We start from the raw sequence: 57671 nt of genomic DNA on the forward strand, positions 1-57671 counted from the left end.
CTGAAGGTTTCATGTTTCCTAAATTTGCGCCAAAGAATTAATTAGCAAAAAGTACATATCATAAATTTAGGAGGTGAAATAATGAGGAACTCAAAATTATTTTATATAGCTTTGTTCATCATCCCTTGGCTCACAGTACCATTATTAGGGAAAAATTCATTTAAAAGATTTCTTCCTGCAGCCATTTTTATATGTACATTCACAAAAGCAATCGATTTGTTCGGTGAAAAGAAAAAATGGTGGCGATTTTATAAAGGAATCCCACCTATTGATAGTATGACCTTTTTTAATTTTGGTCCTTACTTTGTTACAAGTCTTTGGATATTGAAACTAACGTTTGGTAAATTTCCACTTTATCTTCTCTCGAATTTCATTCTTCACATTTTTTTTATCTATTTGGGAGGACTCAAATTGGTTAGCTGGTTTAAAATATTTACGTTGGATAAATTGTCCAAATCCCAGTACTTAGCCATAGACTTTTTAAGAGCATTACTTCTTTATGGTTTTCAATACATAAACGAAAGCCGGAGGGACGGTTCTTTGAGGGGGCAATCGGAAGTTTTGCGCGCAAAAAGGCACAACTAGTGGAGGAATGCTCGTTGTGAAGCTCAACCCAGTTTCGAACCTTGTGACAGCCGATAGAGAGCTTGCAAATTCTGGGGACTATTGGGAAGGATCTCGCCATCTTCCTCTTTAGGGCAGCTGTCATTGTAGCAGTCTTTGCACTAATCACAGTACGTGCCTATATGCCGAGCATAGACATGGGCGATTGTATTTTAGATTACGGGGTTACCCCTTCGACTTTGGCCAGAGGGGTAACCAAACAAAACAGGCGCAGAAAAAGCAATTGAATCCCAAAAAGCGGCGGAGGGTCCATTCAAAAGAATCAATTAGTGAATCAGATAGTTACTTCCCCACCCTATCGACGTTAAGTGGGATTGAAAAATATAATGTGGATTTGATTCAGAACAGTGAGAGGAACTTACAGTGAAGTCTAAACTAATGAATATAGGTATTATCCTGCTTTCTCTGACAATGGTATTTGCCCTATTTTTATATTATAGCCATTCAATAGAGAAGGATGATATTTTAAAAAGTAATAATATGAAGCAAGAAGTCAGAGAAAACACAGTAGAAAAGGAAGATCAGGTAAAAAGAGATTCCGAGGCGCGGGTGGATGTAAAAGAGGAGAAGAGTGCCTCAGAAGAAAATCATGAGAAGGCAGCAACAAAAGGAGTTCAGGGGAATGTGGTCCCTAAGAGTTCGCTTGCCTCTGAAGTATCCCATAATCATGAGAAAAAAGTTGAAATCCAAAAGGAATTTCTAGTGGTGATTGATCCGGGCCATCAGGATCGAGCTAATACTGCTCCGGAATCAGTCAGCCCTGGTGCTAAAGAGACGAAGATGAAGGTTACTGGCGGAACTTCAGGGGTTTCCACTGGGAAACCAGAGTATAAGTTAACCTTGGAAGCATCCCTCATTTTAGGTCAATTACTTGAAAGTAGAGGGGTAAAGGTTATCTTCACTAGAACGACGAACAATGTCAATATCAGTAACAAAGAAAGAGCGGAGATCGCAAACCAAAATAACGCTGATTTATTTATACGTATTCACGCGGATGGAGCAACCAATAGAAATGTCCATGGTCTATCCGTTCTCACTCCGGCGGAGAACAGCCCGTACACGAAGGAGATTTTCGATGATAGTTTAAAAGCTTCCGAATTTATCATTGATGAAACGAAGAATAATGCATCCGTTAAAGTCAACGGGATTTCTTACAGAGGCGATATGTCTGGTTTCAACTGGTCCAAAGTCCCTTGCACATTGGTGGAACTTGGATTTATGACCAACCCAACGGAAGATAAGAATCTTTCTAATCCAGCATATCTAAAGAACTTGCTTACCAATATAGTAGATGGTGTTATGCAATATGCTAGTTACCAAGAGAAGGAGGAATAGTAGGAGTTTTTAACAATACAAATTCTCTGTTCCTATCGCTGGTTATTTTTCTAACGATGAAGAAGTCATACAAAAATCGGTAACACAAAACTTCGTCTAAGAATAGTTTGTAAAGGTAGTAAATTAGAGGAGGTTATTTTTTTGCAGCCATATATGTATCAAAATCCCATGAATGCTGAAAGAGATCCGATGGATTTCCATAAAAAGTGTAAGCAACATTTATATCAATTTGTTCAAGTAGAATTAAATGATGGCTCGGTTTACCAAGGCATACTTCATAGCTATGACAGGGATAAAATGTTTATTCTTATGCCAAAGACGGAGCATTCTCAACTGCCAACGCACACAATGGATGCAGGCAGCGAAAGCAGCGAAAGTCGACAGTTTTTCCCTTTCTTTGGACCATTTGGGTTATTTGGGTTCCCTTTCTTTGGGATAAGAAGATTCGGGCCGTTTTTCCCATTCTTTTTTTAAAAAAATTGATACAAAAAAGGCTTGTAGTGGATATGTACCTACAGGCCTTTTCTATGTGCGGACAGCAAACATCCAGTCTGGTGGACACGAACTTCATACAAGATTAGGTATCATTGGATAAGTAAGTTCTTAAACTCGTTATGAACCCATAAGTAATTAGCCTTACTTTATATAATATTTTCATTCGTTGATTCTTACATAATCAATTAAGCCGGTTCCTGTGTGAACGCCCAAAATTAAAGTCATCCATAGGGGATAGGATAAAAACTATATATATTTAACTCCATGATTGTCCATTTCTTATGATGCTGGTTTAACATATTTTATATTAAATTCAAAACCTACGTTGAATGGGAGGATCTTATGTCTAACCAAATTAATATTTTCAACCTGCACGTCAACGGGATGGCACAAAATGCAAGCGTTAATATAGGAAGAACCTTACACAATAGCCATACGGCAAACTTAAAATTATTTGGTGCTAATTTTTCAATGGGAGAATTTTCACCTGCAAATTCCCACCTTATTCAGGTTGTTCAAGATTCCGATACAAGTGATCAAGGTCAAAGTGAAAATCCATCTTCATCAGACAAAAGTCAATGACGGTTCATTTTACAGCCGGTGATCAATAGTATATTCAACTCCGCCAATTTTAGCTCTGTTGCTTATCTCCATCCTTTTTCTAAAGGGGTGGTTTTTGTCATTTATATGGTATGGTCCTCCGAAAACAAAGATCAGGCCATTTACTAAGAAAAGCTACAAGAATATAGAACTCAAATATTGGAATATTATAATTCTATAATACTCTTTCGGAATGGACTGTCATTTCTTATAATGAGGTAGAGGGAATGAATGCGTTGACAAGGATATGAATAAAAGCGTTTGAGTACTTAAGTAAAGGGGGGAGAAGATGTTCAATTTAGCTCCATTGATGCTTGAGAAGGTTGGAATTATCGTCATTGTTGCTTTTTTGCTTTCGCAGATGCGATCTTTTCGCCAAGTTATTCAAAACAAGCACAGTCCAAATGAGAAAGTTTTGCTGATTTTACTTTTTGGTACCTTTGGCATTATTAGTAATTATACGGGAATTGAAGTCTATCATCATACAATTGGAAGGCCTGAGTGGCTTTCTGAAATAAACCAGGAGAGTGCACTAGCAAATACAAGAGTCATGGGGATTGTGATTGGAGGTTTATTGGGGGGACCAGCTGTTGGGATTGGTGCCGGGCTCATTGCAGGAATCCATCGTTATACCCTTGGAGGCTTCACTGCCCTTTCATGTGCCCTTTCTACCATTCTAGCTGGGATCGTGGCTGGATACTTTGGGAAAAAACGAAAACAAAAGGGGAAACAAATTTCGCCCAGCTTTGCGGTCAGCATTGGAATGGCTTTAGAAACGGTTCAGATGTTAATCATTCTTGTTGCTGCAAAACCATTTAACGATGCTTGGGAACTCGTTCAACTCATTAGCTTGCCGATGATTTTCGGAAATGGTTTAGGAACCTTGCTGTTCATGCTCATTATTCAGATCATTAAGCGTGACGAAGAACGTACCCGTGCGAATCAAACCAATCAAGCCTTTCTTATTGCGGATCAAACCTTACCTTTCTTTCGTCAAGGCCTAAACATCCATTCATGCAAGGAAATTTCCGAAATTATGTTAAAACTGACGGATGCAGATGCAGTTTCCATCACAAGTGACCAACAAGTTTTAGCCCATGTCGGTGTGGCTTCTGATCATCACATTCCCATGTCAAAACCTGAGACCGGGTTGACGAGAAAAGTGCTTTTAGACGGAAAGATTGCGATGGCAAAATCGAAGGAGGAAATCTCCTGTATTCATAGTCAATGTCCATTAGAAGCAGCGATTGTTCTGCCATTAAAGGTAAAAAATAAAATTTTTGGTACCCTAAAAATGTACTATACGGAGCCAGATAAACTGGATAAGGTACAGCAGGAATTAGCGGAAGGGCTGGCCAATCTATTTTCAACACAGTTGGAGCTTGCTGAGGCAGAAAGACAGACGAAGCTATTAAAGGATGCTGAAATTAAAGCCTTACAAGCGCAGATTCATCCGCACTTTTTATTTAATAGTATGAATACCATTTCAGCCCTTTGCCGGACAGATGCAGATAAAGCCCGTAAATTATTATTGGAGCTTAGCTCATTTTTTCGTGGTAACCTTCAAGGAGCCAGGCAGATGCTCATCCCTCTGGAAAAGGAATTAGCAAATGTTAGGGCCTATTTATCATTAGAACAGACACGTTTTCCTAACAAATACCATATAGATTTTCAAATAGAGCCAGAGCTCGAAAAGGTACTGATTCCTCCGTTTATCATGCAGCCTTTAGTTGAAAATGCTATTCACTATGGTTTTCCTCGCAGTAAATCTCAAGGGCGAATTACGATATCCATTTTTTCAAAAAATAATTATTTGCAAATTATTGTAGCTGATAATGGAAAAGGAATATCCGATGACCAGCTTGAATTGCTCGGTAAGCAGGTGGTCCATTCAAAAAAAGGAAATGGTACAGCGATATTTAATATAAGTGAACGTCTAAAAGGAATTTACAATGGTCAAGCCAGCTTAACTTTAAAAAGTAAAGTGGATCATGGTGCGATCATTACCATTACCATTCCGCTGGATAGTAAAGGAGTGTTTGATCAAGATGTTGAAGGCCTATATATTGGATGATGAACCATTAGCGAGAGATGAATTAAAATACCTGCTTATTCGCAGTGAGCAAGTGGAAATCCTAGGGGAAGGTGATTGTATCGAGGATGCCGTCGCTGATATTACAGAGCTAAAACCAGATCTTGTTTTCTTGGATATTGAATTAGCTGAAGATAATGGCTTGAACTTAGCAAGGCAATTAGCAACCCTAGGGGAGACGCCTGCTATTGTCTTCGCTACCGCCTATGATGAGTATGCTTTAGAGGCATTTGAATTAGATGCCGTCGATTATATTTTAAAACCCTTTGATGAAGAACGTATTCAAAAAACCTTGGAAAAAATCAAGAAAATGAAAAATATTGGAAATAAAAATATCCTGACGGAATCCTCTATAAAGCACAACCGTAATGGGAAAATAGCAGTTCTTGCGGATGAACGGATTATTTTACTAACGGTGGCAGACATCCTTTATTTAGAGGCTAGTGAAGGTAAGTGCAACATCATAACAAACAATCAAGCATACAAAGTGGCTGATGCCCTCGTTGTTTTAGAGAAAAAGTTAAATAAGGCAAAATTTATACGTGTTCATCGAAGTTTTATCGTCAACTTAGATCATATTGTTGAAATAGAACCATGGTTTAATTCTACCTATAATTTACAAATGATGGATGGCTCCAAAGTTCCGGTTAGCCGCACCTATGTAAAGGAATTAAAACAGTTGCTAGGTTTTTGAATATTTTGCATTTCATTTATTCATTTTTGCATTTCACCCTTCGATTTGTGCATTCTATCCTGAAAATGAAGTAAATACGCTTTCATTTTGTAAAATAGATGACGTAGAACAAAAGTGGAGGGGGAATAGATAATAATGAATGCGATTACAATTGTTATTGCTTCAATATGTATTCTTTTAATAGTTTATCGATTATATGGTACTTTCATGGCAGCAAAGGTTTTAAAGCTTAATGATTCAAAACCAACTCCTGCTCAGAAATTTGAGGATGGACGAGACTATGTCCCAACGAATAAGTGGGTCGTATTTGGTCACCATTTTGCAGCGATTGCAGCAGCAGGTCCATTAGTGGGCCCGATTCTTGCCGCACAATTTGGTTATTTACCAGGATTAATTTGGCTTTTGATAGGTGCCGTTATTGGTGGGGCCGTTCACGATACGGTCGTTCTGTTTGCATCGATGCGTAGAGATGGAAAATCTTTATCAGAAGTAGCGAAGGAAGAACTTGGACCTGTGGCAGGATTTTGTACAGGCTTAGCGATGTTATTCATTATCACGATTACGATGGCAGGCTTGTCCATGGTTGTTCTTGGCGCACTTGAAAGAAACCCATGGGGAACATTTGCGGTTGGAATCACGATTCCGATTGCTATGGGTGTTGGATTATATCATAAAAAGACTGGAAACTTAAAACTTGCAACAACCGTTGGCTTCCTATTAATTATGGCGGCCATCATCTTAGGACCAAGTATTCAAGGGACATGGTTTGGCGATATGTTAACCCTTGAAAAAAGCACATTAGCACTTATTCTTCCAATCTATGCTTTTTTTGCAGCGGCATTACCTGTTTGGTTATTGCTGGCACCACGCGATTATTTAAGTACGTTTATGAAAATTGGTGTATTTGCTGCGTTAATTATCGGGGTATTCATTGTAAATCCAGAAGTTCAATTCCCGGCATTTACCGAATTCCTTAATGGCGGGGGTCCTGTTGTAGCGGGTCCAGTTTGGCCATTTATTTCGATTACCATTGCTTGTGGAGCCATTTCCGGTTTTCACGCCTTCGTAGGCTCTGGTACAACACCGAAGATGATTAATCGTTGGAGCGATGTGAAAGGTGTTGCCTTTGGCGCAATGCTTGTTGAATGTTTAGTAGCCATTATGGCATTAATTGCCGCTGTATCATTACAACCCGGCGATTATTTCGCGATCAATTCAACACCAGAGAAATTTGCCGCGCTCGGAATGGAAACGGTACATCTAGATGAACTTAGTAAAGAAGTTGGAATGGACCTTGAAGGAAGAACCGGTGGAGCTGTTACACTTGCAGTTGGGATGACATACATTTTCGCTGCTGTTCCGTTTTTTGCAAAATTAGCTTCCTATTTCTATCAATTTGTTATTCTATTTGAGGCAGTATTTATTTTAACGGCGATTGACTCAGGAACGAGGGTTGCTCGTTACCTTATTCAAGATTTCTTAGGTGACTTCATTAAACCGTTAAAACGGACAGATTCACTTGGAGCCAATATTTTTGCTAGTGCGTTAGCCTGCTTTATTTGGGGATATCTGCTATTCTCGGGTGATATTAGCTCCGTTTGGGCGCTATTCGGTGTATCCAACCAATTGATGGCGTCGATCGGTCTCATCATTGGTGCGACAGTCGTGCTCAAGATCGCAGAAAAACGTTGGTATATGCTGACCTGCCTCGTCCCGCTTGCCTACTTGTTTGTAACGGTCATGGTAGCAGGATATTGGATGGTGAAAAACGTTTACTTCAATGCAGCTAACCCTGGTTATAACGTCTTAAATGGTATTCTTTCCATTGTCATGCTGATCCTTGGTATTGTCATCATGGTTACTTCCATTGCTAAATGGATTAAGCTATGGAAAATTCCACAAAATGTCTTGGTGGAACAATCTGAAAAAGAAGTTGCTTAAAAAGGAAGCACCCATTCACTTGAATGGGTGCTGTTTTTTTTAAAAGAATCCTTATTGAAGCTTTGCAGAAATAGATTTTAATAGACTAAAACCAGATAATTTGAGCGTGAGTTTTTCCTTGCCTCTAATACTCTTTTGTACATAAATGGAGACATCATCAATAATAAATTCATGAAAGCTCGTTATTTTTTTCGGCTTCCCAGGAACGGCTACCAGATCCTGGACTCCAGGAGCACAGCAAGCTCTTACTTCCATTGTTTTTACGGTTAGCTCATTACCTTTCAATGCAATCCATTCTTTAGCTCCTGAATCGATTTCAATCTTCACCGTTCGTCCACCCCTTCTATTCATCCTATTATCTCAAAAAATACCAGCGCCTGTCGATCACGGTGCCTGTCACGCTCTGAACTTTGTCGAAGATTGATAGGCTTTTAGATAGATATAAAATGGTAGAATGAAATTACAGCTGAATATTGTTGGGGGTGGTTGGTTGTTACACTCTTTTGACTTAATGTTTCATATTAACAATTTAGGGGCTTTAAAAAATTTCCGTTTCAGTGTTGTAAACGAGTGGATTTTCGGACAGCCATCAAGGTTAAACACCCGATTTGAAAAATAGACGGAAAAATTCCGCTTAATTTGTAATTATCATTAAAAAAAGCTTAAATAGACGGAGAATTTCCGCCTATTAACTCGAAAAACATGAAAATCATAGATTTTGTTTTGCATTAGCGGAAAATCTCCGCTTATTCACCTCGAAACAAGCTCCATTTTGCATTTAGCCGGAAAATCTCCGCTTATTTTACTTTCGCTGGTTTCCCAAATTTCCATACACTGTCACGCGACAAGAAGAAATATGATATTGAAAACAGATCATTGGCCGGCAAACTACTTTGTGATATTTTTTAAAGCATAGGAAGCAAGCTGGACTCGATTTTCTAGATTCAGTTTTTCCAAAAGGTTTTTCATATGGTTCTTTACGGTATTCTCAGAAATAAACAATTGTTCGGCCATTTGTTTGTTTGTTAACCCTTTTGAAACTAAGAGAAGTATTTCTTTTTCACGAGGTGTTAAAGAACTGATGGATGGAGCGTTTTGTAAATCTCGTTCCCTAAATTGATAGAGAAGTTTTCCTGCCAGATCTTTGGCAGCTGTATTAGACCCCTCAACAATCGAGCGTAAGTATTGCAGCCAATCATCTGGATCCATATTTTTCAGTAAATACCCTTGTGCTCCATACTGAATAGCCGTAAATAAATCCTCGATATGATCGGAGACGCTTAAAATGATCACCTTTATATAGGGGAATTTCCCCTTGATTATTTTCGTTGCCTCCAATCCGTTCAAAAGGGGCATATTAATATCTATTAATAATATATCTGGCAGCAGTTTCTCACAGAACTCAATCGCTTCCTTTCCATTCGTTGCCTGCCCCACAATAGAAAATAGAGAATCGCCCTCCAACATTTCGATGATGGCAAGGCGTGCATGAGGATGATCATCTGCAATTAATATCCGGTAATTTTCCATTATTGTTTCCTGACTCCTTTGATGCTTATTTTGCTGCCAAGATTCTTTTCAGAGGAAATATCGATGGCAGCCCCTAATTTGGATACGGTCTCTTTCATCATAAGAAGTCCGTATTTGTTTGCCGAAATTTCATTTTCCGAAAATCCTTTTCCATTGTCCTCGATGATTAGCTTCCATTCATTTGGACGGGTTTCGAATAGAAGGGATGCTTTTTTTGCATCGGAATGCTTTCTTATATTTGTGAATGCTTCCTGAATCAAACTAAACAGCTGAACTTCTTCCGCGGGAGTAAAATAGTTTTCATTTATAGTAATTGAAAGTATTAAATCTATGCCAGAAACCGTATTCCAATCATCCAGCCAATTCTCTATTCTTTTTGATAAAGTAACATGTTCGGTTGGGCTGGTCCGTAAATTGTAAATGGCTTGTCTTAGGTTCGAATCAATGGAATTGACTAAACCCTGTGCATCATCAAGCTTTCCTTTTTTTAAGTTAACTTTTAATAAAAATAAGGTTTGGGCAATGTTGTCGTGTAATTCCTTTGCCAGCCTTTCCCGTTCTTCGTATATGACACGTATTTCTCGTTCTGAAGAGATACGATGGTTTTGTTCTTTAATCGTCTTAAACATCCAGTTGGAAAAAGCGAAGGAAACGATAAAGGTTAAAATGATAATAAAATAATTTCCTGTTTCCATGGACATGCCTCGAAGGAAAGGGCCGCTGTGCCGCAAAAACTCAAATCCACCAATCAGAATGGTGGGTATTAAAATCGTAATCCATTTAAGATCTCTGTAAGACATTGATGATTCACCTAAAATCCCTGAGTTTTTATATTCTAATAGTACCATGAAGGCAATATTTTAAAATATGATTTTCTGTCAAAAATCTGTCACATTTTTCAAAGGAACTAGCCCTTATGGGTCATAGGTAGTTTACCCCGTCTAAGGTAAATTGATATTATCAAGTTTAATATAGGGGGAACGACAACATGAAGGTTTTAAAACTGTTCATACCAAGCTTTTTAGGATTATTTTTATTTGCAAGTGTAGCAAGTGCCCACGTTTCGGTAGTGCCTAAACAATCTACAACAGGTGCGTGGGAGACGTATACAGTTAAGGTTCCAGTTGAAAAGGATGTGCCGACAACAAAGGTTACGATTAAAGCGCCGGCAGGATTGGAAATCAAATCCTATCAGCCCGTTCCAGGATGGAAATATTCTGATGAAAAAGATGCGAAGGGTCTTGTCAAATCATTTACCTTTGAAGCGACAGGGGAAGGAATTTTGTCAGGTCAGTTCCAACAGTTTACTTTTGTAGGAAAGAATCCGGACAATGCAACAAAAGCAGCCTGGGATGCATTTCAATATTACAAAGATGGTAGTATTGTAGAGTGGACAGGTGATGAAGGTTCCGAATCTCCACATTCCATCACGGATATTATAGCAGGCTCAACAGAAGACCATCATGATGCGAAGAATACGAACCAAGAAACTCAAAAGACCGATAAAGTAGAAACAAAGACGGAAAAGACAGGAGACTCTCTTCCCTTAATCTTATCAGGGCTTGCAGTTTTGTTTTCCTTAGTAGCGATTGTCCGTACTTTTCGTAAAAAGTAAAAAATAGACACAAAGTGCAGTAGGCCTAATAGTTTGTATGTATTAGGCTTGCTACTCTTTCGTTTTATAGCGAAGAAAGTTGACCCTCCTATTGGATTTGTGGGTCTCTTCATCTTTTTGCCCCGGCGGGATATTGCCGTTTTTGCTGCTATCCTCCAGCAGCATCTACAAGAAGCGATTAACATAAAATCAGAATATGATTTGACGGTCTGTGGTGGAGGGTATGGCAATTTTAAGTCTTCTTAACGGAAATAGAAATGATAAGAATAGGTTAAGCATCCGATCTTATTAATAGTCGGAAAAATTCCGCCTATTTAGTAATTATCATTAAAAATAGCTTAAATAGACGGATAAATTCCGCCTATTAACTCGAAAAATATGAAAATGATAGATTTTGCTTTGCATAAGCGGAAAATTTCCGCTTATTCACCCCCGAAACGAGCTCCATTCTGCATTTAACCGGAAAAATTCCGCTTATTGACTTTCGCTCTGGTTCCCCAATGCTTATTTAAATGGAAGTGAGACGGGTTTTTTAGATCAGAACCATGAAGGTCCAAGGTCAAATTTGCCTAGGTCAGGTCTGTTAGGGTTAGAAATGCTCAAGATCCTAATCCAGATGACATTATCCCTAAAGAAACCAATGATTTCATTTCGGATTTCTATCGGGAATGAAACTGCCATTATAGGGAATAAGCAAAACCCAGAATCATTAGCTAATGTTAAAAAAAAAAGCCTTTCCTCCGTGTGAATTGATATTTGTTCAATTAATTAACCTGCCTGTTACTCCTAAAACATAACTTTTAATAACACGGAAGATTGAAATGTGTGTAGGTCTACCTCTAGTCTCCGCTTTGCTCTCATAAGGTTGGAGAGGCCAGGGCCTAATGAGTCTTCTTAATGTCCATAGAAATTGACAAATTATAGAATTCTATTAAACTAAAGATAGTTTCATCCTCTAATTCTTCTCTATTTGCTACTTCGTAAGTCTTTATTTGACTATAACTTTCTTCAATTGCTACCACATTTTTTTACTCACTTCGTAATTTTAAAAATCCGTCCGAAGTTCAAATGAATAAATAATGGAGATGATTCATTCATTGCATCGAGTATGTATGCTATAAAAAGGGTGTTGTAAAAGACATGACCATTGGATAGGAGGAGGAATTCTATGGGATATGAAGAAGAATATCAGGCCTTTATGAATGCTCACCTGCAGGCTAGAACTGGTGAACGGCTGCGGCGCTTACAAGAAGGTCACGACCAGGCTGAAAGGTTATTTTTGAAGCAAGTGTGGTGGCCCTCATTCAATCATTTCCGGTATCTTCATCCGGAATATGAAGTCAATGATTTTAGGGATGGCAAAAGGTATTTGGATTTTGCTTATATTCGTCCCGCCATCCGGATTTGCTTTGAGGTTGATGGGTATGGCCCACACCTAAATAACATAAGCAGATGGCAATTTTCTGACAACCTGGAACGTCAAAACCAGTTAGTGATTGATGGATGGACCGTGATCCGCTTTTCTTATGACCAAGTTAAAGAGAAGCCTCGTCGATGTCAACAGATTGTTCAGCAAGTAATTGGCCGATGGCTGGGTGATGAACTGGACCAGACCTCTTTGTCCTTTGGCGAAAAGGAAGTGCTGCGGCAAGCGATTCAAAAAGGAGAAGCCATATCCCCTAACGAAATCGAGAGGAATTTAAAGCTAAGTGACAAGACGGTAAAAAAGGTACTTTCTCAACTAGTCGAAAAAAAAATGCTGATTCCCGCATCTGGGACCAAAAGGATCCGCGCTTATCGGTTGGGTGATCAGGTCAAGCACCCGATTTGAAAAATAGACGGAAAAATTCCGCTTAATTTGTAATTATCATAAAAAATAGCCTAAATAGACGGAAAAGTTCCGCCTATTAACTCGAAAAATATGAAAATGATAGATTTTGCTTTGAATAAGCGGAAAATTTCCGCTTATTCACCCCGAAATGAGCTCCATTTTGCATTTAGCCGGAAAAATTCCGCTTATTTTACTTTCGCTGGGTTCTTGAATTTCGGTGCAGGTCACACCCTGATATTTGTCGAAGATTGATAGGATATAAGGTGGATTTTAAGTGGTAGAATGGAGTTGCAGCTTAATATTGTTGGGGTGGCTGGTTATTACGCTTCTTTCCGTTTCGGAAAGGAGGTGATGTTCATGGAAACATTTCTTGAAATTCTTCGAGAAGTTCTGAAGGGAGTTATGCGTGAATGGAGCGCTTATGTCTTTCGGGAAAACGTTCTAGAAAACAAGAAAACCACCCCGTGCCGTTGGAGGGAGGGCACTAAAAAAGTCCCTTTAAACAGAAATGCAGAATCTCTCACATTTAGTGAGGGCTTGTGCATTTTTTCATTGATTAGGAAATTATAAAATTACTTGTGGTGGATAACTTGAAATAGTTTTCTGAATCCAGCTCCAGCACCCAACTGCTAGTGGGCTTCGCTCTCCGCCCTACGATAAGTCAAGCACGAATGCGCTAACGCTCTCCGTGTTTCCTTTATCTCAGTTGGAGCGCTCCAGCCCATACGCAGCTAAACGGGCGCTTGCGCCTTTTGTTCTTTATAATTAAGTTATTAATATACGCGGGTGGTTTACATAGGATTGATTCCTATTTATCAAGGCTTGCAGCGATTCTAATCAAACGTTTGATTGAAAGGGAAATAGGAAGAAAATAAAATGGTCGAGGTTTGTCATTTCATCAAAGATCAATTGGTCATGCTGGAGATAATATGGAGTTCCGGTACTAGGTAGAGTAAATAGATTTAAATGATTTTCCATGGTTAATTTAATTTTGAACATTTTTTGAAAACGCTTGAAAGATATCTTCATACGAGCTATTATAAAAACAAGCAAAATGTTCACGTTAACATTATCAAAGAAACAAAATGAACAGCTAGTTTATAAGGCGATATTTAGTAGTAAAATTTTTTTCGAAATTTATGTTAACGTTAACAAAACAATTTGCCTTTAAAATATTAGGAAGATGGTGAACGGATGCGAGACTTCATGGATGAGAATTTTCTTTTAAAAAATGAAACTGCAGTTCAGTTGTATCATGATTATGCAAAGCAAATGCCGATTATTGACTACCATTGCCATTTAAGTCCAAAGGAAATTTATGAAAATAAAACCTTCAAAAATATTACGGAAATATGGCTGTATGGTGATCATTACAAATGGCGTTTAATGAGAAGCAATGGGATTGAGGAAAAGTTTATTTCTGGCAGTGCAAGTGATTATGAAAAATTCATGGCTTGGGCAAAAACAGTTCCGATGACAATGGGTAATCCGTTATATAATTGGACTCACCTGGAATTACAAAGGTTCTTTGGGATTTTTGATTTACTCGATGAAGAAAGCGCTCCCCAAATTTGGGAGAAGGTGAATGCTTTATTAAACAGCGAGGGCTTTGGAGCAAGAGATTTTATTACAAAATCGAATGTAAAAGTAGTGTGCACAACAGATGATCCGACGGATAGCCTTGAATATCACCTTAAATTGAAAGAAGAAAATGACTTTGATGTGAAGGTTTTACCAAGTTTTAGACCTGATAAAGGTTTAGAAATTAATCGGGACACTTTCGGGGAATGGGTCGAAACGCTCCAAACCGTCTCAAGTATTTCAATTGAATCGTATGATGATTTTTTGAAGGCGCTTGAATCAAGAGTTAGATTCTTTGATTCAGTGGGCTGCCGAGTTTCCGACCATGCGATTGATCAAATGATGTACGCGGATACAACAAAAGAAGAAGCTGCTGACATTTTCAATCAAGCCTTAAAGGGCAATAAAGTCTCGATCGAAGATGAAAAGAAATATAAAACATTCACTCTTGCGTTTTTAGGCCAACTTTATCAAGAGTTAGGCTGGGCGATGCAAATGCACATTAATGCGTTGCGAAATAACAATAGCAGAATGTTTGAAGCCATGGGTCCGGATACTGGCTGGGATTCGATCAATGATGAAGGAATTGCCAAGCCATTATCTAAATTACTAAACTTGATTGAACAGGAAAGTGGACTTCCTAAGACCATTATCTATTCATTAAATCCTAACGATAATCATACGATTGCCTCTATGATTGGTAATTTCCAAGGCGGCGGAATCCCTGGGAAAATTCAATTCGGAACAGCTTGGTGGTTTAATGATAATAAGGATGGAATGCTGGAACAAATGAAATCACTATCCAATATGGGACTTTTCAGCCGTTTCATTGGGATGCTGACGGATTCAAGAAGTTTCCTTTCTTACACAAGACATGAATATTTTAGAAGAGTAGCCATTTCCCTGATTGCTGAATGGGTTGAAAATGGGGAAGTTCCCAATAACATTGAGTTTTTAGGCAAGATGGTTCAAGGCATTTGTTATGAAAATGCAAAGGAATACTTTGGTTTTGACTTATAAAAAAAAGAACCACCTATTTTGCTAGGATTATTGGCGAATAATGCTAGCAAGGTGGAACTCTAAAAAAACTTATCAAAAAAATTATATCAAACATTAACTGATTATTTCAAGTATCCTAATAGACACCTAACATAATAGAATAAAAATACACCATTGCTTAGGGTGTTTTGTAAGCGACTTCATGTTTCCTTTTAGTGAAATTTAATGATTCAAGTGCAGGTCCTTATTATAAAAAGGTGGTGTATTTATGCCAAATAATGTAGCAAAAAAATTAGATGTAGATACGATTGATTCCGATTCAGGTTCTAATAAAATTACCACAAAAGAGAAAGTCAGTTATGGGTTTGGTGATTTTGGAAATGGCTTCATGTTTGACTTGGGCCAGTCTTATTTAATGCATTTTTATACTGACGTTGCTGGGATTAGTGCCGCAGCGGCAGCGGGAGTTTTCTCGATTACGAAGATTTTTGATGCCTTTATGGATCCGTTGGCAGGATCATTTATTGACGCAAGGACACCCGGTAAGCGCGGTAAATTCCGCCCAGTCATGATGCTGGCCTCTATTTTGCTAGCCGTTATGACGGTCGTTACCTTTACCATGCCTGACCTGTCAATGGGCGGGAAAATTGCATGGGCGTATGGTACCTATATGGCATGGGGTTTAATCTATTCGTTTACTAATGTTCCTTATGGTTCCTTGGCTTCCGTTATGACGAGGGATGTCGGTGAACGGTCGATTATGGCATCGACACGGCAGGCAGGTTCGATTGGTGCCCAGTTGGTTACGGGCGTTGCCTTTGTTCCGCTTTTAATGCTTTTCCCTAATCAAAAAATTGGGTACCCGGTAACGGCTGCAATTATGGCGTTGATCGGTGTGGTCGGGTTCTGGATTTGCTATAAAAATACAAAAGAACATATTAAAGCTGAAAATGCCAAAAACAAAGAAAAACAGTCAGTCAAAGATTATTTCCGTGTTATCTTTACCAACCGTCCATTGTGGTGCTTAATCTTAATGACCTTATTTACGATTTCAGCAATGAATACAAATAACGCCATGATGATTTATTTCAGCCAATATAATCTTGGTAACGTTGGTTTACAGCCAATTATTAACTTCATTCAAATGGGTAGTTCAGTTGCAGGTATTACGTTAATTCCATTTTTAGTACGCCGTTACGGCAAAAAGAGAACAGCTATGGCTGGTTTGCTCATCGGTGTCGTTGCCGATGGTTTAAACTTTATCATTCCGACAAATATTTACTCATTTATCGTGTTAGTATCGATTGGTTATGCAGCTTTAGCAATTTCAAATGGTGTGACATGGGCTTTTGTTTCAGATACGATCGATTATGGACATTGGCATACTGGTGTTCGTAAAGAAGGCGTTACTTATGCAGCATTCAACTTTTCTCGCAAAATTGCCCAGTCACTTGCTGCGCTAGTTTCTGCCGGTGTTCTTGTTGCAACTGGCTATGTGGCAAATGCTCACCAAACTGCAGGTACACTACTTGGCATTAAGGGGACAATGACCCTTTATCCAGCAGTTGCCCTACTAATTGCGGCTGTCATTCTCGGCTTGCTATACAACTTGTCCGATGATAAATTCAAGAGCATTGCCAACGATTTAAATAATGGCCGTTGGGAAAAAGGAACTTTCTAAAAGGTAATTAAGAATTATATAATGAAAAGACGAGGGGATTCTTTCCAGTCTTCCGTCTTTTAGAATTAGGAGCTTAGGCGGCTATTAAGGTATCCTTAATAGGAACTCGAGGTAAAGTTAAAGCGGAATTTAAGTAAAGGGTGAAAAAACGTGGTTACGATTAAAGACATAGCAAAATTAGCAAATGTATCCCATACGACTGTATCCCGGGCATTAAATGACAGTCCGCTTATCAAGCCAGGGACGAAAAGAAAGATACAAGAAATAGCTGCCCAGCTAAACTATACACCTAACTTTAATGCCAAAAGTCTTGTCATGCAAAAGTCTTATACGATTGGTCTTTTCTTTACAAGTATTTCAAATGGTACATCACCCAGTTTCTTTGCAGATACTGTAAAAGGTGTAAATAGTGTGATCAATGAAGATTACAATTTGTTTGTAAGAGGTATTGATGATTATCAAGACTTTTCATCGATTCACCATAGACGGTTCGATGGGATTATTCTCATGAGCCAAAGTGAAGTAGATAATGCCTTTATCTATCACGTACTTCATCAAAAAATACCGATGGTCGTCATTAATAGGGAGATCAACGACCGGTCACTGATTAACATTTTATCGAACGACCGGGAAGGTTCGTGCCATGCGGTAAAGTATCTCATCCAAAAGGGTCACAAGGATATTGCCATCATTGAAGGGATTAAAGGGTTTAAATCATCCTTGGAGCGGAGAGAAGGCTATTTAAAAGCATTGATTGATCAGGAAATTCCTATTCGCACCGAATATATTGTCAATGGAAATTATGATATGGAAAGTGGATATAAGGCGATGGAGAAATTGTTGTCCTTAAAAAACCCACCAACAGCCGTTTTTTGTTCCAATGATGATATGGCAGTAGGAGCTCTAAATGCTGTATTTGCCAAGGGATTAACTGTACCTGGTGACATATCGGTCATAGGTTTTGATGATATTCAATCGGCACAATATACGAATCCTTCGTTAACAACGGTCAAAAAGCCGATTGAAAAAATCAGCAGGCTCGGTGCAGAAAAGATCTTAGCAGCAGTTGAAAATCAAGAGATTAATGGTGAAAAGACTTTTGTTGAAACAGAGTTAATTGTACGAAAGTCGGTATCACCATAAAAGTAATCATTTTCCCGTTTATAAGTAAAAACTTTGTAGACGGGTTTCATTTTAAAAGAAAATGTTCACGTGTGCATAAATAATGAGGAGGAATAATCATGCAAAAGCTTAATAAGAAACAAGTCGAAGGTCATAAAAACTATCCAGAAAAAGTTCTGCAATTTGGTGAAGGGAATTTTTTACGGGCATTCGTTGATTGGCAAATCGATGTTTTAAATAAAACCACGGACTTTAATGGCAGTGTGGTCGTGGTTCAGCCGCTTGGCAGCGGGATGGTTAAAATGCTAAATGAACAGGATGGATTGTATACCCTTTATTTACAAGGAATGAAGGATGGAAAGGCTGTTAAAGAGCATACCTTAATTGATGCGGTCAGCAGAGGCTTGGATTTGTTCACTCAATATGATCAATTTGTGGAACTGGCGAAAAATCCGGAACTTCGCTTTATTTTCTCCAATACAACCGAAGCTGGAATTGCTTATGACGAAACAGACCGCTTAGAAGATCAGCCGCAAAAAAGCTACCCTGGAAAACTAACAGCCTTCCTTTATCACCGTTTCCAAGTGTTTCAGGGGGATGCGAAGAAGGGATTTATCATTATTCCTTGTGAATTAATTGACCGTAACGGTGAAAAATTGAAAAAGATTGTTCTCCAATACGCTGCACAATGGAACCTTGGCGAGGAATTTGTCCAATGGCTTAATGAAGCAAACACCTTCTGCTGCAGCCTTGTCGACAGGATTGTCCCAGGTTTCCCGAGGGATACCATTGGTGAAATGACAGAAGAGCTTGGCTACAAAGATGATCTGGTTGTCGTCGGCGAACAATTCCATTTATGGGTGATTGAAGGTCCACAATGGATTAAAGAGGAGTTCCCAACCCATTTAGCCGGTTTAAATACCTTGTTTGTCGATGACTTAACACCGTATCGAACAAGAAAAGTGCGTATTTTAAATGGTGCTCATACAGCCATGACTCCCGTGTCTTATTTATATGGATTAGATACAGTAGCCGAAGCAGTTGACCACCCGGTCGTGGGACCATTTATTAAAGAACTTATATTTGATGAAATCATACCAACATTGGATCTTCCGGTTGAGGAATTAAACTATTTTGCTCATGCTGTTCTTGAAAGATTTATGAATCCATTTATCAACCATTTCTTGATGAGCATTTCACTAAATTCGATGTCTAAATACAAAACACGAGATCTGCCATCGTTAGTGGAGTTCATTAATCGAAAAAAAGAATTACCAGAAAAACTTGTCTTCTCCCTTGCAGCACTCATTTCTTTCTATAAAGGAAAAAGAGGGGCAGAAGATATTCAATTGTCAGATGACAAGGAGATTCTTGACTTGTTCCGTGAACAATGGGGAGCATTTGACGGAACTGTTGAAAGCGTAAGAGCCCTTGTCAGCACGATTTTAGGATACGAAAAGAATTGGGAAATGGACTTAAATGCATTTCCAGGACTAACCGATGCGGTCACCAATTATCTTTTTGAAATTGAAACAAAAGGCATGCAAATGGCAGTAGAAGCTGTATTAAAGGAGAAAGTGCAAAACTAAGGGGGAAACATCATGTTAGAAATTATCCGGATCAATGAAAATGATAATGTTGTGGTCGCTTTACAGGATTTAGCTAAAGGCAGGTCCATTCAAGTAAATGATCGTGAAATCGTCGTCAAGGAAGATGTCAAGAGGGGCCATAAGATCGCCATAAAGGAAATCAAGAATGAGGAACATGTCATCAAGTACGGTTATCCCATTGGGCACGCCATAAAGCCCATTGATGTTGGAGAGCCCGTTCACACACAAAATACGAAAACTAATCTTGAGGGGATTCAAGAGTACCAATTCAATCAGAAGCTCACGAATAACCCCTATCATCATAAGAATTTGTTCTTTAAAGGCTTTAAACGGAAAAACGGTCATGCAGGTATCCGCAACGAGCTATGGATTGTGCCGACCGTTGGTTGTGTAAATGGTGTAGCGGAAACGATCATTAAGCGTTTTGAAAAAGAAGTAGGCGATATCAGCCCGTTTGAAAATGTACTTGTCCTTAAGCATAACTACGGATGTTCTCAGCTCGGTGATGACCATGAAAATACAAGAAGTATTTTACGGGATACCGTTGTTCATCCCAATGCTGGCGGTGTACTGGTTCTCGGACTTGGCTGTGAGAATAATAATTTATACGAATTTAAAGAGAGCCTTGGAGAATATGATGAAGACCGCGTGAAGTTCCTCGTTTCGCAGGAGGTTTCTAATGAAATTGAGGAAGGTGTGAAGTTATTAAAGGAAATCTATGAAAATGCTAAAAATGATAAGCGTGAAGACGTCCCATTATCCGAATTGAAAATTGGGTTGAAATGCGGGGGATCGGATGGGCTTTCAGGTATTACAGCCAATCCACTGCTTGGGAAGCTGTCAGACTTCCTTGTAGCCCAAGGAGGAACAACCGTTTTAACCGAGGTACCTGAAATGTTTGGTGCTGAAACCATTCTCATGGAACGGGCAGCAAATGAGGAGGTATTCGCTAAAACCGTCGAATTAATCAATGAATTTAAGCAATATTTTATCGCAAATAACCAGCCAGTCTATGAAAACCCTTCACCAGGAAACAAAGCAGGAGGCATCACGACACTAGAGGATAAATCGCTTGGCTGTACACAAAAAGCAGGGACTTCCACTGTAGTGGACGTACTCAAATATGGGGAAAGACTGAAGCATAACGGTTTGAACCTATTGAGTGCTCCCGGGAATGATCTTGTGGCATCCTCAGCATTGGCATCGGCAGGCTGTCAATTAGTCCTGTTTACAACCGGCAGGGGTACGCCGTTTGGCACCTATGTTCCAACAATGAAGGTATCAACCAATACACCGCTATCTGAAATGAAGCCTCATTGGATCGACTACAATGCTGGAGTATTGCTTGAGCAGCCAGCGGAAGCAGTATTAGAGGATTTTGTTGATTATATCATTACAGTAGCAAGTGGCGAGCTTGTAAACAATGAAAAAAATGACTTTAGAGAGATTGCTATTTTTAAAACAGGGGTAACCTTATAAATCTAATAACTTGGGCTCTTTTATCGAATGAGGGCCCAATTCTGGAGGCGCATGATGGTGGAAAAGGGCTTAGTTTCATTATTAGAAGAGGAAAAAATGGTGGCAATTATTCGCGGAATTCCAACTGGGAGCGGGGAGCAGACAGCAAAGGCATTACTAGCTGGGGGGATTTCCTTTTTAGAAGTCACGTTAAATACTGACGGTGCTCTCCCTATGATTAACGAATTAAAAGGAAAATTTGGCGATCAATTAAGAATTGGCGCAGGTACGGTTTTAAATTTACAGATGGCCAAGGAGGCGGTTCAGGCAGGTGCGGAGTATATTGTTTCTCCTAACCTTGACGAAGAAGTTTTAACATATGGACTTGGACAGGGCGTAGAGGTATGGCCGGGTACGTTGACACCAACCGAGATCGTTAGGGCCTATGCTCTCGGGGCTAGCGCTGTAAAGGTTTTTCCAATCGGTTCTATGGGAATGAAATACATTAAAGATATACGTGGACCACTTCCGCATATTCCTATGATGGTAACAGGCGGAGTAAACCTGGATAATATGAAAGAAGTTCTGGGCTATGGAGCGATTGCAGTAGGTCTTGGCGGAAATCTTGTCAACAATCGTTTGATTCAAAAAGGTGATTTCGAACAAATTACACAAATGGCCTCTGCCTATACCAAACTTGCCAAAGAGGTTGAGGCATATGCAACCAAATAACAGAGCGGATGTTGTAACGATTGGTGAAAGCATGGTTCTGTTTCAGCCGATGGGTGATAAGGGCATTAAGTATGAACCTCTTTTTACAAAGTCATTAGCTGGAGCAGAATCCAATGTGGCCATAGGATTAACGCGTTTAGGCAAAAAGGTGAGGTGGATTAGCAAACTAGGGAAAGATTCGTTTGGTGATTTTATCCTGTCCACTCTTGCTGGAGAAGGCGTGGATGTATCGAATGCGATTCGTGATGAGCGATTCCCAACGGCTGTTTATTTTAAGGAAACAAAAAGCTTTGGTGACCCAGACGTATCCTATTATCGAAAAAATTCAGCTGCCAGTCATATGAAACCATCCGATGTATGTATGGAATGGATGGAAGGTGCAAGACATCTCCATGTTACTGGAATTACACCTGCATTGAGTGAAAATGCCGCTGCAATGATTCGGAAAACCATGGAATTGGCGAAAGAAATGGGATTAACTATTTCTTTCGACCCTAACCTAAGAAGAAAGCTTTGGAGTGAGGAGGAGGCAAGAAGGTTTCTGCTCTCTCTTATCCCATTATGTGATGTGTTTCTTCCAGGAGTGGAAGAAGCGCAGTTCCCTCTCGGGTATCAATCGATTGAAGATTACGGGAAAATGTTCCTTGAAATGGGACCGAAAATTGTTGCTTTAAAGCTCGGGGAAGAGGGTTCTATTGGTTTTATCGAGGGGAATACGGTTAAAGCGGCACCGCATGTTGTGAAAAATGTTATTGACACAGTTGGTGCTGGGGATGCCTTTGCAGCAGGATTTCTCTCGGTCTTTCTAGATGAACAAGCTGCCATGACATCGTCATCCTTAAACAAGGCTTTAAATCGAGCGAATATCTTTGGAGCTTTAGCCACACAATTTAGGGGAGATTGGGAAGGTATACCAACGTTGGACGAGCTAAATGCCTTAGTCGTAGGAAAGGCAGAAGTAAAGAGATAAATAGGTCATGAAGTTTGGGGTGCAGCTCATAATTGGAGAGTTTCTTTTTAAATAAGATGTCTTGTCTTTAATTGAGTAACCAGCAAAAGTAAAATAAGCGGAGAATTTCCGGTAAAATGTAGAATAGATCTCGGTTCGGGGGATATAAGCGGAGGTTTTCCGACTATGCCAAGCAAAATCTCTTATTTTCGCATTTTTCGAGTCAATAGGCGGAATCTCTCCGTCTATTTAAGCCTTCTTTATTAATAATTACTAATTAAGCGGAATTTTTCCGTCTATTTATCATATGGACCATGGGGACGGTTCTGGCGGTACTAAGAAGAACCGCCCCACGCTGTGATAAGCAAGCAAAAGGGTGGTTCTCATAGAAAGTAAACTTAATTTTAATAGTAATTATTTCTCGATTGCATGATTAAACTTTTCCAATTGTTCCTGTAGGACTGAAATGTAATTCATCATTGCTATTCTCACGATAGAGGGATAGTAACGACTGTTAAGTTCTTGCTCACATTCCTCTAAATCCATCTTTTTAACGGCAATAATTTTATTCAATTCTTCTGTGCTCATTGAATATCACCCCTATATATCAAAAGTGTCATGATCAGGTTCGCCAATCTCCTAACCTATTTTTTATATAATAAGGATGGACAAAATTTTGATAGTTTATACCATGCAAAAAAACCATGCGGATGTTCCAGCATGGTATTTTCACATTTAAAATTATTTACATTTAATTTGTTCAAAGGTATCTCTTCGACTATACCAATGGGCAAATAAATAGAAAATAGTTAGTATAAAAAATGAATAAGTATATGCCCAATCCATTTTTTTATATAAGTCGATCATACCTAATAATGGTAAGCCTATATATGCACCAAATCCACCGAACAACACAGCTTTTATCAGTGAATTAAATTGTGGCTTAATTTGTAAGAAAAACATTAAAAGCACAGGTAAAAGAGAGAGTCGAAAGGAAAAATTTATTGTTGCTACTGGTATAACTTTAACAGGATAAGCCCATTTCCCATAACTAACACCCATAGTATCTAGAATTTCTGATAGTACCATCATCAATAAACCTGCGGAAAAAATACGAGCCGAGCTTTCCTTGTTTCGAAATATCCCCCATAAAACCCAGGGTACAATTAGCATTCCTAGAGCAATCCACCATTGCCATGAAAATAATAAACCATTCATAATTGCTTCAACGTATAATTGATTCGATTCCGTTAGTTTTTGAGTAGCTTTATCCACTAGCTCCAATCCATCTTGGTAACCCATAGTTATCCACCTTCTCCAACAAACATACATTATAGCTGTTATTGTTTTCAAAGATTTCATAAATATACTTAATAAAAAAGAAGAACCTATAATAGTCAAACGATTGATTAGTGTTGAAATAACCGGTAATCTGCAGATGATAATAGGACTTCTCCACCGTAAATGATAGAATAAGATTTAATAAAATTTTTTAGGAGTAATTAACGTGCAAAATAAAATGGAAAAGACAATGTCAGTTAATCAGAAAATCCAATCACTCATACCTTGGATTTTAGTATTCCTTTGGATGTTTCTTATATTTAATATGTCTGCTCAACCAGCTACCGAATCTAACTCTCTTAGTACGGGAGTAACCGAAAAGTTGATCGAACTATTGAATAAAATTACTCCTGGGGCAGATTTGAATATGGAACAAGTAAATCATATCGTAAGAAAAAACGCGCATTTCTTTGCCTACTTAATCCTTGCTATTTTGGTACGAAACGCTTTGAGAAAAGGTGAGATCCCAAAAGGTAAGAACTTACTTTTAGCTATTGGGATTTGCGTCCTTTATGCCGCTTCCGATGAATTTCACCAAATTTTTGTACCGGGTAGAGGTCCGCAGGTAAAGGATGTTTTCATTGATAGTGCGGGAGCCGTTGTAGGAATTGGGATTTATCAACTAGTGAATAAAATGGTAAAACAAAAGTCATTTAATAAAGCTAAACTTTGATGTCCAAGGGGGGCCAAAAAAAGCAAGGTCATGTCCGAAGTCGTGTAAACTTCGGACAAGGAAGGTCCAAAAAAGCAAGGTCTTGTCCGAAGTTGTGTCAACTTCGGACAAGGGAGGCCCAAAAAAGCAAGATGGTGTCCGAAGCCGTGTTAACTTCGGACAAGGAAGGTCCAACAAAGCAAGATGGTGTCCGAAGTCGTGTAAACTTCGGACAAGGAACGTCCAAAAAAGCAAGATGGTGTCCGAAGTCGTGTAAACTTCGGACAAGGAAGGTCCAAAAAAGCAAGGTCTTGTCCGAAGTTGTGTCAACTTCGGACAAGGGAGGCCCAAAAAAGCAAGATGGTGTCCGAAGTCGTGTTAACTTCGGACAAGGAAGGTCCCAAAAAGCAAGGTCGTGTCCGAAGTCGTGTAAACTTCGGACAAGGAGGGTCCAAAAAAGCAAGATCATGTCCGAAGTCATGTTAACTTCGGACAAGCAAGGTCCAACAAAGCAAGGTCGTGTCCGAAGTCGTGTCAACTTGGGACAAGAAAGGCCCCAAAAAGCAAGATGGTGTCCGAAAGGCGGGGAATTACTAGAATCCTGTAGAAACCAACTGATTTTGTTGGAAAGTGCATTATTTCCTGCGAAATGAAAAAATCCTATCGACATTCTTTGTGCTTACTTTGCAGGTGGAATTCTGATATATCAGTTCTTGTTGGGATTTCAACCAAACGTTTGATTAGTATATCCTTTTTGTTGTTTCGTCGAAAAGGTGTCGTATAATGACTTTTCGATAGGAACCTACTATTTTTTTGATAATTTTCTACAACTTATTTTAGACTCATGTAGGTTTGAGGCTTATGTACCAAGGGGTGAGGTCGTTTTAATCAAACGTTTGATTGATAGGGAAATTTGCTGAAGTGTAGGTGAAAAGTAGCAATAACACTATTTATGTATTCAACAGATAGCTTTTCTGGAATGAAATTGGTCAAGCAATCAACTCCGTCAGCTTTTTTAGAAATCATTCGTTCGTTATTTTTTGACTAAAATTTGAGAATTTTGGGGTAGAGCTCTTAGACTACTATAAATCCTTATGGGAAAACAGTTGGCTGATTCTTCTAAGTGGAATCAAAGTAAATGACAGTAGAAAAAGGCGATCTCTAATAATAATTAGGAATCGCCTTTTTCTACATAAATGACACATAAAAAGTGTCAAACAACACTATTTTTAATGGAATTGCTATCACTGACATCGGGGTCAACTACGGTATTAGATGAGAGATTGACAGGGGACAAGTCACCGAGTGCTTCTCCAAATGCCTGATTTCGCTTATAGGAAACAAATTGGTCAATTATTTGTAACGAACCCGTATTTGCGACTGCTCCATTGTCAATGCTATTAATTTTAACGCCCAACACATTGATGACCATCGGAGATATAAAAAACATGTAAACACTCCTATTTTTTGATGTATACCCCAAAGCTCAGGGTAGATGGAGCAAGATGCTATAGGATACTTGATTTTACGGAGGAACTATCAATTAAATCATTGTCAAGCACCCAAGAAGTTGAAGCCAGAGTAGGGGATAAGTCTCCATTTTGTTCTCCAATTCCTTGATTCCGCTTATAGGAGACAAACAAGTCCACGTGCTGACTTGGCCCTAGATTAACAACTGCTCCATGGTCAATGGCATTAATTTTTATACCCAAAATGTTAAGTGTCGCAGGCGCAAATGTCATGGTCTCACTCCTATGGAATTGGAACTTTGGCCGTCGTTTCAAAGGTAGAGTTGGAATCCAGTTGATCACGGTCATCAACTAAACTTCTTGTACCGAGAAAGTTGCTTCCATCCCCCATATTTTGGCCTAAACCCATATTTTTTTTGTCTGAATTATGCCATTCAGCTAGTAGGTTTTGCCCGACATTTATGGCTGAGGCATTCTCAAAAGAGTTTACCTTTATGATATTGATATTGATGTTGATGTAAGGAACCGGACCAGACATAAAACCCTCCTAAGCTTTTTTAATTCGTTGTTTTTTGTGACGTGCTATCCTGAAGCTCATTATCCAATATTGTAGAGACTGTGAACGCCCTCCGTGTACCATCTGCCAGCTGCTGGCCCATTCCTTGGTTTTTCTTTGCACTTACATTTTTGTTATGAATAATCGTTGAACTAAATGAGACTGTACTTAAATGATCAACATTATTCAGTTTAATGCCTTTTATATTGATTGTAGTTGGTAAAAAGAACATCGACCAGAATCCTTTCTATTCAAAACCCGGGATACTTAAAGCCTATGCTGGGCACTTGGTGATTATGTTAGGACATTAAGTTTAGAAACCAGTAATCGGATCATCGGTCCATTTTTTTGAATTTTTTTTAAGTAAAAATCCCCTTTCCATGAATGATTTGATAAATCATAAATACGATGAATATAAGATGCAAATTTATAAATGGACCAGCTTTATTCTTCGGAGGAGGATCCATACATGGATATGAATAAGATGTTACAATGGATGGATTTGGCAAAGAATTATCAATCCAATGACTTTTGGAGTGGTATTTTTGAGCAGCCCTCCTTTGATGAATTTATGAAAAGTAATTTTGATTTTGGTCAGCCTGGAGAGGCAAAAGCAGAACCTGTGAGGGAGAAAAGGTTTCCACCAACCGATATCTATTTGACAGACGAAGAGGTTATATTGGTCGTCGATCTGCCTGGTTATTTAAAGGAAGATATCCAGTTGTCAGTATCAGGCATAAAGGTATTAATAAAAGGAAGCAAGAAAAACCTCATCAAAGGGGAGGTGGTACAGCAAGAAAGAAATACTGGAGATTTTGAGCGAATCATCCAGCTACCGGAACCCGTCCTACCCAATCAAGTTAGTGCAAGGTTTAGCAATGGCTTGTTGATTGTTTCATATAAACGGCACTATTTTAACGAAGAACAGGTGCCAATTGAATAGTCAATCTTTAAGTATTTCATACGCTGGTTGTATGAAGGAAAATAAATCATAGTTTGCGGGGATTTACTATGCCTATTAAAGGGATATTCGGCCGGAATAATAAGGAAGATTCGTTAAACAGCGCAAATGATTACGATAAGCAAATTTTACGGATAAACACACTGGAAGTCCAAATGAAGAAGTTATTAGAATTTGAAAAACAACTTCGGCTATCGATGTATGGAACTGACAAACTTGTGAAAGACAAGCGATCATGGACCGAGCAGAAAAAAGTAGATGCCAATAAGTCCGAACAGGAGATACACTCAAAAAGGAATGTGGAAGATAAAAAAGAATTGAATCCGCAAGTACAAAAGGTCAGTGAGCTATCACAAAGGATCGACGGCCTTGAGAAAATAGTAAAAGAGATTATTTTGTCCCAACAAGCTAACCAATCAGCAAAAGATATGAGTGGGGGGAGTTATCGTCCCAAGGAAAATAGGGGCAAGGGGCAAGAACAGAGTGACACCCGCTCCTCGCCTATAGACATAAGAGTCCGTGAGCTGGAGAAAAAATATGAAATGGTTAATGAGGTGCAAGCTGGGATACTCACTCAAATAGAAGAATTAGTAGAAAAGCAAAATCATCTGCTGAGGAAATGGGAGGAAAAAGAAAGGGAGGCGATACAGAAGAGTCCTATTATGAAAACATTTTATATTGATAAATTTTATTTAGATAAATATGAGCAAACCAATAACTTTGGCCAGATTGGCATTCATGAGTTGAGCGGTGCCCTCAATATTGGAGCGACATATGGTAAAGATGTTATACCTCGCAAGATAACGGAGGAAGTAAAAGAGGAGATAGAAAAAATGAAGGCCGTCAAGGAGGAAATGGAGAAAAAGCAATCCAGTACAGACGAAACGGACAAGCCCCAACAAGAGGAATCCTCAAACCATCCAACCCCCATTCCTAACGAGGAGGAAGAACACTACACTGAAATCGAGATTGAGGATGATTAATCATGGAAGCATGGGGACGGTTCTTTTGACTTTTTATTGGTTACTAAGAATTTGGCACATTATGCGATACCAGGTATGGTATAAAGGTGTGGAAGTGATCGTATTTTTAAATAAGGTTAGCCTATGTAACAAAAAGGCCTACTTACTTGCTTTACCTTCATGGGGTTCGCAGTAAATAGGCCTTTTCGTTATTTTAGTATTACGGAGAATCTCCCCTTTGGCGCTTTGTTTATTTTATTAGAAAATATTGATTTTTATAAATATTTATACTAATATAGTTACAAACTAATTTTTAGAAAAATTTAACATAATTTTCGAGGGGGTTTTTGTTATGAGAGTCATTGAGAAAATCAGCACCTTTGCTGGAAAAACATTTACATTATGGGTTTTGGTCTTTGCCATTATTGCCTATTCTTTTCCTGCACACTTTGTATGGCTGGGAGGCTATATTGTTCCTTTATTAGGGATTGTTATGTTTGGAATGGGCCTTACACTCGAGTTATCGGATTTTAAAGAAGTATTTAGAAGACCGAAGGAAGTGGCGCTTGGAGTTATCGGTCACTTTATCATCATGCCATTGCTTGCCTTTTTATTGGCAGTTGGACTGGATTTACCAAAAGAAGTCGCTGTAGGTGTTATTTTAGTAGGATGCTGCCCGAGCGGAACGGCTTCCAATGTTATGGTGTTTCTAGCAAGAGGAAATGTAGCTTTAGCGGTTGCCATTGCCTCTGTTTCTACGATTCTTGCACCAATTGTCACACCATTGCTCATTCTTCTGTTTGCAAGCAAATGGGTGGATGTCAGTGTGGCTTCTTTATTCCTTTCGATTGTACAAGTAGTGATTGTCCCATTAACGCTTGGGTTTATCATTAAAAAGTTCTTTGGAAAACAAGCTAAAGCCGGTGCGAAAGCATTGCCGCTTGTTTCCGTTACTGCGATTGTGTTAATTGTATCTGCTGTCGTAGCAGGCAGTGCGGCGAAGATTGCCGAAACTGGATTGCTTATCTTTGGAGTTGTGATCTTACATAATTTACTAGGTTTCTTAATAGGATTCTTCTTTGCCCGTGTATGCGGAATGGACCTTGCCAAGCAAAAGGCTGTGGCAATGGAAGTGGGCATGCAGAATTCCGGCTTGGGAGTTGCGATCGCTACGGCGCACTTCTCTCCTTTAGCGGCAGTACCAAGTGCGATTTTCAGTGTGTGGCATAATCTATCGGGTTCCGTACTTGCTAATATTTTCAGCCGGATGAAAGAGAAAGATCAAAAGAATCAAAGTATCCAAAAGGTAGGTTAACACTGAAGACCACCCAGCCATATCTGGGTGGTTTTCTTTTAGTCTTTATTACTTCCTGTGCCTGTCACGCCCCGATAGTTGTCGAAGTCGAATATTGATAGACATTTATAATAGTAGAAAGTATTTGTATGGAGTTGCAACTGAATATAAAAGAAAAACTTTTTGTTGCATAAGTAAATCGAAGATGGTACTATAAGAAAGTCGCTTTTAGCCGAACATATTTTATAGGAAAAAGTGATAGAAAAAAAGGTAAAATATTATATTGACATAATGATAGAAAGTTGATATGATAGTAAATGTCGCTTCTGACATAACAAATTGTTCTTAGAAAACTAAACAAACAAAATCGTGCAAAACAAACAAAAATTTTTAGTTTCAGCAATGAAACTAAGCCAACGTAACAAATGAGCTAATCAACTTTCTTGGAGAGTTTGATCCTGGCTCAGGACGAACGCTGGCGGCGTGCCTAATACATGCAAGTCGAGCGAATCACTTCGGTGGTTAGCGGCGGACGGGTGAGTAACACGTGGGCAACCTGCCTGTAAGACTGGGATAACACCGGGAAACCGGTGCTAATACCGGATAATCCTTTTCCTCTCATGAGGAAAAGCTGAAAGTCGGTTTCGGCTGACACTTACAGATGGGCCCGCGGCGCATTAGCTAGTTGGTGAGGTAACGGCTCACCAAGGCGACGATGCGTAGCCGACCTGAGAGGGTGATCGGCCACACTGGGACTGAGACACGGCCCAGACTCCTACGGGAGGCAGCAGTAGGGAATCTTCCACAATGGACGAAAGTCTGATGGAGCAACGCCGCGTGAGCGATGAAGGCCTTCGGGTCGTAAAGCTCTGTTGTTAGGGAAGAACAAGTACCGGAGTAACTGCCGGTACCTTGACGGTACCTAACCAGAAAGCCACGGCTAACTACGTGCCAGCAGCCGCGGTAATACGTAGGTGGCAAGCGTTGTCCGGAATTATTGGGCGTAAAGCGCGCGCAGGCGGTCCTTTAAGTCTGATGTGAAAGCCCACGGCTCAACCGTGGAGGGTCATTGGAAACTGGGGGACTTGAGTGCAGAAGAGGAAAGCGGAATTCCACGTGTAGCGGTGAAATGCGTAGAGATGTGGAGGAACACCAGTGGCGAAGGCGGCTTTCTGGTCTGTAACTGACGCTGAGGCGCGAAAGCGTGGGGAGCAAACAGGATTAGATACCCTGGTAGTCCACGCCGTAAACGATGAGTGCTAAGTGTTAGGGGGTTTCCGCCCCTTAGTGCTGCAGCTAACGCATTAAGCACTCCGCCTGGGGAGTACGGCCGCAAGGCTGAAACTCAAAGGAATTGACGGGGGCCCGCACAAGCGGTGGAGCATGTGGTTTAATTCGAAGCAACGCGAAGAACCTTACCAGGTCTTGACATCCTCTGACACTCCTAGAGATAGGACGTTCCCCTTCGGGGGACAGAGTGACAGGTGGTGCATGGTTGTCGTCAGCTCGTGTCGTGAGATGTTGGGTTAAGTCCCGCAACGAGCGCAACCCTTGATCTTAGTTGCCAGCATTCAGTTGGGCACTCTAAGGTGACTGCCGGTGACAAACCGGAGGAAGGTGGGGATGACGTCAAATCATCATGCCCCTTATGACCTGGGCTACACACGTGCTACAATGGATGGTACAAAGGGCTGCAAGACCGCGAGGTTTAGCCAATCCCATAAAACCATTCTCAGTTCGGATTGCAGGCTGCAACTCGCCTGCATGAAGCCGGAATCGCTAGTAATCGCGGATCAGCATGCCGCGGTGAATACGTTCCCGGGCCTTGTACACACCGCCCGTCACACCACGAGAGTTTGTAACACCCGAAGTCGGTGGGGTAACCGTAAGGAGCCAGCCGCCTAAGGTGGGACAGATGATTGGGGTGAAGTCGTAACAAGGTAGCCGTATCGGAAGGTGCGGCTGGATCACCTCCTTTCTAAGGATAAAGCTGGACTTGTGAGCCAGACAAAACAGTTTGTTTATCGCCGTATTTTGTTTGTTTAGTTTTGAGAGTGCAATTTCTCTCAAAACATCGTTCTTTGAAAACTAGATAATCGTAAGAAGAAGCAAAGTAAACATCGAGTAATCGCCATTTTAGTTTTTCTCTCTTATTAATTAAGAGTTATAAACCTTTTAGGTTAAGTTAGAAAGGGCGCACGGTGAATGCCTTGGCACTAGGAGCCGATGAAGGACGGGACTAACACCGATATGCTTCGGGGAGCTGTAAGTAAGCTTTGATCCGGAGATTTCCGAATGGGGGAACCCACTGTTCGTAATGGAACAGTATCTTTACCTGAATACATAGGGTATGGAAGGCATACCCGGGGAACTGAAACATCTAAGTACCCGGAGGAAGAGAAAGCAAACGCGATTCCCTGAGTAGCGGCGAGCGAAACGGGACATAGCCCAAACCAAGAGGCTTGCCTCTTGGGGTTGTAGGACACTCAACATGGAGTTACAAAGGAACGGGGTAGATGAAGCGACCTGGAAAGGTCCGTCATAGAAGGTAAAAACCCTGTAGTCGAAACTTCGTTCCCTCCTGAGTGGATCCTGAGTACGGCCGGACACGAGAAATCCGGTCGGAAGCAGGGAGGACCATCTCCCAAGGCTAAATACTCCCTAGTGACCGATAGTGAACCAGTACCGTGAGGGAAAGGTGAAAAGCACCCCGGAAGGGGAGTGAAATAGTTCCTGAAACCGTGTGCCTACAAGTAGTTAGAGCCCGTTAATGGGTAATAGCGTGCCTTTTGTAGAATGAACCGGCGAGTTACGATCCCATGCAAGGTTAAGTTGAAAAGACGGAGCCGCAGCGAAAGCGAGTCTGAATAGGGCGATTGAGTATGTGGTCGTAGACCCGAAACCAGGTGATCTACCCATGTCCAGGGTGAAGTCCAGGTAACACTGGATGGAGGCCCGAACCCACGCACGTTGAAAAGTGCGGGGATGAGGTGTGGGTAGCGGAGAAATTCCAATCGAACTTGGAGATAGCTGGTTCTCTCCGAAATAGCTTTAGGGCTAGCCTCACGTAGTAAGAGTCTTGGAGGTAGAGCACTGTTTGGACTAGGGGCCCTCATCGGGTTACCGAATTCAGACAAACTCCGAATGCCAAAGACTTATCCGTGGGAGTCAGACTGCGAGTGATAAGATCCGTAGTCAAAAGGGAAACAGCCCAGACCACCAGCTAAGGTCCCAAAGTATACGTTAAGTGGAAAAGGATGTGGAGTTGTTTAGACAACCAGGATGTTGGCTTAGAAGCAGCCACCATTTAAAGAGTGCGTAATAGCTCACTGGTCGAATGACTCTGCGCCGAAAATGTACCGGGGCTAAACGTATCACCGAAGCTGTGGATTGACATCTTAGATGTCAGTGGTAGGAGAGCGTTCTAAGAGCGTTGAAGCTAGACCGTAAGGACTGGTGGAGCGCTTAGAAGTGAGAATGCCGGTATGAGTAGCGAAAGATGAGTGAGAATCTCATCCACCGAATGCCTAAGGTTTCCTGAGGAAGGCTCGTCCGCTCAGGGTTAGTCGGGACCTAAGCCGAGGCCGAAAGGCGTAGGCGATGGACAACAGGTTGATATTCCTGTACCACCTCTTTATCGTTTGAGCAATGGGGGGACGCAGGAGGATAGGGTAAGCGCGCTGTTGGATATGCGCGTCTAAGCAGTTAGGCTGAGAAGTAGGCAAATCCGCTTCTCACTAAGGCTGAGCTGTGATAGCGAGGGAAATTTAGTACCGAAGTTCCTGATTCCACACTGCCAAGAAAAGCCTCTAGCGAGATAAATGGTGCCCGTACCGCAAACCGACACAGGTAGGCGAGGAGAGAATCCTAAGGTGAGCGAGAGAACTCTCGTTAAGGAACTCGGCAAAATGACCCCGTAACTTCGGGAGAAGGGGTGCTTTTTGAGGTGAATAGCCTCGAAGAGCCGCAGTGAATAGGCCCAGGCGACTGTTTAGCAAAAACACAGGTCTCTGCGAAGCCGCAAGGCGAAGTATAGGGGCTGACGCCTGCCCGGTGCTGGAAGGTTAAGAGGAGGGGTTAGCTGCTAAGCGAAGCTCTGAATCGAAGCCCCAGTAAACGGCGGCCGTAACTATAACGGTCCTAAGGTAGCGAAATTCCTTGTCGGGTAAGTTCCGACCCGCACGAAAGGCGTAACGATCTGGGCACTGTCTCAACGAGAGACTCGGTGAAATTATAGTACCTGTGAAGATGCAGGTTACCCGCGACAGGACGGAAAGACCCCGTGGAGCTTTACTGTAGCCTGATATTGAATTTTGGTACAGCTTGTACAGGATAGGTAGGAGCCTGAGAAACCGGAGCGCTAGCTTCGGTGGAGGCGTCGGTGGGATACTACCCTGGCTGTATTGAAATTCTAACCCACACCCCTGATCGGGGTGGGAGACAGTGTCAGGTGGGCAGTTTGACTGGGGCGGTCGCCTCCTAAAGAGTAACGGAGGCGCCCAAAGGTTCCCTCAGAATGGTTGGAAATCATTCGCAGAGTGTAAAGGCACAAGGGAGCTTGACTGCGAGACCTACAAGTCGAGCAGGGACGAAAGTCGGGCTTAGTGATCCGGTGGTTCCGCATGGAAGGGCCATCGCTCAACGGATAAAAGCTACCCCGGGGATAACAGGCTTATCTCCCCCAAGAGTCCACATCGACGGGGAGGTTTGGCACCTCGATGTCGGCTCATCGCATCCTGGGGCTGTAGTCGGTCCCAAGGGTTGGGCTGTTCGCCCATTAAAGCGGTACGCGAGCTGGGTTCAGAACGTCGTGAGACAGTTCGGTCCCTATCCGTCGTGGGCGCAGGAAATTTGAGAGGAGCTGTCCTTAGTACGAGAGGACCGGGATGGACGCACCGCTGGTGTACCAGTTGTTCTGCCAAGGGCATCGCTGGGTAGCTATGTGCGGACGGGATAAGTGCTGAAAGCATCTAAGCATGAAGCCCCCCTCAAGATGAGATTTCCCATAGCGCAAGCTAGTAAGAACCCTGAAAGATGATCAGGTTGATAGGTCAGAGGTGGAAGCGTGGTAACATGTGGAGCTGACTGATACTAATCGTTCGAGGACTTAACCAAATTTTAAAGCGAACTCGTTTTTACACACTTCTTCTGCATTATCTAGTTTTGAGGGAATGATACCTCTAATTTTATAGTCTGGCAGCAATGGCGAGAAGGTCACACCCGTTCCCATACCGAACACGGAAGTTAAGCTTCTCAGCGCCGATGGTAGTTGGGACACGCGTCCCTGTGAGAGTAGGACGTTGCCAGGCAAATCGAAGACAATCTAAACAGGTTGTCTTTTTTGTCGTCTTAAAATGATATATCATTTTAAGACGAGGCTAATGCCTTTGCTCCTTTTTAGTAAATATCCACTATACATTGAAAATATCCCTTTTAAGTGAGAAGTTCGCAGCAGAAGCTTTTGTTTAAGAGGTTGCTAACAGTTACTACTACCAAGCCAGTAGTGGACTTCCACCACCAAGTATTTTGTGCATCACTTCAATCACCGCATCCCGTGTCTGTGTTTTAATTCGCTATTTTTAGCTTCTATTTTATAAAAATTATTTGTAAAATTTGGAACCTAATCTAAATTTTAAGCGAGTAATATAGATTTCTTATTTGGTATAATAATATTTATACGTACATCTAAAAAAGAAAAAATTATTTTTGTTGACATGTACGTACATAAATACTACATTAATTGTAAGCGTTATTAATTTTTAAAAGAGGGAGAATATAAAATATGGAGAATGTTTGGACAGCAATAACTTCAGATTACCGAATTCAGCTCCTAAATATGTACGGATAAATATCAACCCGAATAAAAACCAAGTTAGTAGATTCGTAGATTCAACCTTTCAAACTGTAGCATCTGGAAGTTGTGAATGGGAATACAAACCTAAAAATGTTTATTGGACCTATTTTTTAGAAGAGATTTGGAAGGGCTTACGTTTGAGTTATCGTGCAATAGCCGCCGATGTTTATCAATATGATGGGGGCGTTCTTGAAATAAGTTGGCTTGATTGGGTTTAGCGCGATGATGCATGGCTATATGGCAGTTGATAAGTCCGTACAACTTTTAGTTCCACTCAGGACTTGGCAAGGTGCTATGACAGCGGTTGCGTCTACATTACCGTTGACTTTACACTAAAACTTATGACGAAGTTTGTGAACTCTTATAAAAAGTTAGTGGGGTAGAACAATTTTTTCTAGTTGATTTCCACCAGAATACACTCATTTTGAGCGTATTCAGAAGTGTTTTTAGTTTTTATCCTTTTAAAACGTTTTCAAGATAATTATCAATTATAGAACGTATTTTTATTTCTCAAATATTAGAATTTAAAATGTATACAAAAAAGGGGAAATTTAAAATGAATTTTAAAAAACTAGCAAATACGGCTATTATAACTATTACTAGTGTTGCAGTGTTGGGAGCTTGTAGCAGTACTACCCGTGGTTCTTCAGAATCAACCAGTACTTCGCTTAAAAAAGGTGATTTGGTTGGTATCTCAATGCCTACCAAAGCTGATCAGCGTTGGAATGTTGATGGTGCCAATTTGGTTAAAGATCTCAAAAAAGCAGGATTCAAGACTAAGCTTGCGTATGCAAATAACAGCCCATCACAGCAGTCAAATGATATTAATAATCTGGTTTCTGCTGGTGCAAAAGCAATTGTCGTTGCAGCCGTTGATGGCACTGCTGTTGGGCCGGCTGTTGAGCAGGCAGAATCACAAGGCGACATTGTCGTTTCTTATGATCGCTTAGTAATGAATACCAATGCCGTGAATTATTATGTGACTTTCAATCTTGAACGCACGGGTATCCTCGAGGCAAATACCATTATCGATAAGCTTGATTTGAAAGGTGAGGGTGGTAAGACTAAACCCCTGAACATTGCACTATTTGCTGGTTCGGATGATGATAATAATGCACCTTACTTCTTCAAGGGGGCTTGGGATTTGCTAAAGCCTTACTTCCAGTCAGGCCAATTGGTTGATCCATCAGGTCTTGTAACCAAAGACACGACAGATGCAGATTGGAAGAAGATTTCTGTTCACGCATGGGATCAAACCCAAGCACAAAAGCAAATGGATGCATTTATGACTAAGCTTGGAGATCAGCCACTCGCCGCTGTCCTTTCTCCATATGATGCAATTTCACTAGGAATTATGAAGTCAATCAAGAATGCACGTCCTGATATGACTCCAACTATTCCATACTCTGCTTCAAACCAACAGAACAAATCTGCTTGGCCAATTATCACCGGCCAGGATGGTATGGATATCGCTATCAGCAACATCATGTACGGTGCACAGGCACAGACTGTCTTCAAGAATGTTGCCCTACTCGCAGATCAGACAACGTCAATCTTGACCCAGATTGCTGATGGCAAGGAGCCTAAATCAACCGATGCTCCTATGAACAATGGTAAGAAAGAAGTTCCAACTTGGCTGTTGAAGTCAGATGAATTAGTTAAGAACCCAACTGGTGAACAAAAAGGTTTACACTATGAAGTTGAGAGTGGATTCATCACCGAAGCTCAATATCAGAAAGATATTGCTGCTCCGATTATTAAGTAGTAAATTGAAGATCTTATAGCGACTTTGCGAACAGGAGTAGCAAAGTTGCTATAAGATTTCTATTAGGTTGTTTGTTTAAATCTTGAGATATTCTCAAAGAGAAGCCAACGCAAACGAGGTGTGTAATATGTCGAATACCCAAATGATATTACAGATGCAAAACATCACTAAAACTTTCGGTCCTGTTAAAGCTCTTACAAATGTGAATTTGGAGATTGCTCGTGGTGAAATCCATGCAATTTGTGGTGAGAACGGTGCTGGAAAGTCGACATTGATGAATGTACTCTCAGGAGTGTATCCGAGTGGTACATACTCGGGCACTATTTTTTATGATGGTAAAGAATGCAACTTTAAAAAAATCAAGGATTCTGAAGAACTAGGTATTGTAGTGATTCAGCAGGAGTTGGCATTGAGCCCATTCCTTTCAATCGCTGAAAATATATATCTCGGTAATGAGCGTCAGAAGAATGGCGTGATTGATTGGGAAGCAACTCGCGCTGATGCCGTTAAGGTGATGCAGCAAGTTGGTCTAGAAGAAAATCCTGACATTAAGATTATGGATATTGGTGTGGGTAAGCAGCAGCTAGTGGAAATTGCAAAAGCTTTATCGAAGGAAGTTAAACTTCTGTTACTCGATGAGCCAACTGCAGCTTTGAATGATGAAGATTCGGCTCATTTACTGCAAATCATTCGTGATTTGCGAGATAACCAAGGCGTTACATCGGTTATCATTTCTCACAAGTTGAATGAAATTGCAGCCATTGCCAACAATGTGACGATTATTCGCGATGGTTCCACGGTTGGTTGGTTGACGAATTCAAAAGAGAATCCACTTGATCAGGATGAGCTTATTCATAAAATGGTCGGTCGCGAACTTACCAATCTTTACCCCGACCATGTTTCCCATATGGGGAATGAAATCTTTCGTGTGGAGAATTGGACAGTCCATCATCCACTTGATCAGCAGCGTGTGATTGTCGATCATGCAAATATTTATGTGCGTGCAGGTGAGATTGTTGGACTTGCGGGACTCATGGGGGCAGGTCGCACAGAGATGGCGATGAGCATCTTTGGTCATACTTATGGTTCAGGTGTGTCTGGAAAAGTCTATGTGCATGGTAAAGAGACTGACACATCGACAGTCCAGAAGGCAATTGAAGCAGGCATTGCCTATGCAACTGAAGATCGCAAGGGGTATGGTCTCAATCTATTGCAGAATATTCGTGAAAATACTTTGTTGGCATCCCTTACTAAGCACTCAAAGCATGGGGTCATGGATGATGGCGCTGAACGTATTGCTGTTGAAAAGTATCGCAAGGACTTCCATATCAAAACACCAAGCATTGAAGAACAGGTATCTAATCTATCAGGTGGAAACCAACAAAAGGTAGTTTTAGCCAAATGGGTTATTTCTAATCCAGATATTTTGATCCTTGATGAGCCAACACGTGGTATCGATGTTGGTGCTAAATACGAAATTTACGAAATCATTGATCAACTTGCTGATGAAGGCAAGGCTGTAATTGTTATCTCATCTGAACTTCCTGAACTTATTGGTATTTGTGATCGTATTTATACGGTCAGTCAGGGCGTCATCACGGACGACGTTCCGAAGACAGGATTTACTCAGGAGTACCTCATGAAGGGGATGACTCAAGAAAAGACTCAGTTAAAGAAGGTAGGAGAATTATGAGTTCAGCATCTTTAACACCTCAGAAAAATGAAAATATAAAAAAAGGGACAGTGTTGGCATCTTTTGCTTCAAATGCTCGCCAATACGGAATTGTTGGTGCACTCGTCGTCATCATTATCGTATTTGAAATTTTGACTGGAGGACTTTTACTCCAGCCGAATACAATTGTTCAATTAATTCAGCAGAATGCTTACGTCATCATCCTTGCAGTTGGTATGGTTATGGTCATCATTGCAACCCATATTGATTTGTCAGTTGGTTCCTTAGTAGGCTTTATCGGTGGTTGCATAGCTTTGCTTATGCAGAATGCGCACCTTAATTGGTTCTTAGCAATTATTGTAGGTTTACTTATTGGCGTTCTCGTGGGAGTGTGGCAAGGGTTCTGGGTTGCTTTTGTTGGAATTCCAGGTTTCATTACCACTTTAGCGGGCATGCTTATCTTCCGAGGTCTTGCAACCACGATGATTAATGCATCTATCCCAGTCAACAATACGTCATTTAATGCCATTGCTTCAAACTATCTCCCAAATATTCTTGGGTGGTGGGGACCATTTGATGGTTTGAGTATTGTTGTTGGGATCCTTGCTATTGTCGCTTTTGCGTGGACTCAACTTCATAAGCGTAGCAAAGTCTCTAAGGTGGGGCTGGTTCCAGAGACTATCACCGTAACCTACATCAAGATTGCTATTGCATCCGTAGTAATCGCTGCTCTAACACTCGAATTTGCATCTTCTGGGAATGCCACTCAAGGCGGTATCCCAATTATGTTGGTTATCGTTGGAGTTCTTGTTTTTACTTATAACTTTATTTTGACTCGTACGGTTTTTGGCCGACGCATCTATGCGGTGGGTGGAAATCGTCGAGCAGCGCTTCTTTCGGGTATTAACACTCGTCGAATCGATTTTTCACTCTTCGTTCACATGGGGCTTCTTTCTGCTATTGCAGCTATTGCGATGCTCTCACGTTTGAGTTCCGCATCAGCTGCAACTGGTAATTCTTTCGAACTCGATGCTATTGCAGCCTGCTTTGTTGGTGGCACTGCTGTTACAGGTGGTATTGGAACGGTACCAGGTGTTGTTATTGGTGCTGTTGTCATGGGGGTTATTAACCAGGGACTGTCGATTATGGGAGTGGATTCCGCATTAATTCAAACCATTAAAGGTCTTGTGTTACTCCTAGCAGTTGCAGTAGACATTATGTCCAAGCGGAAAAAACGCTAATATATGAAGAAATTTGGGGTTGAGGAGTGAGAAGAATGAACGATAAAGCAAAATCGCGCTTATATGCCTTGACCTCTATTACGTGTTCCGCATGGCTAGTTCAAGCAATGCTTCAAGATAGACAAAAAGGTCAAATGTGGTCGATGTTAAATCTCATTTTTTATGGGTGCATTATTATTGTAATACTGTACACCGCATACTCTGCGTTGCAAATGTGGAAGATGAAAGAGACACCTGTAAAAAACGACGATAGAACGAATCAGGAACAGAGCCGAGGATAACTGATTATAAAAAAATGCACAGTTACACACAAGCACAGCTCATGAATTCATATTCATGAGCTGTGCTTTTCTGTGCAATGGCAGGATGGCCAATCGTATGTGCGAAGACTATTCTACGTCTAATTCTTTCACCGTTTCCCCTTCAATCAACTCCGGCTGATAATAGGTTTCGTTTGGCAGGTCCTTTTTTCCTTGCAATTTTTTAATGACCCAATCAGCTGCATCATGTCCCATTTGTTCCTGTGGGTGTGTCAATGTGGTTAACTTGATATTTGCATTTTTGGCAATATAGGAATTGTCCTGGCCGATAATAGAAAGCTTTTCCGGGACAGGAAGATCAATTTGTCTGCACACATTTGCCACTTCTAACCCTACCTCGTCGTTATAACAAACAATGGCTGTTAACGTGTCTCTATTTTCAATTAGGAACTTCTTCAAGTTTCGAGACAGGTCCGGCTTTGTCTCTGTCGTGAACGAAAGCACTTGCTCCGGCTGAAAGCGCAATTTGGCTTCACCAAGCGCTTTGATATACCCCTTCATTCGATACTTCCCTTGCAGGTCGTCTATTTTTGCAATGAGTCCAATTTGCATGTGGCCTTTTGAAATCAATTCCTTTGTTGCGAGATAGCTGGACTGCGTGTCATCGAGGCAAAGGAAGGGCACATCCAATTCTTCATAAAAAGCATTGATCATGATCAAGGGAACATCTTGTTCCTTGAACGATAGGTAGTATGCAATATTGGGATTGTATTGATTGCTTTTTGTAGGTTCAATGATCAAACCATCGACGCCATATGCCAGCATCATTTCCAAAGCCCTTTTTTCTTGTTCTACATCGTTATTGGTACTGGCCAGCAGCAATGAATAATTATCCTCTTTCAATCTTGTTTCAATTCCGCGAATAATAGACGGGAAAATGTAATCAGAAATGTAAGTCGTCATGACCCCGATGGTTTTATTTGTGGAACCTCTAGTAGATTTTGATTGATATTTGTTGCTGACATAGGTGCCAGAGCCCTTTTCACTTCTTAGGAATCCCTCATTCGCCAGATCTAAAATGGCCTTTCGAACCGTGTGTCTGCTGACATTGTACTTTTCCTGCAGGACGGATTCAGTGGGGATTTGTTCGCCGATGCTGTAATCCCCGGAAAGAATTTTACTTTTTATATCATCAACGATGACCTGATACTTTGTCTTCATTTCACTCACATCTTTCATAGTTGTTCACGCGCTAATTCATTAACTCGGAATATCTGTATGGACATATTTTATCATAGTTTTATGAAAACGAAAACAAAGTCTTAATTTTTGAAGCAAATCTGCTGAAATGTCACTAAAATTAAGGATTACAGGATACTCTTCATTTGTTGGTACATATAGTACATTTAGTTGACAAATGTACGTACAAAAAATATACTAAGGTTGTAAAAGGAAAGCTCTTTCATAGTTTAAGATAATTTTGAAACCGCTATCGGAGAGGGGATTAACGGTGAAAACGAATCGAGCAAATATTAAACAAGCGATTACCAATGGAGAGACTTCTCTTGGGATCGAATTCGGATCCACGCGTATTAAAGCGGTGTTGATTGATAAAAATTTTGAAACCATCGCCTTTGGAAGTTATGAGTGGGAAAACCGCTTAGAAGATGGATTTTGGACATACAACCTAGCTGATATTATTACTGGTTTGCAAACAGCTTATAGTGAAATGAAGCAAGAAGTTGAACGAAATTATGGTGTTACCATTCGAACCATTGGTTCTATTGGAATTTCTGCCATGATGCACGGTTATATGGCTTTTGATTACACGGGTGAGCTGCTAGTTCCGTTTCGGACCTGGCGTAATGCAACAACCGGTGCCGCGGCAAAAGAATTAACCCATCTATTTCAATTTAATATCCCTGAACGGTGGAGTATTGCCCACCTTTATCAAGCTATTTTAAACGGCGAAAAACATTTGCCTCGCGTTGATTTTATTACCACCTTAGCTGGATACATTCACTGGCTGCTAACCGGTAAAAAAGCGATAGGCATTGGGGATGCTTCAGGCATGTTCCCGATTGATGAATCCACGCTGGATTACAATGAATCTATGGTCAAACAGTTTAATGAACACCTTGCACCAAAGGGGTATCACTGGGAGCTGAGAGATATTCTTCCCCAAGTCTACATCTCTGGAGAACAAGCAGGTTCATTAACTGAAGTTGGAGCGAAGATACTTGATCGTTCACAGAATTTACAATCGGGCATTCCACTTTGTCCGCCGGAAGGTGACGCTGGAACCGGGATGGTTGCAACGAACAGTGTGAGGAAACGAACCGGGAATGTTTCGGTTGGAACTTCTGTTTTTGCGATGATTGTATTAGAAAAAGAACTTTCAAAGGTATATCCGGAAATTGATTTGGTCACGACACCAAGCGGTAGTCCGGTGGCAATGGTACATGCCAATAACTGTTCAAGTGATCTTAATGCCTGGATGGGATTGTTCCGTGAGTTTTATGAGGCAATGGGACAAACGGTTGACACCAATAAGTTATTCGGAGTGATGCTGAATAAAGCACTCGAAGCTGACTCGGATGGCGGAGGCTTACTAAGCTACGGATATCTATCAGGTGAAAATATTACTGGGTTGGAGCAAGGACGGCCGCTATTTGTCCGGACACCTGAGAGCCGTTTCAATTTAGCGAACTTCATGCGGACTCATCTATATACTGCCTTTGGTGCTTTGAAAATCGGCATGGATATTTTAACAAAGAATGAAAGCGTGGCGATTGACAGTATTTTAGCCCACGGTGGTTTATTTAAAACCCCTATTGTTGGCCAGAAAATTATCGCCGCTGCCATGAATACTCCCGTCACCGTTATGGAAACAGCCGGAGAAGGCGGAGCTTGGGGAATGGCCATTCTTGCTTCGTACATGATGACCAAAGAGCAAAATGAAAGTTTAGACGACTTCCTTGATAAAAAGGTTTTTGAAGAGGTTGAGAGGCTGGAAATTTTTCCTGATGGATTTGACGTTAAAGGGTTTGAAGTATTCATTGAACGATACAAAAAAGGCTTAGTGATTGAACAGGCTGCCGTTGAAAAATTGACGGTATAAGCAGGAAACGGAGGGGATCTGCATGTTAGATAGATTGAAAGAAGAAGTGTTTCAAGCCAATTTGGAATTACCAAAGCAAGGACTGGTCAAATATACTTGGGGCAATGCAAGTGGGATTGATCGTGATAGCGGATTGTTCGTCATCAAACCGAGCGGGATTGATTATGAAAAAATGAAACCAGGTGACATGGTGGTGGTGGATTTAGATGGCAATGTTGTGGAAGGTGAGATGAACCCTTCTTCAGATACAGCCACTCATGCCGTGCTGTATAGACATTATCCGGAAATCGGCGGCATCGTGCACACTCATTCAACCTGGGCGACTGTTTGGGCCCAAGCCGGACTGGATGTCCCAGCAATGGGAACGACTCATGCTGACACATTCTATGGCTCCATTCCATGTGCCCGCTTTTTGACACAAGAGGAGATTGACCGCGGTTATGAAGCGGAAACTGGTAAAGTCATCATTGAAACCTTTGAAGAGCGAGGGCTGGATATTTTGGCAGTTCCCGGTGTCCTGCTGCATGGTCATGCGCCGTTTACTTGGGGCAAAGATGTGAAAACAGCGGTAATGAATAGTGTAGTGCTAGAGGAAGTTTCGAAAATGAATTTATTTGCCCGACAATTAAACAGTTTTGCTGAATTATTACCGCAAAATATTTTAGACAAGCACTATCTGAGAAAACATGGGAAGCATGCCTATTACGGGCAAAAATAAACAAAAAACTATTAATCTATGAAAAGAGGATCCATTATGACAGCAACAGGTAAAAAAGTATTTTGGTTTGTTGTAGGTTCACAGCATCTTTATGGGGAAGAAGCGTTAGCAGAAGTCAAAGCTCATGCACAAACGATGACCGACGCCTTAAATGAAAGCGGTGTTTTACCATATCTGATTGAATTGCAGGATTTAGCTGTCAGTGCTGATAAAATCACCAGTATTATGAAAGAAGTCAACTATCGTGACGAGGTTGCCGGTGTGATCACTTGGATGCATACTTTCTCACCTGCAAAAATGTGGATTCGCGGTACAAAATTATTACAGAAACCGTTGCTTCACCTAGCAACACAATTTAATGAAAGCATTCCATGGGCTACGATTGATATGGACTTCATGAACCTGAACCAATCTGCTCATGGCGACCGAGAGTATGGTTTCATCAATGCCCGTTTGAAAAAACAAAATAAAGTAGTTGTCGGTTACTGGCAGCGCCCTGAAATACAAAAGCAAATGGCTGAATGGATGAACGTAGCGGTTGCTTATAACGAAAGCTTCAACATTAAAGTTGCTCGCTTTGGTGACAACATGCGTAACGTGGGTGTTACTGAAGGGGATAAAGTGGAAGCACAAATTCAATTTGGCTGGACAGTGGACTACTTTGGTATTGGAGACTTGGTTCAATATGTGAATGCTGTTACGGACGAAGAAATTGATGCATTATTCGCCGAATATGAAAACCTTTATGAATTTGATTATGGTACTTACAGCAGAGAAGCTTGGGAAGCGAGCGTAAGAGTTCAAGCAAGCTATGAAATTGCGATTAAACGCTTCCTTGATGACGGCAGTTACAATGCTTTCACTACTAACTTTGAAGATTTGTATGGTATGAAACAGCTTCCTGGTCTTGCAGTTCAACGTTTGATGGCGCAAGGATACGGCTTTGCCGGTGAAGGAGATTGGAAAACTGCAGCACTCGATCGTTTACTTAAGGTTATGAGCCGTAACCAATCAACCGGCTTCATGGAAGATTACACCTATGAATTAGCTTTGGGTCAAGAATCCGCTCTTCAATCCCATATGCTTGAAGTCGACCCATCTTTAGCAAGCAATAAACCAAAAATTATCGTTTCTCCATTAGGAATTGGCAATCGTGAAGATCCGGCACGTTTAGTATTTGACGGTAAAGCAGGAGAAGGTGTCGTTGTTTCCATGGCTGACTTCGGTACCCATTATAAACTATTGATCAACGAAGTTTCGGCATACGAGCCGACTGTGCCAGCTCCAAAACTTCCAGTTGCACGCGTGCTTTGGAAAATTAAGCCGAACTTCCAGGACGGAGTAAAAGCTTGGATTGAAAATGGCGGCGGACACCATACGGTTGTTTCATTAAATTTAACAACAGACCAAATTGTTGGTTACGCAAAACTAGTTGATTTGGAGTATGTAGTGATTAAGTAATGCCTTAGCCGTTCGAGGCGAAGTTGTTTCCTTGGTGGGAAAAGATTAATATAAAGGAATGGTCAGTTTTGAAGGAAAGAAGCTGTGGGCACTTGATTTACGGTAACACTTCCTTAGAAGAGCAAGGGGCGTTTAAACCAATGAAAGGTTTAACGCCCCTTGTTTTTCTGTTACCTTTGCATTTTACTATCCAATGGTAGCTTGTTGATAATGTAAAAATACTTTCACGTGATGAACCAGGCCGTCATCCACCAGTTTCAAGTATGTTAAATCTCCAGCATCCTCACCGTCAACCACCCATTTGACTGGACCCGAGGAATCACGGGAATTGTACACCTCGAGCGAATAGGTTGTCTTTCCGTATACATAGTCGATATGGAAGGATTCCCATTCATTCGGTACACAAGGCTTGATAGAAAGCTGATTTTTCTGAAGCTTAATTCCCAATACATATTCCAGGCCTGCTTGATACATCCAGCTGGATGCTCCGGTGTACCAGGACCAGCCGCCGCGTCCCTGATGAGGATTCGCTGTATATACATCAGCAGACATCACATATGGTTCATTTCCATATGTCTGGATATCCCCCTTGGTGAGCGTATGGTTGATTGGATTAAGGATGGAAAATAGCTCAAAGGCTTTGTCATTACGATCTAACATTGCCCAGGCGACAATACCCCAAATGACACCGTGGGTATATTGTCCGCCATTTTCACGAATCCCAGGCGGGTACCCTTGAATGTAACCTGGACTTGGTTTAGTTACATCAAATGGTTCTGTCAAAAGCTTTACAAGTTTTAAATCGCGATCGACTAGCTCATGGTCAAAGGAGGCCATGGCCTGAGTCTGACGCTCAGTTGTGGTGCCCTGAGAGATGACGGACCATGATTGGGCGATGGCATCAATCCTGCATTCCGTGTTAACCTCAGATCCAATCCATGTTCCTGCATCCGTAAATGCGCGGCGGAACCAGCTGCCATCCCAGGCATGAAGGTTGAGATTCTTCTTCAATTGCTGGGTGGACGTCCTGAAATATTCCTCCACATTAAGTGGGAGGACGCCGTCTTCAAGTTGTGAAAATCTATTCAGGATATCAAGAAGAAACCATCCGAGCCATATACTTTCGCCGCGTCCCTTTGCACCGATACGGCTCATGCCATCATTCCAGTCGCCAATCCCCATGAGCGGGAGCCCATGCTCCCCAAATTTCAGTGAATGGTTAATGGCTCGAAGACAGTGGTCCAAAAGTGAACCTGCCTCATCAGACACAACTGTATCTTCGTATCGCTCTAGTTCTTCTTCTCGCAGAACATCACTCCGAAGGTATGGAACCATCTCCTTCAGAATATCGTAATCCCCAGTTTGGTTAATATAACGGGAGACGGTATACGGAAGCCAGAGAAGGTCGTCTGAAAATTTAGTCCGGATCCCTTTAAAGGTTTCTTGATGCCACCAGTGCTGGACATCTCCTTCTTGGTATTGATGAGCAGCATTAATCAGTATTTGCCTTCGTGTAATGGAAGGGTCGGTATGCAAAAATGCAAGCGAGTCCTGCAGCTGATCCCGGAAGCCAAACGCTCCTCCAGCTTGATAAAATGCAGTCCGTGCCCATAGGCGGCAAGCAAGCGATTGATACAATAGCCAGCCGTTCATCATGATATCCATGGCCCTGTCTGGTGTCCTTATTTGTACTTGTCCTAGAATCTTCCGCCAATAATCAGCAACGTTGGAACGTGTCTCCTCGAAAGCAGATGGGTGGCTATACTGTCTAATAAGCGAAAAAACTTTTTCTTTGGATGAATCACAACCAAACAAAATGGTGACCGTTATTTCAGCATCCTCGGGAATCTCAACGACGGTTTGGAGGGCCCCACACGTATTGGCAAACGCCCCTGTCCGTTTAGAGAGTCCTTTTTGCAAAAGCCCTGCGGGAAAATCTAGTGCCCCGCCATAACCGATAAATTCCTCCCGATCGCCTGTCCAGGAATACAAATTGTCTGATTGTCCTGGCGACTGGGGCATTGCGATATGCATGAAGCTGACGGCATCCCGAAATGTTTCCTGGAAGGAATTGCGGGCAAGAAGCACTTTATGTTCCGCGTCCCATTCAGTAATTATAAAGGGCGCCTGTGCTTCACGTGTGACGCCGAGAACCCATTCTGCGAAATAGGTAAGGGAAACTCGTTTTTTAGACTGGGTTCTATTGCGTAGCCGTAGCTGGAGCAATTTTACTGTATCCTTCAATGGAACGATGATTTCCATTGTATGTGTTACATCTCCATCCAGTTGTTCAAAACGGCTGAATCCCTTGCCATGTGTAACTTTGTAGTTCAAATGAGCCCCTGCTGGTTTTGGAGTTGCCGACCAGACTTTATTTGTATCTAGATCCTGTAAGTAGAGGCACTCTCCAGGCTCGTCAAGAACAGGATCATTGGTCCAGGGAGTGAGTTTACATTCCCTTGAGTTTCTCCACCAGCTGTATCCGGTGCCAAAGTCCGTGATTAAGGTGCCGAATTGTGGGTTAGCTAGGATATTGCTCCACGGTCTCGGCAAATAAGAGCAGTTTTGCACGTGAATTTGATAGGCCTGGCCATCCTCGGTGAAACCTCCCCAGCCATTGAAGAATTCGCCTTCAGCAGAGTAATGGGATGATGGACTGCTTTTTTTGATTTTTCGTTCGGCTGCTATAGGCTGATGCTGTTCTGGACGTAAAGGAGTATCGTAAGCAAGCAGTTGTGCATCCAGGCTCGGACCTCCTGCCCGCAGCCAGACATGGGCAGTTGCTTTTAGGAGGGTATGTACCTTTTCATCAAGTTGTGAAGCCTTTAACCCGATCATGCGCCTCGGTTGTCCCAACCCTCTGGCCGCCATTTGGTCCCTTAAACGATTCATGAGTTGATCCTGGTAGCCGCCCTCGGTCTCATCAAGCACCACCAGGTCGACTTCTAATCCTAGCCTGCACAGGTACTGGTGTTGTTGTGCCGTCAATACTACAAATGGCAAATCTGCCGAATGCTTAATAGAAACAACCGCAATCGGGGCATCCCCGCTAATGCCATGGGACCACAAGGCAGACTGGCCTAAACTATTCTCTGCAATAGCCATCCTGCGCAAAGGTGTGAAAGCTGAAGTATAGAGAAGGCGTCCTGCCAGCTTTTGTGCGGCCAAAGCTTGCTTTGGCGTTAGGTGCAGGTGTCGAAGATCAATTTGCGAGCGGACCAATGCCAGATGAAACATATGGTCAGCCTGCTTTGGTTCCCGTACCTGCTGAACAATGCCGAGTGCCTGCCTGCGGCTTTCTGCCACACCTGTCACAATGTAAACAACAGATGTTTCTCCAGGTGCCAAATGAATGCGCCGTCTCATAACAAACGCCGGGTCCACAACTGAGCCAATTCGTCCGTTTAGGGTTGAAACCATGGCTTTTGGTTCCTTCAAGGAATGCCCCCTGCAGATAAATTGGGCCCGATCTGTCTCAAATTCGTATCCTTGTACTCTAGGGTCATCCACATAAACGGAATGCACGGCCCATATCTCCTGTTCTTCATCCTCACGGGTGCGTTTTTTGGCTAATAAACATTGAGTTTCTGCATCGTGGCTTGTGTCGATAAATAATTTACTAAAGGCTGGATGTGCACTCACGGCTGAAGGATTTGCGAGTGCCAATTCTAAAAACGTGGTCACCTCTAATAACCTGTCTTGGTCGCTATTGTTTACCAGCTGCAGACGCCGAATCTCTGCATCCACATCAGGGGCCACTGTTATTTCAAGTTTAGATGAGATCTCACGATAGGATCCTTCATAGGTTGTTTTGTCCAAGCGAAAAACGGAACTTGGCTCTTGTATGGAATAACAGGGAAAGTTCGTAATACTCCATGTTTCTTCTGAAGTCTTTTCGTGAAGGTATATCATCATGCCAGAATGATCAACAACGGGATCTTCCTGCCATCGGGTGATGGAAAGCCCATTCCATGACAGCATGCCCGTCCCGCTGCTTGTGCTCATACTTGACATACGGCTGTTTGACAGGACGTTTACTTCGGGAACAATGGTTGGTTTCGTAAATGACCGTTCCAGATTGTCAAAATGTTCATCAAAAGAGGTGAACTTCTTATGCAGTCCAATAGGCTCTTTCAGTAGAGCCGCTTTTTCAGGAATGCGCTCCTGTAAAAGCAAATCAGCCGTACAAACGCGGGCATCGGAATGGAAACGGTTAATCATTTGATCATCCGACAACAAATTGCTCAGGGTCAGCATGCTCATGCCCTGATGGTGCGCCATGTAACTTTGCACAATCTGGTATTGCTCGCCATTAGCAAGTCTCGGGGCCGTAAAATCAACGGCTTCAAAATAACCAAACTCGCCTTTTGCACCCAGGTCTCTAAACCTGCTTAAGGCGGCTAGACCTGCTTCACCAGCATAAGGAAGCGCCATAATGGTGGCATAGGGGGCAAGAACCAGATTTTGCTCAAGACCGCGATCAAGTCCAAGCCCAGGAACACCAAAAGCACGATATTGATAGTTCAATTGATAATCAAAGGCATAATAACCACTTTCCGAGATTCCAAAAGGCAGCTGGTACTGGTCTGCATACTTTCGCTGTTGATGAACGACGCCTCGATAAGTCGAATCCCAGATTGTATTTTTGTAGGTACGCATAATTAGCCTGGGCATTAAATACTCAAACATGGTTCCTGACCAGGATAATAATGTTTTGTACCGTCCGGCTTTTGTCATCGTCCGTCCCAACGAGAACCAGTGTGAAACTGGTATTTGTCCCAAAGCGATGGCAACAAAGCTTGTCTGCCTTGCTTCAGAAGCCAACAAGTCATAAAGAATGGAATCTTTCTGGCCAGAATCGACATGGTACCCCAGCGAGAACAGCCGTTCATCCGAATTATATAGTGCGGCAAAATTAGTTTGTTCTATTAGTTGATCAAGGTTATGAATGCTGTTCTGGAAACGGTCTTGGTAATGTTCCTCCCGTTTGCTCCATTCAATCAGGCTTTGCTCCACTGCCATCAAATAGGCTACGAAGTTTCCAGAATCAACTGTCGAAACGTATTTAGGGTAAAGCGGTGTTGCGGTACACGTATCATACCAGTTCATCAAATGCCCATTCCATTTCTCCATTCGCTGAATCGTTTCTATGGATAATTCGATCCGGTCCAGCATGGCTGGCGTATCAATGAATTCCAGATCCCGGGCGGCAACAACACATGCCAGATATAAGCCAATATTGGTTGGCGACGTCCGATGGGCAATGACTTCTTTTGGTAGGTACTGCACGTTATCAGGCGGCAGCCAGGAATCCGCTTCCGTGACATATTTATCATAAAAGGCCCAGATTTGCGAGGCTAATTCTGCTAGGTCAGTCTTCGCATCATGGAGCCATGTCTTTTTCTCTGTCGTTTGTGGCTGATTTAAAAACAGGATGACAGGCCGTGCAAGAAGCCAAATCAAAAGAACTGTTCCACCGAATATCCGTTCAACCACCCCGCCAGAAAGGAAAGCGAGTAAAGCAAACAGGAAGATAACGATATGACCAGATACTTCAAACAGGAAAACACGCTTCTTCGTGTCTTCTCGATCTGTCTTGGCAGATGGGACCCACTCCAGTAAATTCTTCCCACTAATGAACAAGCGGTAGAGTGTGCGCAAAATAGCATCTAAAGAAAGCACAGCAGTAAACGGCAAAGTAATTAGTTGTACTGCACATTGGGTAAACGTAACCCCAATGGTCCTATTGAGCCTTCCTCCAAAAAGAGCTGACACTAATGCAACCAAAAATGGAAGAAATATGGTTCCAAAAACGATGGACACCCAAATCCAAGGCCTGCCAGGGAGCACGAAAAAACTAAGCAGTGCAGTGAGCAGGTAGATCGGTGCACGGAGACTCCGGCGCAGATTATCAACAATCTGCCAACGAGTGATGCTGCCTAAAGAAACGGGCCTTCTTTCCCCATGCCGATCTTTGCAGCTTTTGCCCACCCATCTGATGAGCTGCCAATCCCCGCGAATCCATCTATGCACCCGACGCTCGTTAGCGTAAAAAGTACCTGGGTGCGACTCGACAATTTCGATATCAGAGGTTAAACCTGCCCGCAAAAATCCACCTTCGAGCAGATCATGACTTAGGACCGAATGCTCAGGAATTCGGTCAACCAGTGTTTTTCGAAATGCCTCCACGTCAAAGATTCCTTTGCCGACAAAGATAGCATGACCAAACAGGTCTTGATAAACATTAGATATCGCAAAAGAATATGGGTCAATCCCTGGGTCTCCCGACCATAAAGCGGCAAATCGCGAATTTTGGGTAGACTCAAAACTCACGCCAATACGGGGCTGCAACAACCCAAATCCTTCAACGACCCGTGTTCCTTCTTTATTTAACCGCGGACGGTTGTAAGGGTAGTGGATGGAACCCGCGAGCCGGCTAACTACACCGATTGGCAGAAGTGTATCAAAATCGGTTGTAAACACATACCGGATATTCTTCAAAATTTCTGCTTGTCCATGGATGGTGGAATAGCTGGTTTTGTCACTACCTGAAAGAAGCTCTACAAATTCAACTAGCTTGCCGCGTTTCCGCTCCCAGCCCATATAGGTTTGATCCACTGGATTAAAAAGACGGGATCTATGAAATAGAAAAAACTTCTCAGTCCCGTATTTGTTCTTCAGCTCATCCAATCGTTTCACGGCATGTGCGACTAATGCATCGTCCATTGTTGTGGTTTCGGCAGAGGCATCACAAAAGTCTGCCAATATACCAAAATGTATGTTCGGCTGCCTGTTTCCCAAATAGTGAATCAATAGGTTGTTCACTACATCATCCACTTCTTCCAGACTCGACCAGATGACGGGGATGACCACCATCGTTTTTGCATCTTCCGGCAGCTCTTCCGAAAAATCATAACGGAGGATAGGAGTCGGGAGGCAGCATTTTCCTATGATTAGATGAATAATCGATAATGCCCAATCACTTACAGGCAGAATGAGTGCGATGATGACTGCGAGCCAAGCCAGCGGCTGTACTCCCAACCCTGCTAATACCCATTTCCCAGTGATGATCATCAACCCAGTAAATAAAAGAAAGAAGCTCAGAAAATAGGCAACCGACGGCTGTCTTCTTATTACGAGGTGTGGTAGCACCCGAGGCCTAGCCACCTTACAGAGCTCCTTGCGCAGGATGGAAATTCCTTTTGGATCCAGCAAATAGTAGGGTAGGCAGGCACCGCGCGCAAGGCTTTCGACTTGATCCATTTCCTCTTCACAGTACGCTGTAAGCCGAAGGGCGGTTTGCGCGACTAGGGTTTCCGATACATTCAACTGATCGGCCACTTTTACAACCTTTCCACGAAGGAAGTCACGGCTTTCAAGATCGAGCCTTCCGTAATCACTGTATGGATCGGAAAGAAGAATTTGTTCAAGGTAAGATATTTTTGAAAAGGTTATCCGCCACGGTAGACGCTCGATAAAGTGTAAACTTTGGACCAGGTTGCCGCAAGTCACTTGCAGCTCTGCCTGTAACTGATGTTCTAGCGATACCATTTGTTCGAGACTGGATTCGCTGTTTTCCACATAGCCTGCAATCCAGTTGTGAACAATTTGGATATTGGGTTCCAATTCACTCAAATGCTGGACCAAGTGGACAATTTGAACTGGATCTAAGCTTCCTTTGCGAGTTTTCTCTTCCAATAAGGCTTTGATTCTTGAATCGTTCGTATTTTTGGAGCCAATTTCCTCGATTAACGACATAATTGAATGGCAGGACTCGTGTCGTTTCCGTACCTCCTGCATCAATTCGGATAACCGATGAATAATTATGACACGCATCGCACTCAGTAATGTCCAGCATTCTATATCCTTGAGAATCGAAACCTCCTGGAAGGACATCAGGTATCTTTTGAATGATACGACATCGTAGCGACCGTCCACATGATTAAGATAGTCGTTACAAAGGGCGTAGATTCTCGGCATCCCATCAGACCGCAATTTGGGAAGCCTTTTTAACGTTGTGCGGGGCAATTCCTTAAAAACAACCTGTGCTTGTACTTCTACAAAATTGATGTGGTCAAGCAGCCAATCTTCAGCTGGTTGCTTACATTCCACTTTGTTATTTCGTAAATGTCTGGCAAAACTATGCAGACTGGACAAATCTGACCGAAAGGCATGCCAATATCTTTTTGCCACTTCGTTGGCAGCCGTTATCTCGTGAATTAGGGCAAACTCATGTGCTTTGGTTGCCAGTTGTTCGTTGTTTAAAATTACAAGCTCCCCCTCGCAAGATGTTGTAAGTGAAAATATTACCATTATCTACTTTTTTATTCATAAAGATAAAACCAACCAAATAGGGATGTTCCCTATTAACTTGAAGTGTGTGATGATTCATTACTCCTTTTCCCGAGTGAATCTTACGAATACCAATGGTTAGTATTTACCATAGAAGTAAGCTTTATTTAAAAAAGTAAATATAGCTTTTACATTTTGCATATGCAGTATTTGAAGGGGAAAGAAACGTAGGTGTATGCTTATTGCCTTATCACTGTTTGTAAAAAGGGCGAACAGTGACAAAACTGTTCACCTCTGTGAATATTTGGAAAAAACCGCTAGTTCATTAGGTGAGGGGAAACGTACCAAATAGTAGGGACCTTTTTATTCCCGCTTATTGACTTAAATCAATTTTTTATAGGGGATCATGCCATAAAATAAAATACACAGATAAGATGTACATTTGGGAATAGTAATCAAATAGAATGAGGGACATAGCCCACTCTAGTTATGTTCCTCATTTTTAGTGTAATTGGTTAATTTTTATCATTTAGGAGGGAAAATATGAAAAAGCATGGTTACATATATCTTTTAAGTTTCATATTACTTGTGGCCCTGGCAGGGTGTGGTCAAACAACCAAGGAAAAAAAGACAACAACCGCATGGGATAAAATTAAGAATAAAGGCACACTTGTAGTAGCTACTTCGGGTACACTTTATCCAGCTTCCTATCATGAGGATAAAGCCAATAATTTAACAGGATATGATGTAGAGGTAGTTAAAGAAGTGGCAAAACGATTACATCTGAAGGCTCAATTTAAAGAAATGGGTTTTGATGGTATTCTTCCAAGTCTTCAATCTGGGATGGTAGATATTGGGGCAAATGACATTGAGGTTATGAAAGAAAGAGAGAAATCCTTCGATTTTAGTGAGCCCTATAAATTTTCTTTTGGTTCCATGCTTGTAAGGAAAAAAGACCAATCTGGTATACATAGTCTTACGGATTTAAAAGGGAAAAAAGCAGCTGGGGCAGCTACCTCTATTTATAGCCAAATCGCGAAACAATATGGAGCCCAAATTGTGACTTACGGGAATGCCTCAAATGATGTATACCTTCGTGATGTTGCACTAGGCCGTACTGATGTTATTTTAAATGATTATTATTTACAATCCATTGCTGTTAAAATGATGCCACAATTCAACTTAGAAATTAATCCACATCTATTTTATATGCAAAGCTCTTCAGCTCTTGTAACAAAAAAAGGGAATATAGAACTAATGAGTAAAATCAATAGCGCTCTTGATGAGATGAAAAAAGATGGCACTCTGTCCAAACTTTCTAAAGAGTTCTTTGTAGGACTTGATGTAACGAAAAAGCCAAATGTGAAGTTTGTAAATGTTAATGTAAAATAATCGTTGTGAAATAAAGGTGGTATTATCCTTGGATTGGAAACATTTCTTTAACCTAAATCTAGCCATTGAAAGCTTTCCATTTGTAATTCAAGGCATCGGCTATACCTTCCTTATATCATTTGTAAGCATGGGGGCTGGATTATTTATTGGTTTTTTTCTTTGTCTTGCCCGTAGATCTTCAACTAAATTTCTAAGGCTTCCTGCAAGGTTATATATTTCGTTTATGCGGGGAATCCCTATGCTTGCTTTACTTTTTATCTTATATTTTGGATTACCTGTTTTCGGTATACAACTAACTGCCATATCTTCGGCAATTATTGGTTTTAGCATGAATTGTGCGGCATATATTGCCGAAGTCCAACGAGCATCACTGAATAGTGTTTCCAAAGGCCAATGGGATGCAGGTTATGCAATCGGACTATCCAATTGGCAAACTCTATATGGAATCATCATTCCGCAGGCAGCAAGGATTGCCATTCCCTCTTTATTAAATATCTTTTTAGATCTTGTGAAAGCTTCATCTTTAGCAGCAGTAATATCTGTTCCAGAGCTATTGTTTAATGCACAGATAGTTGCAGGAAGAACATATGACTCCATTACCTTATATTTATTGGTAGCACTTATTTACTGGGTTATTTGTATTGTTATTTCAACTTTAACAGAAATAGTAGAAAAACGTTTCTCTCAATATCAATAGGTTGTAACATGTGAAGATGGCCAAATACATAAATTTGGCCATCTTTTTTATTAGCTTTATTCCAATCTGTGCAAAAACATACAATCAGGAAGATCTTTAGCTGGAATAATCCTTTTAAGATTCTTGCACGCTTCTCTTATGGCTAATTTGTACTTCACTTTTACTTTTTAAATTAACACAGCTCTTGCTGAAGTGCTTCACGATCGATTAAATAATAACCGCCCTCATCTTGGACAATATAATTTTTCCGTTTAAATTCACTGATTGTACGGCTAATGGTTTCTCGTGTTGTCCCAATCATGTTGGCCAATTCACGGTTTGTGAAATGAATCGTAAGTCTATATTTCCCGTTCGCCTTTACCCCATTTGACTTACACAGCCTTACTAGTAACATGATGATTTGTTCATAAGTATTGTGAAGGACCTTGGACTCTAATCTGCTTTGCAGATCCATAATTTTTTCACCTAATACTTTGAATAACTTAATACAAATTTCCGGGTTGGAAAGAAGAATTTCCTCAAATTTATCAAGCGGGATGACAATTAGTTGGGAATCTTCAAATACTTCCGCACTAGCCGGGAACGTTTCCCTCCGAAAAAACCCTGAAAGTGGAAACAAATTACCCGGTTCAAAAATAGAAATAATCTGCTCCCTTCCAGAAAAATCGGTCTTAAATATTTTTATCCTTCCTGAATGAATAAAATAGATTTGGTTAAGAGGATCTCCTTGCATAAATGCATACATTTTATGCTTATAGAAACGTAACTGAGCAATCCTGATGATTGGCTCCATCTCTGCTTCGGACAACTCTTTAAATAAGGGGACTTCCGATAACCTTTTTAGAATATCCTCATTTTTCATTTCATTATCACCTCTTTTTATCGTATTCCTAGTTGTATAGATATTGTAGCAGTCTCATTTCTTAACATAATTGATCTGCATCATAAAATAGCCCTAGGATTCAAAATATATATAAATAAAATCACCGATAAAGTGTGATAGGGAACACAAATTCAAAAAAAATATTCATTATAATATAAAAGGAAAACATATTAACAACAGTGAATATGCTG

General features: G+C 41.3%; 42 protein-coding genes, 3 rRNA genes and 2 pseudogenes. 34 read left to right on the plus strand and 13 right to left on the minus strand.

Features of this window, described 5'->3' with window-relative positions; genetic code table 11:
* Positions 1–601: 601 nt before the first annotated feature.
* The 7 genes and pseudogenes from RCG22_RS17035 to RCG22_RS17065 all read left to right on the plus strand — a co-directional run.
* Positions 602–749 (plus strand): annotated as a pseudogene (locus tag RCG22_RS17035) (ABC transporter permease); the annotation flags it as partial.
* 253 nt (positions 750–1002) lie between these two features.
* The gene (locus tag RCG22_RS17040) at positions 1003–1959 is read left to right on the plus strand and encodes an N-acetylmuramoyl-L-alanine amidase family protein (RefSeq protein ID WP_308103896.1); all 957 of its coding nucleotides are present in this window, start codon (positions 1003–1005) and stop codon (positions 1957–1959) included.
* 153 nt (positions 1960–2112) lie between these two features.
* Positions 2113–2433: a hypothetical protein gene (locus RCG22_RS17045; protein ID WP_308103897.1), complete on the plus strand. Its 321-nt coding sequence runs from the start codon at positions 2113–2115 to the stop codon at positions 2431–2433.
* A gap of 363 nt (positions 2434–2796) precedes the next feature.
* Positions 2797–3036, plus strand: a complete 240-nt coding sequence (locus RCG22_RS17050) for a spore germination protein (protein ID WP_308103898.1) — start codon at positions 2797–2799, stop codon at positions 3034–3036.
* A 307-nt stretch (positions 3037–3343) separates the two neighbouring features.
* The gene (locus tag RCG22_RS17055) at positions 3344–5128 is read left to right on the plus strand and encodes a LytS/YhcK type 5TM receptor domain-containing protein (RefSeq protein ID WP_308103899.1); all 1785 of its coding nucleotides are present in this window, start codon (positions 3344–3346) and stop codon (positions 5126–5128) included.
* A complete protein-coding gene (locus tag RCG22_RS17060) occupies positions 5103–5840 on the plus strand; it encodes a LytR/AlgR family response regulator transcription factor (RefSeq protein WP_308103900.1) in 738 nt (245 codons plus the stop codon). Before RCG22_RS17055 ends, RCG22_RS17060 begins: the two co-directional genes overlap by 26 nt.
* A 135-nt stretch (positions 5841–5975) precedes the next feature.
* Positions 5976–7781 carry a carbon starvation CstA family protein gene (locus RCG22_RS17065; protein WP_308103901.1) on the plus strand — a complete coding sequence of 602 codons (1806 nt, stop codon included), beginning with the start codon at positions 5976–5978 and terminating at the stop codon, positions 7779–7781.
* Between the two features lie 51 nt (positions 7782–7832).
* Here the strand turns inward: RCG22_RS17065 and RCG22_RS17070 are convergent, their stop codons facing one another.
* From RCG22_RS17070 to RCG22_RS17080, 3 genes are all read right to left on the minus strand, one after another.
* The gene (locus RCG22_RS17070) at positions 7833–8108 is read right to left on the minus strand and encodes a CC/Se motif family (seleno)protein (protein WP_308103902.1); all 276 of its coding nucleotides are present in this window, start codon (positions 8106–8108) and stop codon (positions 7833–7835) included.
* A 561-nt stretch (positions 8109–8669) separates the two neighbouring features.
* The gene (locus RCG22_RS17075; RefSeq protein ID WP_308103903.1) at positions 8670–9311 is read right to left on the minus strand and encodes a response regulator; all 642 of its coding nucleotides are present in this window, start codon (positions 9309–9311) and stop codon (positions 8670–8672) included.
* Positions 9311–10111: a sensor histidine kinase gene (locus RCG22_RS17080; protein WP_308103904.1), complete on the minus strand. Its 801-nt coding sequence runs from the start codon at positions 10109–10111 to the stop codon at positions 9311–9313. The genes RCG22_RS17075 and RCG22_RS17080 overlap by 1 nt, the downstream gene beginning before the upstream one ends.
* A 188-nt stretch (positions 10112–10299) precedes the next feature.
* On the opposite strand from RCG22_RS17080, the gene RCG22_RS17085 reads away from it, so the two are divergent.
* From RCG22_RS17085 to RCG22_RS17090, 3 genes and pseudogenes are all read left to right on the plus strand, one after another.
* On the plus strand, positions 10300–10926 hold the full coding sequence (locus tag RCG22_RS17085) for a YcnI family copper-binding membrane protein (protein WP_308103905.1): 627 nt from the start codon (positions 10300–10302) through the stop codon (positions 10924–10926).
* 27 nt (positions 10927–10953) lie between these two features.
* A pseudogene (locus RCG22_RS25450) lies at positions 10954–11172 on the plus strand (DUF2975 domain-containing protein); the annotation flags it as partial.
* Positions 11173–12094: 922 nt separating this feature from the next.
* Positions 12095–12757 carry a DNA-binding response regulator gene (locus RCG22_RS17090; protein WP_308103906.1) on the plus strand — a complete coding sequence of 221 codons (663 nt, stop codon included), beginning with the start codon at positions 12095–12097 and terminating at the stop codon, positions 12755–12757.
* An 837-nt stretch (positions 12758–13594) separates the two neighbouring features.
* On the opposite strand, the gene RCG22_RS17095 is transcribed toward RCG22_RS17090, so the two are convergent.
* A complete protein-coding gene (locus RCG22_RS17095; protein ID WP_308103907.1) occupies positions 13595–13756 on the minus strand; it encodes a hypothetical protein in 162 nt (53 codons plus the stop codon).
* A gap of 195 nt (positions 13757–13951) precedes the next feature.
* Here RCG22_RS17095 and uxaC point away from each other — a divergent pair, with 195 nt between their 5' ends.
* The 7 genes from uxaC to RCG22_RS17130 all read left to right on the plus strand — a co-directional run bounded on the left by uxaC (position 13952) and on the right by RCG22_RS17130 (position 22910).
* Positions 13952–15358, plus strand: a complete 1407-nt coding sequence (uxaC, locus tag RCG22_RS17100; RefSeq protein WP_308103908.1) for a glucuronate isomerase — start codon at positions 13952–13954, stop codon at positions 15356–15358.
* 247 nt (positions 15359–15605) lie between these two features.
* A complete protein-coding gene (locus tag RCG22_RS17105) occupies positions 15606–17018 on the plus strand; it encodes a glycoside-pentoside-hexuronide (GPH):cation symporter (protein WP_308103909.1) in 1413 nt (470 codons plus the stop codon).
* Between the two features lie 150 nt (positions 17019–17168).
* Positions 17169–18161 (plus strand): LacI family DNA-binding transcriptional regulator, encoded by a 993-nt coding sequence (locus RCG22_RS17110; RefSeq protein WP_308103910.1) that lies wholly within the window; start codon positions 17169–17171, stop codon positions 18159–18161.
* 98 nt (positions 18162–18259) lie between these two features.
* A complete protein-coding gene (locus RCG22_RS17115) occupies positions 18260–19729 on the plus strand; it encodes a tagaturonate reductase (protein ID WP_308103911.1) in 1470 nt (489 codons plus the stop codon).
* A gap of 12 nt (positions 19730–19741) precedes the next feature.
* Positions 19742–21229, plus strand: coding sequence for a UxaA family hydrolase (locus tag RCG22_RS17120; RefSeq protein ID WP_308103912.1), 1488 nt, complete (start codon positions 19742–19744; stop codon positions 21227–21229).
* A 57-nt stretch (positions 21230–21286) separates the two neighbouring features.
* Complete coding sequence (locus RCG22_RS17125; protein WP_308103913.1) at positions 21287–21940, plus strand: bifunctional 4-hydroxy-2-oxoglutarate aldolase/2-dehydro-3-deoxy-phosphogluconate aldolase; 654 nt, start codon at positions 21287–21289, stop codon at positions 21938–21940.
* Positions 21927–22910, plus strand: coding sequence for a sugar kinase (locus RCG22_RS17130; protein WP_308103914.1), 984 nt, complete (start codon positions 21927–21929; stop codon positions 22908–22910). The genes RCG22_RS17125 and RCG22_RS17130 overlap by 14 nt, the downstream gene beginning before the upstream one ends.
* A gap of 393 nt (positions 22911–23303) precedes the next feature.
* Here RCG22_RS17130 and RCG22_RS17135 read toward each other — a convergent pair whose 3' ends face one another.
* Together RCG22_RS17135 and RCG22_RS17140 are read right to left on the minus strand one after the other, a co-directional pair.
* Positions 23304–23477, minus strand: a complete 174-nt coding sequence (locus RCG22_RS17135; protein ID WP_176525458.1) for a hypothetical protein — start codon at positions 23475–23477, stop codon at positions 23304–23306.
* Positions 23478–23630: 153 nt separating this feature from the next.
* Positions 23631–24191 carry a CBO0543 family protein gene (locus RCG22_RS17140; protein ID WP_308103915.1) on the minus strand — a complete coding sequence of 187 codons (561 nt, stop codon included), beginning with the start codon at positions 24189–24191 and terminating at the stop codon, positions 23631–23633.
* Positions 24192–24396: 205 nt separating this feature from the next.
* Between RCG22_RS17140 and RCG22_RS17145 the strand changes: the two genes are divergently transcribed.
* The gene (locus RCG22_RS17145; protein WP_308103916.1) at positions 24397–24903 is read left to right on the plus strand and encodes a VanZ family protein; all 507 of its coding nucleotides are present in this window, start codon (positions 24397–24399) and stop codon (positions 24901–24903) included.
* A gap of 1192 nt (positions 24904–26095) precedes the next feature.
* On the opposite strand, the gene RCG22_RS17150 is transcribed toward RCG22_RS17145, so the two are convergent.
* The 4 genes from RCG22_RS17150 to RCG22_RS17165 are packed head-to-tail and all read right to left on the minus strand — an operon-like array spanning position 26096 to position 27139.
* Positions 26096–26332: a spore germination protein gene (locus RCG22_RS17150; protein WP_308103917.1), complete on the minus strand. Its 237-nt coding sequence runs from the start codon at positions 26330–26332 to the stop codon at positions 26096–26098.
* Between the two features lie 58 nt (positions 26333–26390).
* Positions 26391–26624 (minus strand): spore germination protein, encoded by a 234-nt coding sequence (locus RCG22_RS17155; protein WP_308103918.1) that lies wholly within the window; start codon positions 26622–26624, stop codon positions 26391–26393.
* A 10-nt stretch (positions 26625–26634) separates the two neighbouring features.
* The gene (locus RCG22_RS17160; protein WP_166262764.1) at positions 26635–26889 is read right to left on the minus strand and encodes a hypothetical protein; all 255 of its coding nucleotides are present in this window, start codon (positions 26887–26889) and stop codon (positions 26635–26637) included.
* A 19-nt stretch (positions 26890–26908) separates the two neighbouring features.
* Positions 26909–27139 (minus strand): hypothetical protein, encoded by a 231-nt coding sequence (locus RCG22_RS17165; protein WP_308103919.1) that lies wholly within the window; start codon positions 27137–27139, stop codon positions 26909–26911.
* Between the two features lie 237 nt (positions 27140–27376).
* On the opposite strand from RCG22_RS17165, the gene RCG22_RS17170 reads away from it, so the two are divergent.
* The 11 genes from RCG22_RS17170 to RCG22_RS17220 all read left to right on the plus strand — a co-directional run bounded on the left by RCG22_RS17170 (position 27377) and on the right by RCG22_RS17220 (position 40937).
* Positions 27377–27850, plus strand: a complete 474-nt coding sequence (locus tag RCG22_RS17170; protein WP_098260351.1) for an Hsp20/alpha crystallin family protein — start codon at positions 27377–27379, stop codon at positions 27848–27850.
* Positions 27851–27918: 68 nt separating this feature from the next.
* The gene (locus RCG22_RS17175) at positions 27919–28851 is read left to right on the plus strand and encodes a hypothetical protein (RefSeq protein ID WP_308103920.1); all 933 of its coding nucleotides are present in this window, start codon (positions 27919–27921) and stop codon (positions 28849–28851) included.
* 331 nt (positions 28852–29182) lie between these two features.
* Entirely contained in the window at positions 29183–30145 is a 963-nt protein-coding gene (locus RCG22_RS17180; protein WP_308103921.1) for a bile acid:sodium symporter family protein, read from the plus strand.
* Positions 30146–30564: 419 nt separating this feature from the next.
* Positions 30565–32102, plus strand: a 16S ribosomal RNA gene (locus RCG22_RS17185).
* Positions 32103–32302: 200 nt separating this feature from the next.
* Positions 32303–35239 (plus strand): 23S ribosomal RNA (locus RCG22_RS17190).
* A gap of 77 nt (positions 35240–35316) precedes the next feature.
* Positions 35317–35433 (plus strand): 5S ribosomal RNA (gene rrf, locus RCG22_RS17195).
* The 16S, 23S and 5S rRNA genes sit together here, the layout of an rRNA operon.
* Before the next feature lie 484 nt (positions 35434–35917).
* Positions 35918–36196 (plus strand): hypothetical protein, encoded by a 279-nt coding sequence (locus tag RCG22_RS17200; RefSeq protein ID WP_308103922.1) that lies wholly within the window; start codon positions 35918–35920, stop codon positions 36194–36196.
* Positions 36197–36534: 338 nt separating this feature from the next.
* Positions 36535–37743 carry a substrate-binding domain-containing protein gene (locus RCG22_RS17205; RefSeq protein WP_308103924.1) on the plus strand — a complete coding sequence of 403 codons (1209 nt, stop codon included), beginning with the start codon at positions 36535–36537 and terminating at the stop codon, positions 37741–37743.
* Between the two features lie 127 nt (positions 37744–37870).
* The gene (locus RCG22_RS17210; RefSeq protein WP_308103925.1) at positions 37871–39436 is read left to right on the plus strand and encodes an ATP-binding cassette domain-containing protein; all 1566 of its coding nucleotides are present in this window, start codon (positions 37871–37873) and stop codon (positions 39434–39436) included.
* The gene (mmsB, locus tag RCG22_RS17215; RefSeq protein WP_308103926.1) at positions 39433–40656 is read left to right on the plus strand and encodes a multiple monosaccharide ABC transporter permease; all 1224 of its coding nucleotides are present in this window, start codon (positions 39433–39435) and stop codon (positions 40654–40656) included. Before RCG22_RS17210 ends, mmsB begins: the two co-directional genes overlap by 4 nt.
* Positions 40657–40691: 35 nt before the next feature.
* The gene (locus tag RCG22_RS17220; protein ID WP_308103927.1) at positions 40692–40937 is read left to right on the plus strand and encodes a hypothetical protein; all 246 of its coding nucleotides are present in this window, start codon (positions 40692–40694) and stop codon (positions 40935–40937) included.
* A gap of 108 nt (positions 40938–41045) precedes the next feature.
* Here the strand turns inward: RCG22_RS17220 and RCG22_RS17225 are convergent, their stop codons facing one another.
* The gene (locus RCG22_RS17225) at positions 41046–42137 is read right to left on the minus strand and encodes a GntR family transcriptional regulator (protein ID WP_308103928.1); all 1092 of its coding nucleotides are present in this window, start codon (positions 42135–42137) and stop codon (positions 41046–41048) included.
* 289 nt (positions 42138–42426) lie between these two features.
* Between RCG22_RS17225 and RCG22_RS17230 the strand changes: the two genes are divergently transcribed.
* The 3 genes from RCG22_RS17230 to araA are packed head-to-tail and all read left to right on the plus strand — an operon-like array spanning position 42427 to position 46216.
* Entirely contained in the window at positions 42427–44037 is a 1611-nt protein-coding gene (locus RCG22_RS17230; RefSeq protein ID WP_308103929.1) for a xylulokinase, read from the plus strand.
* Positions 44038–44059: 22 nt separating this feature from the next.
* The gene (locus tag RCG22_RS17235) at positions 44060–44755 is read left to right on the plus strand and encodes an L-ribulose-5-phosphate 4-epimerase (protein ID WP_308103930.1); all 696 of its coding nucleotides are present in this window, start codon (positions 44060–44062) and stop codon (positions 44753–44755) included.
* 36 nt (positions 44756–44791) lie between these two features.
* Positions 44792–46216, plus strand: a complete 1425-nt coding sequence (gene araA / locus RCG22_RS17240) for an L-arabinose isomerase (protein WP_308103931.1) — start codon at positions 44792–44794, stop codon at positions 46214–46216.
* 186 nt (positions 46217–46402) lie between these two features.
* Here the strand turns inward: araA and RCG22_RS17245 are convergent, their stop codons facing one another.
* Entirely contained in the window at positions 46403–54529 is an 8127-nt protein-coding gene (locus RCG22_RS17245) for a GH36-type glycosyl hydrolase domain-containing protein (RefSeq protein ID WP_308103932.1), read from the minus strand.
* Between the two features lie 522 nt (positions 54530–55051).
* On the opposite strand from RCG22_RS17245, the gene RCG22_RS17250 reads away from it, so the two are divergent.
* Positions 55052–55900: a transporter substrate-binding domain-containing protein gene (locus RCG22_RS17250; protein ID WP_308103933.1), complete on the plus strand. Its 849-nt coding sequence runs from the start codon at positions 55052–55054 to the stop codon at positions 55898–55900.
* Between the two features lie 16 nt (positions 55901–55916).
* A complete protein-coding gene (locus RCG22_RS17255; protein WP_308103934.1) occupies positions 55917–56597 on the plus strand; it encodes an amino acid ABC transporter permease in 681 nt (226 codons plus the stop codon).
* Between the two features lie 172 nt (positions 56598–56769).
* On the opposite strand, the gene RCG22_RS17260 is transcribed toward RCG22_RS17255, so the two are convergent.
* Positions 56770–57459: a Crp/Fnr family transcriptional regulator gene (locus tag RCG22_RS17260; protein WP_308103935.1), complete on the minus strand. Its 690-nt coding sequence runs from the start codon at positions 57457–57459 to the stop codon at positions 56770–56772.
* Between the last annotated feature and the right edge of the window lie 212 nt (positions 57460–57671).

It is taken from the genome of Neobacillus nitrireducens (genome assembly GCF_030915405.1).
In the GTDB taxonomy this organism is placed as follows: domain Bacteria; phylum Bacillota; class Bacilli; order Bacillales; family Cytobacillaceae; genus Neobacillus.

Coding starts and splice junctions, on each gene's coding strand:
- RCG22_RS17080 (WP_308103904.1), bottom strand. CDS start 10,111: ATGTCTTACAGAGATCTTAAATGGATTACGATTTTAATACCCACCATT.
- RCG22_RS17090 (WP_308103906.1), top strand. CDS start 12,095: ATGGGATATGAAGAAGAATATCAGGCCTTTATGAATGCTCACCTGCAG.
- RCG22_RS17065 (WP_308103901.1), top strand. CDS start 5,976: ATGAATGCGATTACAATTGTTATTGCTTCAATATGTATTCTTTTAATA.
- RCG22_RS17175 (WP_308103920.1), top strand. CDS start 27,919: ATGCCTATTAAAGGGATATTCGGCCGGAATAATAAGGAAGATTCGTTA.
- RCG22_RS17085 (WP_308103905.1), top strand. CDS start 10,300: ATGAAGGTTTTAAAACTGTTCATACCAAGCTTTTTAGGATTATTTTTA.
- RCG22_RS17050 (WP_308103898.1), top strand. CDS start 2,797: ATGTCTAACCAAATTAATATTTTCAACCTGCACGTCAACGGGATGGCA.
- RCG22_RS17235 (WP_308103930.1), top strand. CDS start 44,060: ATGTTAGATAGATTGAAAGAAGAAGTGTTTCAAGCCAATTTGGAATTA.
- RCG22_RS17040 (WP_308103896.1), top strand. CDS start 1,003: ATGAATATAGGTATTATCCTGCTTTCTCTGACAATGGTATTTGCCCTA.
- RCG22_RS17155 (WP_308103918.1), bottom strand. CDS start 26,624: ATGACATTTGCGCCTGCGACACTTAACATTTTGGGTATAAAAATTAAT.
- RCG22_RS17160 (WP_166262764.1), bottom strand. CDS start 26,889: ATGTCTGGTCCGGTTCCTTACATCAACATCAATATCAATATCATAAAG.
- RCG22_RS17210 (WP_308103925.1), top strand. CDS start 37,871: ATGTCGAATACCCAAATGATATTACAGATGCAAAACATCACTAAAACT.
- RCG22_RS17105 (WP_308103909.1), top strand. CDS start 15,606: ATGCCAAATAATGTAGCAAAAAAATTAGATGTAGATACGATTGATTCC.
- RCG22_RS17180 (WP_308103921.1), top strand. CDS start 29,183: ATGAGAGTCATTGAGAAAATCAGCACCTTTGCTGGAAAAACATTTACA.
- RCG22_RS17245 (WP_308103932.1), bottom strand. CDS start 54,529: ATGGTAATATTTTCACTTACAACATCTTGCGAGGGGGAGCTTGTAATT.
- RCG22_RS17075 (WP_308103903.1), bottom strand. CDS start 9,311: ATGGAAAATTACCGGATATTAATTGCAGATGATCATCCTCATGCACGC.
- RCG22_RS17115 (WP_308103911.1), top strand. CDS start 18,260: ATGCAAAAGCTTAATAAGAAACAAGTCGAAGGTCATAAAAACTATCCA.
- RCG22_RS17225 (WP_308103928.1), bottom strand. CDS start 42,137: ATGAAGACAAAGTATCAGGTCATCGTTGATGATATAAAAAGTAAAATT.
- RCG22_RS17140 (WP_308103915.1), bottom strand. CDS start 24,191: ATGGGTTACCAAGATGGATTGGAGCTAGTGGATAAAGCTACTCAAAAA.
- RCG22_RS17260 (WP_308103935.1), bottom strand. CDS start 57,459: ATGAAAAATGAGGATATTCTAAAAAGGTTATCGGAAGTCCCCTTATTT.
- RCG22_RS17150 (WP_308103917.1), bottom strand. CDS start 26,332: ATGTTTTTTATATCTCCGATGGTCATCAATGTGTTGGGCGTTAAAATT.
- RCG22_RS17165 (WP_308103919.1), bottom strand. CDS start 27,139: ATGTTCTTTTTACCAACTACAATCAATATAAAAGGCATTAAACTGAAT.
- RCG22_RS17095 (WP_308103907.1), bottom strand. CDS start 13,756: ATGTTCAAAATTAAATTAACCATGGAAAATCATTTAAATCTATTTACT.
- RCG22_RS17130 (WP_308103914.1), top strand. CDS start 21,927: ATGCAACCAAATAACAGAGCGGATGTTGTAACGATTGGTGAAAGCATG.
- RCG22_RS17170 (WP_098260351.1), top strand. CDS start 27,377: ATGGATATGAATAAGATGTTACAATGGATGGATTTGGCAAAGAATTAT.
- RCG22_RS17060 (WP_308103900.1), top strand. CDS start 5,103: ATGTTGAAGGCCTATATATTGGATGATGAACCATTAGCGAGAGATGAA.
- RCG22_RS17220 (WP_308103927.1), top strand. CDS start 40,692: ATGAACGATAAAGCAAAATCGCGCTTATATGCCTTGACCTCTATTACG.
- mmsB (WP_308103926.1), top strand. CDS start 39,433: ATGAGTTCAGCATCTTTAACACCTCAGAAAAATGAAAATATAAAAAAA.
- RCG22_RS17045 (WP_308103897.1), top strand. CDS start 2,113: ATGTATCAAAATCCCATGAATGCTGAAAGAGATCCGATGGATTTCCAT.
- uxaC (WP_308103908.1), top strand. CDS start 13,952: ATGCGAGACTTCATGGATGAGAATTTTCTTTTAAAAAATGAAACTGCA.
- RCG22_RS17250 (WP_308103933.1), top strand. CDS start 55,052: ATGAAAAAGCATGGTTACATATATCTTTTAAGTTTCATATTACTTGTG.
- RCG22_RS17055 (WP_308103899.1), top strand. CDS start 3,344: ATGTTCAATTTAGCTCCATTGATGCTTGAGAAGGTTGGAATTATCGTC.
- RCG22_RS17120 (WP_308103912.1), top strand. CDS start 19,742: ATGTTAGAAATTATCCGGATCAATGAAAATGATAATGTTGTGGTCGCT.
- RCG22_RS17135 (WP_176525458.1), bottom strand. CDS start 23,477: ATGAGCACAGAAGAATTGAATAAAATTATTGCCGTTAAAAAGATGGAT.
- araA (WP_308103931.1), top strand. CDS start 44,792: ATGACAGCAACAGGTAAAAAAGTATTTTGGTTTGTTGTAGGTTCACAG.
- RCG22_RS17205 (WP_308103924.1), top strand. CDS start 36,535: ATGAATTTTAAAAAACTAGCAAATACGGCTATTATAACTATTACTAGT.